Below are 57,671 nucleotides of genomic sequence, written 5' to 3' on the forward strand. Positions count from 1 at the left end.
CACATAATTTTCCCCCACCGGCATGGCGTGGTCGCTCAGAAAGGCGACGCCATGACGCGAGATGTCAATGATTTGCGTGATAGCGTTGTGCTGCCCATCCATGTCGGACAGATGGGCATCCACTTGCAGCAGGCGCTTGACGTGTTCTCGTCGGGGGTCCATAGGCCGGGCCGGGGTTAAAAACCACAGTATGCCAGAAGCCGGACGTGCCGACGAGAAACAGCGCAATGCTCAGGCGAGGGCCGGCACTTCCGTCAGCGGCATGCCTGCCGCCAGCTGATCCAGCGCCTCGCGCGACTGCACCACAAAACCGCGCTGGCCCAGCGAAATCCAGCCGTTACGCTTGAGCAGGCTCAGGGTGCGGCTGACGGTGGCCGGGGTCAGCCCCAGATAGTCGCTGATTTCCTGACGCGACATGGGCAGCGCGGCGTGGTTTTCCTCGGACGGATAGTCTGGCGCCTTGCCGGCCCGCTGGAGCAGGAAGAGCACGATGCGCTGGCAGGCGCCGGCACTGCGCAGCGTGGCCGCAGCGATCTGCTGGCGCTCGATTTCGCGGCTTAGCATGGCGCTGAACAGATCGCAGCTATACGGCTCGCGGTCCATCAGTTCGGCCAGCTGGCGGTAGGGCACCAGATCGAGTTCGCAATCGGTCAGGGCCAGTGCCGAGGCATGGCGTTCCGGTTCGCCTATGGTATCGACCCCCAGCCAGTCACCGGGCTGGACGAAATCGATGATGCGTTCCACCCCATCGGGACATTGCTGGTAGAGCTTGATATGGCCGCTACGCACGTAGTACAGCTCGCCATTTGCCGCGTCATGCATCTGGAACAGATGCTCGCCGCGTGCAAGGGCCAGCGGACTACCCAGCTGACATTGGGCGAGTTCGAGATCCATCATGCTGCCGCCAGCATAGCTTGGTCCTGCTGCAACTGCGGCGGCGGCTCGTGGCCGAAAGCCATGGTGCGCAGGGCGCTCATATCGAGCAGTTTCACATCGCGGCGGCACAGTTCGAACAGGGCGCGCTGCTTAAATTGCAGCAGCAGGCGGCTCACACACTCGGCGGTTACGCCCAGATAGCTGGCGATATCGCAACGCGACATCGGCAGGCGGAATTCTTCTGGCTGGTAACCATAGGTGGCCTGACGTTCGGACAGGGTCAGCAGCAGATCGGCCATACGCTGTTCCGCTTGCGTGTTGCGCAGCATCAGTGCAGCACGCTGCTCGCGGCGCATTTCGCGCGCCAGCAGGGCGTGCAGGTGGGCCCGCATTACGGGACGGCGACGGCCTTCGAAGGCATGACGGTTCCAGCTGATGCTGCATACCACGCTGTCTTCCAGTGCGACCACGCTGTTGGCGTACTCGAGCTGGTCGAGCGCATCGAGGCCGATGAAATCGGGTGCCAGTGCAAAGCCGATCACATGGGCGTCGGCATCGCTGTCGGGTGTCGACGGGCCGCGCACGACTTTGAAGCTGCCGGAGCGGATGTGATAAATCTGGTCACCCACCGCCGAGCCTGCTTCGTACAGGCTGGTGTGCCGTTCGATGCGGATGCGGTGGCTGGTGGTCTGGCTGCCGGCTGCTGCGCCGACACACTGGGTGCGCTGGCTGCAGACGCTGCAGTTGTTCTGTTCGATGGAGTTTGCCATGTCGTTCTTTTACTATTGGTACGATGAAGAGATGGTATTGAAGCAGGTCATTCATTTCCTTGATGCAGATCAAAAATGAAAAGATTTGCTGTGGTTGATCTACATCAATTATTTTTTTGTCGGAAATCTGTACTCTTCGTCCACTGTTATTAAGTACCAAAAAGGATTTCCATGATAAACGTGGCGCAGGCACGGGCCACTGTTGCAAAAGCCGAGAACGAACTGTGTGAAGTTTTCTCCGGAGCGACGCTCGATGCACTACCTGAACAGATAGCCTTGCTGGGGCGCGGCGGCGTGATGCTGGACGCGAACGCCGCGTGGCGTAATGCCGTGCATGCAGGACGCCATCCGGCCGAACACGCCCACCGTGCCGGCGTGGAGGCCGTGTTGTCGGGCAAAGTGCCGGCCTATCACACGGAATATGCGAGCCCGGAGGGCGATGCCCATTACAGCGTGTCGGTACTGCCGCTCGATGGCAATGCTGCACTGACCATCCACCGCGATATCACCACGCAGCGCAAGGCGGAAGCCGCGCTGCGCGTGGCCGCTACGGCGTTCGAAGCGGCGCAGGGCATGATGGTGAGCGACGCGCAGGGCCGCATCCTGCACGTCAATCAGGCATTTACCCAGATTACCGGCTATAGCGCCGACGAGATCGTTGGCAAGACGCCGAACATCCTCAGCTCCGGCCGCCATACGGCCGAGTTCTATCAGCATATGTGGCAGCAGATTGCGCGTGAAGGCAACTGGGAAGGCGAGATCTGGAACCGGCGCAAGGACGGCGAAATCTATCCCGAACATCTGAGCATTACGGCGGTGCGCGACCAGCATGGACAGATCAGCAACTACGTGGCAGCGCTGACCGATATCACCCTGAGCAAGGCAGCCAATGACGAAATCCGCAGTCTGGCCTTCTATGATCCGCTGACCCATCTGCCGAACCGGCGTTTGCTGCTCGACCGCCTGCGCCATGTGGTGGCCAGCAGCACGCGGCATGACCGCTACGGCGCGCTGATGTTCATCGATCTCGATAACTTCAAGACCCTCAATGACACCATGGGCCACAACGTCGGCGACCAGCTGCTGCAGCAGGTGGCCGAGCGGCTGCAGTGCTGCCTGCGCAAAGGCGACACGGTAGCGCGGCTGGGCGGCGATGAATTCGTCGTGCTGGTGGAGGGCCTGAGCAGCAACGCGCGCGCGGCCGCCAGCGAGACCGAGGCGCTGGGTTCGAAAATCCTGTCCTCGCTGAACCGCCCCTACATGCTGGGCACGCACCGCTGCCGCAGCACGCCCAGCATAGGTGCGACCTTATTCCATTGCGGCGAATCGCCGCTGCCGGACGATCTGCTGATGCAGGCCGACATCGCCATGTATCAGGCCAAGCAGGCCGGCCGCAACGGCATGCGCTTCTTCGACCGGCAGATGCAGGAACGCATCAGCGCGCGGGCCCGGCTGGAGGGCGATCTGCGCCAGGCCATCGAGCGCCAGCAGTTCGAGCTGCACTACCAGATACAGGTCGATGAATGCGGCTTGCCCCGCGCGGCGGAAGGCTTGCTGCGCTGGCGGCGTGAAGACGGCAGTCTGGTGTCGCCGACGGAATTCATTGCGCTAGCCGAGGAAACCGGGCTGATACTGCCGATCGGCCACTGGGTGCTGGAGACAGCCTGCGCCCAGCTGCAGGCATGGCAGGCAGATGCGGAAATGGAGCCGCTGATCCTGTCGGTCAATGTCAGTGCTACGCAGTTCCGCCAGCCCGATTTCTGCGATGAAGTGCTGCGACTGGTTGCCCATTACGGTATTCTGCCCTGCCGCCTGAAGCTGGAGCTGACCGAGGGACTGTTGCTCGACCTGGTGGAACCGACCATCGTCAGCATGCGCCGCCTGCGCGATGTGGGCGTGCGTTTTTCGCTCGATGATTTCGGCACAGGCTATTCCTCCCTGCAGTATCTGAAGCGCCTGCCGCTCAATCAGCTCAAGATCGACCAGTCGTTTGTGCGCGATCTGGTCAGCGATGCCAGCGATCAGGCCATCGTGCAGACCATCATTGCCATGGCGGCCAGCCTGCAGCTCGACGTGATCGCCGAGGGTGTGGAATACGAAGCACAGCGCGACAAGCTGGAAGAGATGGGCTGTCTGCGCTATCAGGGTTATCTGTTCGGCCGCGCCGTACCCGAAGCGCAGTTGCGGGCTTGGGTGCATGCGGCACGTACCATCTGCGCACTGCATTGAGACGAGCGGTCAGCGCCCAAGCCCCAAGCCCCAAAGTAAAAGCGGACACGTGATGAACGTGTCCGCTGTTTGCGCTGTTTGCGCCTATTGTTTTACAGGTCGTAGCGCAGTTCGGCGATGAAGGTGCGCTGCGGATAGGGGTGGAAGTTCCAGTACTGGTAGTTGTTCAGATTGTCCACGCCCACGGCGGCACTCCAGCGCTGGTCGATGCGATAGCGTGCGCGCAGATCGGTGGTGAAGTACTTGCTGGCCCCCATGTAGGCGTAGCCGTTCGGATCGCTGTTATCGAGCGTGGAGAACTGGCGGCCGCTGTAGCGTGCGGCGTAGCTGACCGAGAGCTTGTCGGTGAAGTCATAGCTGACCACTGCGGTGGCACGCCATTCCGGAATGCGCGGCTGCCATTTGCCCACGCTGGCCGGGAATTTGTCGTTGCTGACGATGCGGGAATCCGTCCACGTGACGCTGCCGTTCAGGTTCAGGCCCTGACGCCAGACGTTATCCTGCGTGTAGGACAGTTCCAGACCTTTGGTGTGGATGCGGTCCACGTTCTGGATGGTGCTGACGGTAGAACCGGCCAGCACATTGACCTGCGAATACAGCGAGTCGCGCGTGCGTTCGCCGAACGCCGTCAGGCGCAGCCAGCCATCTTCCAGTTTGCGGTCGGCCGTCAGCTCGCCCGTGTACGATTTTTCCGCCTTCAGAGCGGGATCGTTGTTGATCAGCTGACCTGAAGCATTGACGCCGCCCTGATACAGTTCCGACACGGTCGGCATGCGCACCGCGCGGCCCAGCGACGCCTTGATCACCCAGTCCTGCGTGGCCTGATAGGCCAGGGCGAATTTGGGCGACAGATAGTTCTCGCTGCGTTCGGCATGGTAGGCCGTCTTGCTGGCGCTCGATGTTGCGCCGTCGTGCGCATTCCAGTGTTCGTAGCGCAGGCCCAGCACGGTCTTCCAGTCGGTGGCAAACTTCCAGCTGTCCTGTGCGTACAGGCTGTTGGTTTCGGTTTTGCCGGCGAAGGCGGAATTGCGGGCGCCGGCAGCGCCGTTGATCCAGTCGCTGGTGGCATTTTCGATAGTGGCCAGCTTGTAGGCTTCGCGCTGGTAGCCGAAGTCCACCACATGGAAGTGGCCGGCGCGCCAGGTGCCCTTGGCCGCGAGCGTATTCCAGCCGGTGCCATCCTGGCTGACCATGCGGCCCGCGCCGCCGTTAAGCGCGGCCGGATAGGCCAGCGCAGTCGGCGCGCGCAGCTGGTCCTTGTCGTAGTCGTACAGGCTGGCGGCCAGTTCCCAGGTAAATTCCCCTTTGCCATGCGATTTCAGCGACAGGCCATGCATGATGTGCTGCAGCGATTCATTCGACATATTGAAGTCGGTGTTGCTGATGCTGTAGGCCTTGCCGGCTATGCTGACATTGCCGCTGTAGACGGGCTGGCCGCTGCTGTCGCGCAGATAGCTATCGGGACGGCCTTTGGAGTCGTTATGCCACAGGCCGAAAGTGTAGCTGGCGCGCAGCGTGGGGCTGAAATCATAGGCCAGCTTGGCTTTGAACTGATCCTGCAGCGTGTGGTACTGGGTGGCGGTGCCCAGCAGCAGCCATGGTTTGTTGGCGCGGTCGTAGCCGGGTATCGCGCCCGTCACCACCGTCGCGCCCTGGGCGGCGGCTGTGCTGCTGATGGCTTTGTTAGGGAAGGTCAGCGGCTGGCCATCGCTATCGGTATGGCTGTAGTCCACCAGCCAGGCCCAGTTGCCGCTACGGTCGCCAACGGTGATGCTGCCTAGCTTGCCCTGATACGCGCCGTCCGAGTGATACATGCGGAAGGGCTGGTGGGTGGCCGTCAGCTTGGCATGTACTTCCAACTGGGTGGGCATGCGGGTGACGTAGTCCACCACGGCGCCCACCGAGTTGCCGCCATAGGCCGCCGAGAACGGGCCGTACAGCACGTCCACCCGTTCGATCAGTTCGGGCGACACCATGCCCCAGCGCGGCGCAAACGTGGCGCCGTTGCCGAGGTAGTTGGACAGCAGGATGCCATCGCTATACACCATGGAACGGGCGCTGTTGCCGGTGCCGGAAGCACGGGTGGACAGCACGGCGTGGTTGTAGTCGCCGATGTAGCGCTTGCGCACCAGCAGGCTGGGCATGTATTTCAGCGCATCTTCGGCATCGGTGGCGTTGATGCAGCGTTCGATATCGGCGTGGGAAATGCCTTCGAAGGTCGTGGGTATCTGGGTCGGCAGCGAAGTGGGGCGGCTGCCTTCGATGATGACGGTGCCGATCTGGCGCAGAGGAGCGTCCTGTGCGCTGGCGAGTTGGTTGTATAGACTGAAGGCGGCCAGCAATGCCAGCGCCAGAGGCGTGCGTAAGGTATTCATAGTACTTCCTGATGGGTGTGTGAGCAGTCCTCCGCACTGCTGCGGTCGTGGACTGGTGCTGTAGGACGATCAGGAAAGTACGGGCGGCCCGCGTGCCAGACCGTGCTGCCAGGACAGGTGCGGCACGGGTGCCAGCGTGGTCTGGGCGTGGTAGAGGTCGTGGCCGCCGATGACGGCGATGCCGAACCCAGCATCCGGCAGCAGCGCATGGCTGCCGCCGTGCGGCAGGCAGTAGGCACAGGCGGCAAGATCGCCGGCCGGTGCTTTGCCGCTGCCATCGGTGACGCAGATGCTGCCGGCGGCAAACTGTAGGTCGGCCGCCAGCGTGCGGCTGACGGTGGGCGCAACGGTGCCGAACAGGATGGCCAGCAGGGCTATCCACAAATACAGCGTTCGGCGTTGTGCAGTCATAAACATGCAGCGATTATAACCAGTGATTCCCTGTTGCTTACAGTCAAATCTGCAAGACCCTGAAAAAACGATGATATTTGTTAAATTTTAGAAGTAACTTTGGCGTGCCCTGCTGGGCAGCCAAGGCGGCATAGGTAGCACAGGCAGCAGCGGCCTAGTGCAGGTGGCGGGGGCGGGCGGGAGGCTGGCTGCGGGCGTGTGCCAGTTGCTGCTGGACCAGACGGTGCCACGCGCGGGCCCAGCGTTCGGCCAGTGCCGATTCTTCCGCATCGCGGGCATAAAGGATGCGCTGCACAGCCATTTGCTGGCGTTGCAGGGCATATTGCGCGGATTGCAGGCAGATCATGGCGGCTGACGGAACTGAAAGGCAGGACAGGCCTATTTTGCTCCCTACGGCAGTGGCTGTATGTGCGCGCCTTCACTTAGGAAGCAACTTTTCCGGCCGCTACCGCGCCCGGCTGCGGCCCAATGAAAAACGCCCGGCCAGTGGCTGGCCGGGCGTTTCAGACGGCGTTACTTCAGCAGAAATTACTTGCTTGGGTAGACGATGTCAGCACGACGGTTCTGCGAGTACGAAGCCTCGTCCTTACCGGTCGCTTTTGGTTTTTCTTTACCGTAGCTGATGGCTTCCATCTGGCTGTCTTTAACGCCGTACACTTTCAGTGCCGTCACAACAGCTTGTGCACGTTTCTGGCCCAGTGCCAGGTTGTACTCGGCGCCGCCGCGTTCGTCGGTGTTACCTTCGATTTTGATCGCAACGTTAGGGTTGGCCGACAGGAATTTGCCATGGTCAGCAACCAGCGCTTCGAATTCTGGCTTGACGTTGTATTTGTCGAAGTCGAAATAGACGCTACGGTTTTTGTAGATCGAGCTGTTTGGATCCAGGTAGGCTGGAACCGACACTGGTACTGGAGCAGCGACTGGTGCTGGTGCAGGTGCTGGAGCAGCTTTGACTGGCTCAGGTGCCGGGGCTGGTGCCACAGCGACAGGTGCAGGGGTGCTGCAAGCGCTCAGTACAGCCAGCGCGCAGGTAGCCAGCAAGATTTTTTGTTGTGCTTTCATGGAAATACTCCTGAATGGGTTACTGTTTTCTTGGACATGCATGGGGTGTGAGGCTCTTACACCAGCCGCATCCAGCATTATATAAGGGTTTCCCTCAGAAAAATTGGCGCGGTGCATGATTTTATGCATTATTTTTTTATCCAACTGGCAAAAGGAGCGAGATCGCGTCCGGATTCGACGTACCAGGACCTTCTGGCCATGTCGAATTGGGCGCCCAGCGCCTTGACCTGATCCTTTTCGTGGAAACTGGCCGTCAGGTAGGTGCGGCCGGTGGCGGCGGGCGCCTGCGTTTGCCGGCGCAGCAGTGCAGCATCGGCCGTGACGGAAGTTTCCGGAAGTTGCATTTTTGATATAAAACAGCTGCGCTGTAAAGTTTCCATCGGGGAAATCAGGGTCAGGCGCTGGCGCGTGCGGGTGGCCGCCACATAGAACAGGTTCTCTTCATCGCCACGGGGCTGGCGCGGGTGGGGGAATTCGTCAGCCTGCAGATAGGGCAGGATGACGTGGCCGAATTCCTTGCCCTTGGCTTGCGCCGCGCATTCGACCAGGACTGCCTTGGGGCTGCGGCGCGACAGGCTGGCCGCTTCGCGCTGATTGAGCGCCTGCCAGAAGTCCAGCAGGCCCAGGCCTGATCGTTCTGCCATGTGCAGCAGTGCCTGCACCGAGCGCTCGACCACTTCGGCGGCATAGGGACGCACAAAGATGCGGCGTGCCGTGCGCACCAGTTGCACCCGTTCGCACAGTTCGCGCAGTACCTCGCTGGCAGGTCGCTGGCGGTCTTGCGTGCCCAGCCATGCCAGCGCATCGATCACGCCGCGGCGGGTGGCGCTGGCGGCCACGCTGCGATAGTCGTCCGCCACGCCGTCGCGCTGCGCCGGCTCGATCAGATACAGTTCGCCCAGCAGGCTAGGTTCTTTGGCTATCTGCGCCTTGAAATGGTCGATCTGACCCGCGCCGAAGCCCATTTCGCTATAGGCCACCAGTGCATCGACCACGGCAGCGCGCAGCTGGGCCGGTTTGATGGCAGCGAAATCCTGCAGCGCAATGGCCAGCAGCCCGCGCAGGAACAGGATCTCGTCGCGCTGCAGATAGCCGGCCATGGCTGGCGTGCGGTAGGGAATGGCAGCATCGATCAGTGCATTCTCCAGCGCGATCGACTGGTGCCGTTCGCGCAGCAGAATGGCGCACTGATCGAGCGCATGGCCGTCCTGCTGCCACTGGCGCAAAGCCGCGATGACCTGCTGCGCGCATTCGTCGCTATCGCGGTAGTGGGGCTGCCGGATTTCCGTATGCAGGTCCAGCGCCGATTCCACTGGCTTCTGCTTGAAGCGGCCCATGGCGTGGGCCAGGTGGGGGCCGTGGCGGAAGCTGTAGGTGAGAGGCAGGCGCTGCAGCTTAGGGTAGCGCGTGCTGAAGCGTTCGCGCAGATAGCTGTCATGGGCGCCCAGCTTGCCGTAGATGACCTGATCGCGGTCGCCGGCGCCGACAAAAAAGCAGGCCGGACGGCTGATCAGGGTATCGAGTAGGCGGAACGCCGCTTCATTCAGATCGTGCAGTTCGTCGCACAGCACCAGCCGGTAATCGGGCAGCTGGGCTGCGAGCCCGGCGCCGCCCAGCAGATTGCAGGCCAGGTCGTAGCTGGCGTCGAGCGGGCCGCGGAACACGGCACCGGCGCCGCCATCGAGGCGCAGCGTTTCATATTCTATGGTGGTCAGATAATCGGTGACAGGCACGCCCAGCAAGGTCGAGATCTCGTCCAGATCCATGAATTCCACATCCTGTTCCAGCGCCATGCTGGCCTTGAGCTGGCATTGCACTTCGAGGAAATGGGCCAGCGCCACGCTATGGGTCTGCAAGTCCAGCTGTTCCAGCCGGCCTGCGTAGCGTGCGCCCACCCGGTCCATGGCCTGCAGGGCATAGGGCTTGAGCAGGCGTGCATCGTCGCACTGGCGCACGCCATCGCCGTCGATGGTATCGAGCTGCCAGCGTGCAAAGTCTTCAAAAGTGAGGATATGCAGGCGCTGGACCAGCGCCGGCGCAACGCCTAGCTGTAGCAGCCGGGCCGCCAGCACGTCGCGCGCTTCGGGGGTGAAGGTCAGCGCCAGTATCTGTTCCGGCGCCAGATTGCGCGCCAGCGCTTCGCCTATGCGCAGGGCCAGCGTAGTGGTCTTGGCAGCACCGGCATTGGCATCGATCAGCACGGTTTTGTGCTGGGCTAGCTGTATGGCCAGCTGTTCGGCGGTCGGGGTCAGGCCACGGGGTATAAAGCGGGCAGTGCGGGGCGGTTGGGCAGCGTTCATCCGCTACATTATAGCCAGCGCCGGCGCCAGACTGAAAGGCTGACCCATTGCGGCGCCGGCCGGCAGCAGGCGGGCGGTGGCGCCTTCGATGAACTGGGCCTCGAACAGCTGGCGTGTGGCGCCCAGGTCGGGCCGCTCGATCAGCTGGCAAACCTGCTGCGCTGCGGCCGCTGCCATACCTGCCATGGGCTGGCGCAGGGTGGTCAGGTTGTAGCTGAGCCAGTTGGATGGTTCCACCGCATCCAGTCCGGCCACCGATAGCTGGCCCGGCACATCGATACCGAGTTCGTGGCGCGCACAGTCCAGGCAGCCGATGGCCAGCACATCGCTAGCGCAGATGATGGCATCGGGTATGCCGCCATGGCGGGCGATCAGGGTCTTCAGCCCGCTAGCGCCGCTGTGGTAATCGAATTCGCCCGTTACCACTAGCGGTGCCGGCAGTCCCAGTTCGGCCAGCTGTTCGGCTACGCCCTGCTGGCGCGCCACGGCCACCACCGAATCCTTGCTGCCGGTGATGATGCCGAAGTGGCGGTGGCCGGCGGCGGCCAGCCGGGCCGCCAGCATGCGTCCGGCCGCGCGGTGATCGCAACTGACGGTGTGCACGGCAGGATCATCGAGCAGGCGGTTGAACACCACCAGCGGGACGCGGTGGCGGCGGAATTCTGCCACGGCGGTAGCCGGCAGGTGGGCGGCAGCAATCACGCCGTCGACCTGGAACTGCCAGAGGTCACCCAGCACGCGGGCCGCTTCGGCTTCGCCGGACAGGGGGAATAGCAGCACGCGCTTGCCGTGCGGGGTGAGCTGCTGGCTCAGTTCGGACAGCAGTTCAGGGTAGTACAGATTGGCGCGGTTGGTAATCAGTACCGCCACCATATTGGTACGGCGCGTAATCAGGCTGCGTGCCGCCGCATTGGGAACGTAGTCGAGCAGGGCGGCTGCCTTCATCACCCGCGCAAAAGTCGATTTGGAAACGCTGGCGCCGGGTTTGAAACAGCGCGACACTGCCGATTGCGACACGCCCGCTACCAGCGCCACGTCGTAGGAGGTGACGCGGCGTGACTGCGCAGCGAGTTCGGCCAGCTGGCTGGCGGCGCAGGCTTCGATGGGGCGCTTCGGTGGGGTCATTGTCTCGGACTGTTGTATTTGCTCTCAACGGCAATACTGGTCAGCATAACCAATAAATTACCGAAGGGCAATAATAATCGCTTGCCGTTGAGAAAGTATGCTAGCCCTGTGGCAGTCTGGCGAATTTCCCGTCCAAGTAGAGATTTTTACGAGGCTTGCGGCCAATTCTGCTAAGATTACGCCCCTTTATTCTGTACAAGGGTGCTCATGGCCATTGCATGCGGTGTCGATTTTGGCACTTCCAATTCGACAGTAGGCTGGGTGAATCCGGGCCAGCCGGTGATGCTGGGACTGGAAGATGGCAAGCTAACCCTGCCATCGGTAGTGTTCTTCAATGCCGACGACGAGGTGGTGCGCTACGGCCGTGCTGCGCTGGCCGACTATCTGGCCGGTTACGAAGGCCGGCTGATGCGCTCCATGAAGAGCCTGCTCGGTACCAGCCTGATGGACGGCCAGACCGAAGTCGCCGGCCGCGCGCTGCCGTTCCGCACACTGCTGGCGCAATTCATCGGCGAACTCAAGCACCGCGCCGAACAGGCTGCTGGGCGCGAGTTTACTTCGGCCGTGTTTGGCCGTCCCGTGCATTTTATCGACGATAACGCCGCCCACGACCAGCTGGCGCAGGATACGCTGGAGCAGATTGCCCGTTCGGTGGGCTACAAGGAGGTGGCCTTCCAGTTCGAGCCGATTGCCGCCGCCTTCGACTACGAGTCGCAGATCAGCCGCGAAGAGCTGGTGCTAATCGCCGACATCGGCGGCGGTACCTCGGACTTTTCGCTGCTGCGCCTGTCGCCCCAGCGCGCCACCAAAGTGGAGCGGCGCGAGGATATTCTGGCCAATGGCGGCGTGCACATCGGCGGTACCGATTTCGATAAATACCTGTCGCTGGCCAGCGTCATGCCTTTGCTCGGCTATGGCAGCCGCCTGCGCAACAATAGCGAAGTGCCGTCCAGCTACTACTTCAATCTGGCCACCTGGCATACGATTAATCAGGCTTATACCAAGAAAGCCTCGGTGCAGCTGGCCGATCTGCTGCGCGACGCCGCCGAGCAGGACAAGCTGGGCCGTCTGCAGAATCTGATCGAAGACCGCTCCGGTCACTGGCTGGCCATGCAGGTAGAGCAGGGCAAGATTGCCCTGTCCGATGCCGAACAGGCCGTCATGGAGCTCGATCGCTTGGCGCCGCCGGTGACGCTGGAAATTACCCGCGCCCAGTTCGACGCCGCCTCGGAGCAGCTGGTCAGTTCGGTGGAACAGACCGTGCAGGCGCTGCTGCGCGATGCCGGTGTGGCTGCCAGTGCCGTCGATACCGTCTTCTTTACGGGTGGTTCCAGCGGCGTGCGTCTGCTGCGCGAACGGATCGCGGCACTAGTGCCGACGGCGCGCCGCGTCGAAGGCGATCTGTTTGGCAGCATCGGCGCCGGTCTGGCGCTCGATGCAGCGCGTAAATTCGGTTAGGAGCTGTAATGCTGGGACAATCGCTGGTCATGCTGGACTTTGAAACCACCGGCCTGTCGCCCGCCAATGGCGACCGGATTACCGAAGTGGCGGCACTCAGGCTGCGCGAGGGCCGCATCGTCGAGCGCTTTGTTTCGCTGGTTAATTGCGGTGTGCGCATACCGGCTTTCATTACCGGCCTGACGGGGATTACCCAGGCCATGGTAGATACTGCGCCGCCGGTAGCACAGGTGATGCCGCAACTGCTGGACTTCATCGGCGGCGACACGCTGGCGGCCCACAATGCCTCGTTCGACGATAAGTTCCTGCGCGCGGAAGCTGCCGCACTGGGCCTGACGCCCGCCTATCCGGCGCTGCTGTGCTCCTTGAAACTGGCGCGCCGCGTGTATCCGGGCATGGCCAGCTACCGTCTTGGCGACCTGTCGCGCCAGCTCGGTATCCGCTTCGCCAGTGCCGCCCACCGCGCCGAAGCCGACGCCGAAGTGGCGTCCGCCGTGCTGCTGCGCATGGGGCAGGATGTGGCGCAGCGCTATGGCTGGGAGCAGGTGGCGCCAGAACTGCTGGTGGCGGTGAACCAGCTGGCTGCCGCCAAGGTGGCGCAATTTCTTTCCGGCCAGAATGGACAAAAACTGCGCTAAACGGCAGGACTAGCATTACAATATGCGTGTCGTAGTCATTAATATTGTCTTTTTGTGCACGTGCGCCGCCTACTATTCCGTATGCTGTTGTCGCTTCTGCTGGTGTTTTCCCAGCAGATGGGGTACGCGCACGCGCTGACCCACGCGGCCGCTAGCGCCGAGCTGGCGGCAGCCACAGATGCTGCCAAGGCCGTTGCAGCACTCATAGAAGATGACAGTGGTGTGGCAGACTGGCAGAACAGCGCCGGCCCCGATGCCGCACATGATGCCGACCTGAGCGGCATCACCAAGCTGGGCTTCGATCATAGTTGCGCCCAGTGTCTGGCCGTAGCCCAGTTTACCGCGGCGGTCGATACCCGTTTCCATTCCTTCCCTCTGCTCGACGGCGTCGCCGTGGTCGCTGCCTCGGCGCCGCTGGCCATGCGGACTGCCGGTCCGGTAACTGCCTACCTCACACGCGCGCCGCCTGTTCTGTCCTGCTGATGCTGCCTCACTCTGCCATGCCGCGTGTTGCGGCGTGACGGCGTGCTCTATCGATTTTCACAGGACACAATATGAAACAGAACCGCATGCTGGCGGCCGCTCTGAGCGCCGCCCTTGCAGCGCCACATGCCTATGCCGCTGCTCAAAAGAATCCGGCAAGCGCCGCAAGCGCTCCGGCCGCCGCCGAACTGGCCGCTTTGCGCGCCGAAATCAGCGCCATGAAACAGGCTTACGAAAGCCGTCTGCAAGCGCTGGAGACCCGTTTGCAACAAGCCGAGGCCGCAGTGCCGGCGCGGGGCGACAGCCAGCTGGCCGGCGCAGCGGCGGCCAGTCCCTCCGCTCAGGATGGCAGTGCCGGAGCGAGTGCGGCCGTTGTTGCCGCTGCGGCATCTGAGCCATCTGTCGCCGCCGCACCCGCTGCTGCGCCGGCAGGCACACAGGCCAATCTGTACAACCCCAATATTTCGATGATACTGGGCGGCAGCTGGCAGAATCTGCGTCAGGACCCGCAGCAATATATGCTGCAAGGCTTTATTCCTAGTGGCGGCGAAACCGGACCGGGCAAGCGCAGCTTCAATCTGGGCGAATCCGAGCTGACGCTGGCGGCCAATATCGATCCCCACTTCGCGGGCCAGCTGACTTTTGCCCTGAGCGGCGCGAATGAAGCGAGCGTGGAAGAAGCCTTCGTGCGCACGCGGGCGCTGGAAAATGGCCTGAACCTGAAGGCGGGCCGCATGCTGTCCGGCATAGGCTATCTGAACGGCCAGCATGCCCACACCTGGGACTTCATCGATGCGCCGCTGGCCTATCAGGCTTTCCTCGGCGGCCAGTACAAGACCGACGGCGTGCAGGGGACCTGGCTGGCACCGCTGGACCAGTATCTGGAGCTGGGTTTCGAAGCGGGCAACGGCGCCGCCTTCCCCGGCAACGAGCGCAATCGTAACGGCGCCGGTGCCTATGCCGCGTTTGCCCATCTGGGCGATGATATCGGCAGCTCGGCCAGCTACCGCGCCGGTCTGTCGTATCTGCGCACGGCGGCCGAGCAGCGGACTTTCAGCGACGGCGGGCTGGAGCATGCTTTCAGTGGCCGTGCGCGTCTGTGGATTGCGGATGCCATCCTGAAATGGGCGCCGGACGGGAATTCTGTCAGCACCAATTTCAAGCTGCAGGGCGAGTACTTCCGCCGCAGCGAAGATGGCGCGCTCGATTACGCCCATGGTACGGATGCCAGCGCCAGCGCGGCCTACCGCAGCGTGCAGTCGGGCTGGTATCTGCAGAGCGTGTACCAGTTCATGCCGAACTGGCGCGCCGGCCTGCGCTATGAGCGTCTCGACAGCGGCGCCCCCCGCTACGGCCTGATCGATAGCGGCGCACTGGGCTGGGACAAGCTGCCCGTGCTGGAAGCTTTCCGTCCGCGCCGCAGCAGCATCATGCTCGATTACAGCCCGTCCGAATTCTCCCGTCTGCGCCTGCAGCTGGCACGGGAACAGGCGCGCGCCGGCGTTACCGATCACCAGATTTTCCTTCAATACATCATGAGTCTGGGCACGCACGCGGCCCACGCCTTCTAAGGAGCGGATATGCAACTGACGACTAAAGCAAGCTGGCTGGCCCTGCTGGCTGCGCTGGTGATGGCACCGGCCCATGCGGCCATCAATGTACTGGCCTGCGAGCCGGAATGGGAAGCGCTGACCACGGAACTGGGCGGCGACAAGGTGAAGGTGAGCAGCGCCACCACGGCGCTGCAGGACCCGCACCGGGTGGAAGCACGTCCCAGCCTGATCGCCCGCACCCGCAATGCGCAGCTGCTGGTATGCACGGGACTGGAACTGGAAGTGGGCTGGCTGCCCGTGCTGGTACAGCAATCGGGCAATAGCCGGATTGCACCGGGCCAGCCCGGCTATTTCGAGGCCGGTGCACTGGTGCCGCGGCTCGATGTGCCCGCGCGCGTCGACCGTAGCGACGGCGATGTGCATGCGGCCGGCAATCCGCACATCCAGCAGAATCCCCACAACATCGCGCTGGTCAGCGTGGCCCTGAGCAAGCGGCTGGCCGAGCTCGACCCGGCCAATGCCGCCTATTACGGAGCGCGGCAGAAAGACTTTGCCCAGCGCTGGGACAGCGCCATGCTGAAGTGGGAGAAACAGGCGGCCGGGCTGAAAGGCGTGGCCGTGGTGGAGCACCACAAGAACATGGAATACCTGATGAACTGGCTGGGCATGCATCAGGTGGGCACGCTGGAACCCAAGCCGGGCGTGGAACCCAGCGCGGCCCACCTGTCCGGCCTGCTGGCCCAGCTGCAGCGCGCGCCGGCCCGCATGGTGCTGCGCGCCGGCTATCAGGATGGCCGTGCTTCGCAGTGGCTGAGCGAACACGCCCACATACCTGCAGTGGTGCTGCCGTTCTCGGTGGGCGGCGACGAGCATAGCAAGGATCTGTTCGGCCTGTTCGACAGCACGGTACAACGTCTACTGGAAGCGAATAAATAAATGAATACGGAAGCGCTCGATCTGATGATCATCGTACCGGCCTTGCTGGCCGGCCTGCTGGTGCTGCTGACCCATGTGCCGCTGGGGGCGCAGGTGCTGCGGCGCGGCATTGTGTTCATCGATCTGGCGATTGCCCAGATCGCTGCGCTGGGGGTCATCATCGCCGGTGTGGCCGATCTGGACCCCCATGGCTGGGCCGTGCAGGCGGCCGCCGCGGCCGCAGCCGTGCTGGGCGCCGTGCTGCTGACGTGGACGGAACGGCGCTGGCCGGAAGTGCAGGAAGCTCAGATCGGCGTGCTGTTCATTCTGGCTGCCACGGCAGGTCTGCTGCTGGTGGCACATAACCCCCATGGCGGCGAACACCTGCAGGATTTACTGGCAGGCCAGATTCTGTGGGTGCGCTACGAGCAGCTGCTGTTGCCTGCCGCCGGCACGCTGGTGATCTGCGCCTTGCTGTTCCGTCTGGGCGAACGTCTGAGCCGGCTGGGTTTCTATCTGGTGTTTGCGCTGGCAGTCACTGCTTCGGTGCAGCTGGTGGGCGTGTATCTGGTGTTCACCAGCCTGATCGTACCGGCACTGGCGGTGCGCCACTATGCGCCAGCCAGACGGCTGTGGCTGGCCTATGCCATAGGCGCCGCCGGCTATGCCAGCGGGCTGGTGCTATCCACCATGTTCGATCTGCCCTCCGGTGCGCTCATCGTCTGGTGCCTGACCCTGCTGGCGGCGCTGGCCTATGCTAGCGGCCCCAAAGCCGGGCCGCACAGCGTACAGCCGCGTCACTAGGGGCGTGTGCTAGCTGCTTGGGCGGAATTGAGCGTCGTCAAACGGGGCAGGTCGCGCGCTTTTATACTTTAGTCAAGATTTTTGCAGTACTTGACCAGGGTATGCCATGAAGACTCCCCAGCCGGCTCGCTATCACAGCGGCAGCTACGAATGGTTCCGCGCCGCGGCCGAGCAGGGGGATCCTTATGCCCAGTTCAATCTGGCGCTGCTGTACCGGGCCAGCGATCTGCTGGCACCCGATCCCGTCTGCGCCTATTACTGGATGGAGCGTTCCGCCCAGCAAGGGCTGGCCTTTGCGCAGAATCATCTGGGCGTCATGCTGTACACGGGCGAGGGCGTGGCAGCGAGCGACGAGCAGGCAGTGCGCTGGTTCCGCGCCGCGGCCCTGCAGGGTGAAGTGGCAGCACAGCAGAATCTGGGCATGATGTACCGCAACGGGCGTGGCGTGCTGGCCAATGCCGAAGTGGCGCTGGCATGGTTTTTCCGCGCAGCCGAACAGGGCAGTGCGCGCGCTCAGGGCCTGCTCGGTGCCGCCTATCTGTATGGTGAAGGGGTGGCCCAGGACAATCTGCTGGCGCTGGCATGGCTGCGCAAGGCGGCCATGCGCAATGATGCCAGAGCCCAGCTGCATCTGGGCGTGATGTATCAGCAGGGCCGCACTGTCGAGGCCGATGCGGCGCAGGCCGTGGCGTGGTGGCGCCAGGCAGCGGCACAGCAGCTGGCCATGGCCGAGCGCATGCTGGGCCTCGCTTATGCGCAGGGCCAGGGCGTGGCGATCGACCTGCCCCGCGCCTGTGCGTGGCTGCGCCGCGCTGCCGCGCAGGATGATGTGGATGCCCAGTACAATCTGGCGCTGATGCTGGCGCAGGGACTAGGTGTCACGCAGGATGAAGCCCAGGCCTGCGTCTGGTATCGCTATGCGGCCAGCGCCGGCCATATGCTGGCGCAATACAATCTGGCCTGCATGGTTGCGGGCGGGCGTGGCGTGGCAGCCGATCCGGTGCAGGCGCGCACGCTGTATCTGCAGGCAGCGGAGCAGGGCTCGGCAGCGGCCCAGTACAATCTGGCCCTGATGTACGAGCAGGGACTGGGCGGCCTGCGCAACATGGCCCTGGCGCGCATCTGGTACCGCTGTGCAGCCCGGCAGGGGCAACTGCAGGCCCGTCAGCGGCTTGACGGCATGGCGCGGCAGGAGCGGCGCATCAGCACGGCCGGAACAGGCTGGCTGCGCTGCCGCCGCAGCAAAGTGCCGCGCCGTCAGGCACTCAGGGCGACGGGGAGTCCGGCCAGCGCGTAGCGACCAGCGCAATGATGCCAGTGATACTGCATGACGGTCGTGCTGCGGGTACGGTAGTCGGGCGTCTGGGCGCGGTCCAGCCGGCGCCGCACTTCTGCCGGAATGGCACGCAGCGGCTGCGCTGCAGGGCGGCCCAGATGATAGCCTTGTCCGAACGCCACGCCGGTTTCGCCCAGCGCCAGCAATTCATCGCAGGTTTCTATGCCTTCGGCAATCACGCGGGTGGCCGATTTCTCGGCGATGCCCTGGATCGAGCGGACAAACTGCAGCTTGACGGGGTCCTGATGGATGCCCTGTATGAAGTGCATATCGATCTTGACGAATTCGGGCCGCAGTTCCGACCACAGCCGCAAGCTGGCAAAGCCTTCGCCCAGATCGTCGATGGCAATCTGGAAGCCCATGGCGCGGTAGTGGCGCACCGCTTCGCGCATGGCCGCATAGTCGTAGGTGGGCTGGTTTTCCGTCAGTTCGATAATCACCTGCTCGGGCGCGATACCCAGTTGCTGGATGATGCCCAGCGTTTCGCCATGGCGGGCGTCGCGCTGCAGCAGCATTTCCGGGCTGACGTTGAGGAACAGCTTGCCCGGCAGCTGCAGTTCGGCATAGCGTTCCAGCACCACGCGGCGGCACAGATGCTCGACTTCCACGCTCAGGCCGCAGGCGCGCGCCACTTTGAACAGCTGCAGGGGCGCATGCAGCGGGCTGTCGGACGGCCCGCGGATCAGCCCTTCATAGGCAATAATGGCGCCGCTGCGCAGGTCGACGATGGGCTGGAACAGCGCGCTCAGCTGGCGTCGCGCCAGAATTTCCAGCAGTTCGAGGCGCTGGTGATGATCCTGCTCGTCGCTTCGGCTGGGCAGATAGTGGATACGGGCGCTACGGTGCGGAGTCACAGTGGGTCGGGAAAGAGGTGGCAACAGACAGTGATGGTAGGGGGGATTTGTGTCATCATCGTGACGTTGAGCAACTTTTTCCAGCCGGATACAAAAATCTTTTACGTCTGCGCTCGTCTGGACGCTACAATCGTCGTATTAAATTATTTCCTATCTAGCCGGATTGCTCATGCGTCGTGTCGTTTGCCGTTGGACAGGTTGTTGCCTCATTGCTGGCTGGTCGCTACAGGCAGCTGCTACGGGTTTGCAGGTGCAGACGCAGGATAGCGCCGGCAAGCCGCTAGCCGATGTGGTGGTGTATGCCGAGCCGGAATCGGGCCCTGTCGGGCTGCGTCCGGCTGCCCCGGTGCAGATCGAGCAGAAGGGCCTCAAATTCATTCCGCTGGTGAGCGTGATACAGACCGGCACCACCATCGTGTTCCCGAATAACGACAGGGTGCGCCACCATATCTATTCCTTCTCGCCGGCACACAAATTCGACCAGAAGCTGTACTCGGGCCAGGCCGCGGCGCCGCAGGTGTTCGACCGTGCCGGTACGGTGGTACTGGGCTGTAATATCCATGACCGCATGGTAGCTTACGTCAAAGTAGTCGACACGCCGTATTTTGCCAAAAGCGATAGCAGCGGCATGGCCCAGATCGAATTGCCCGCAGGCGGGCGCTACACCGTGCGCGCTTGGCACTACAACGCGGCCGGCGGCACCACTGCCGAGCAGCAGATCAGCGTTAAAGGGGGCGACACCTTGGCTGCCGTCAGTTTCAGACTGGCCCTGAAGGCGCTGGCAAACGACGATGGCGCAGTACAGTGAAGGCTGGTCCATGCGATTAAGCTTCCGCAGCCTCGAAAGCCGTATCGTCACGCTGTTTCTGGTGCTGGTAGTGGCGGTGCAGGTGGTGGGGCTGCTGGTGATACAGCGCGGTATCGAAAATAATGCGCGCCAGTCCATTAGCAGCGAACTGGCCAATGGCAGCAAAGTGTTCCGCCGTCTGCTGGAGCAGAATGCCCAGAGCCTGCGTTCCGGTGCACGCCTGCTGGCGCGCGACACGGCGTTTGTGGCGCTGGTGGGCAACAACGATGATAGCGACCGTGCCACCATCGAGTCGGCGCTGGTCAATAGCGGCAGCCGCATCAAGGCGGCGCTGACCATGCTGGTGAATGCCGATCGCCAGATCAGCGCAGCGACGAATCCCAAGCAGGCGGCGGCGCTGGAACAGCAGGTGCTCGGCATGCTCGATCAGGCCGAGGCCGCCGACGGCGTGAGCGGCATGGCGATTATCGACCGCCTGCCTTACCAGATCGTGGTGGTGCCGGTAAAGGCGCCGGTCACGATCGCCTGGGTGGTGATGACTTTCCCTATCGACCGGCAACTGGCGCGCGACATGCACGGCATCAGCGGACTCGATACCACCATCCTGACCCGTTCCGGCAAGGGCGACTGGCTGATTGCCGGTTCCACGCTGGAGCAGGAGCAGACCTTCACCCTGCGCGGCCAGCTGCAGGCCAGACAGATTCCGAACGAGCAGGCCTTCGATATGCTGCTGGGCGATAGCCGCTACGGCATGTGTTTGTTGCCGCTGGGGCAGGCGGGCGAGCAGAGCACGCAGGTGCTGCTGGCGCGTTCGTTCGACGAAGCCACGGCCGAATACGTGCGGCTGGAGCGCTGGCTGATCGTGCTGACACTGGGCGGCATCGTGATTTCGTCGCTGGCCATCGTGTTCACGGCCAAGCGCATCGCCCAGCCTATCAGCGCGCTGGCCGAAACGGCCAGGCGGCTGGAACTGGGCGATTATCAGCAGCCGGTACATAGCCGGCGCAGCGATGAAATCGGCGCACTGGCGCGCGCCTTCGATGCCATGCGCGCCGGTATCGCCCAGCGCGAAGACAAGATAATGCGGCAGGCTTATCGCGACCGGCTGACCGACCTGCCTAACCGCGCCGGTTTCCTGATGCAGCTTGAAGAGGCGCTGCGCCGTGCCAGGCAGCAGCAGCAAGCGGTGTTCGTGCTGATGATGGATCTGGACCGCTTCAAACATGTCAATGATGTGATGGGCCACAGTTTCGGCGACGCGCTGCTGCAGCAGGTGGCGCAGCGCCTGCAGACCTTGCTGCAGCAGCAGGGGCAGGCGGCCGAACTGGCCCGTATGGGCGGCGACGAATTTGCCGTGCTGCTGCCGGCGGCGGATCTGGCCGCGGCACGCCAGCTGGGCGCCGACATTCTGCGTGTGCTGGAAAGCCCGCTATCGCTGGAAGACCAGACGGTCGATATCGGTGCCGGTCTGGGCATCGCCGGCTATCCGGCCCACGGCCAGGATGGCGAAACTCTGCTCAGCATGGCCGAGGTGGCGATGTACTGCGCCAAGGTACGCAATGATGGCGCGGTGATCTACGATGCGGCACAGGACAAGAGCAGCGAACAAAGCCTGTCCTTGCTGACGGAGCTGCGTCATGCCATCGAACGCGATGAATTCCGCCTGTTTGTCCAGCCCAAGATCGCCCTGCAGACGGGCCAGGTGGTGGGCATGGAGGCGCTGGTGCGCTGGCAGCACCCGCAACGGGGCAATGTATTCCCCGACCAGTTCATTCCCTTCGCCGAACAGACCGGCTTTATCCGCGTGCTCACGCGCTGGGTCATGGAGCGTTCGGTGCAGCTGTGCCAGCAGCTCGAACAGGCGGGGCAGCAGCTCAAGATTTCGGTCAACCTGTCCACCCGCGATCTGATGGATCAGGACCTGCCCGCCAAGTTCGGTGAAATGCTGCAGCGCCACGGCCAGTCACCGAAATCGTTCTGTCTGGAGATTACCGAAAGCGCCATCATGGACGATCCGGTGCGGGCGCAGAACACGCTGGCGGCGCTCAGTGCCATGGGCTTCGAGCTTTCGATTGACGATTTTGGCACCGGCTATTCTTCGCTGGCCTATCTGAAAAGCCTGCCGGTGAACGAGCTTAAGATCGATAAGTCCTTCGTGCTGAATATGGAAACGGATACGGGCGACTATCGTATCGTGCAGTCCACCATCAGTCTGGCGCGGGCCATGGACCTGCGGGTGGTAGCCGAAGGGATAGAGAACGAAAAAGTATGGAGTCTGCTGGCTGGCATGGACTGCGATCAGGGGCAGGGCTATTTCATGAGCCGGCCCATTCCGGCCGCACAGATGCGGGACTGGCTGGCCGGATGGCGCCCGCCATCGATAGGGCAGGCCCTTAGCACCGAATAAAAATCGCTCTGGTCATTTGGCTATCGTTTCATATTTGCTACGCTTCAGGCTATGATCGGTGTTCCTGAACTTCACCCCGCGGAACACTTATGCAACGACGTCTTACGCTGCTGGCCAGCCTGCTGTTGACCCACTTTGCCGCCATGGCGCAAACCTGTCCGGCTGGCGGACCTGCCATCAGCTATCCGGCGAGTCGCACCGTAATGCAGCAGGATGTCTACCATGGCACGACGGTGGCCGATCCCTATCGCTGGCTGGAAGATGCGAACAGCGACGAAACGCATGCCTGGGTGGAAGCACAGAACCGGCTCACGCAGGGTTATCTGGGGCAGATCGCGGCACGCGACGCGATCCGTCAGCGCCTGACCAGATTATGGAATTTCGAACGTTTCAGCGTGCCGTTCAAGGAAGGCGGCCGCTATTTCTACAGCCGTAATGACGGGTTGCAGAATCAGTCCGTGCTGTACACCATGAAGACGCTGGCCGATGTGCCGCGCATGCTGCTCGATCCGAATACGCTGGCAGCCGATGGTACGGTGGCGCTGGCCGGAACGGCGGTCAGCCCGGACGGCAGATATCTGGCCTATAGCACGGCGGCTTCCGGCTCCGACTGGAACGAAATCCGGGTGCGCGATATCGAAACCGGCAAGGACACCGGCGACCTGATCAAGTGGGTGAAATTCTCTAACACGGCCTGGCTGCATGACGGCACCGGCTTCTTCTACAGCCGCTATGACGAGCCTAGCGAGGCGACCAAGCTGGCTGCCGTGAACTACTTCCAGAAGCTGTATTTTCACAAGATGGGCACGCCGCAAAGCGCCGACACGCTGGTGTACGAACGCCCCGACCACAAGGACTGGGGCTTTGGCGCCGAAGTCAGCGAAGATGGCCGCTATCTGATCATCAACGGCTCGCAAGGCACGGAGAACAAGAACCGGGTATTCTACAAGGACCTGTCGCGCAAAGGCGCGCCTGTGGTGGCGCTGCTGGAAGAATTTGATGCTGCCTATCGCTTCATCGGCAATGACGGTCCGGTGTTCCTGTTCCGCACCGAACGCGCTGCGCCGCGTGGCCGCATAGTCGCCATCGACACCCGCAAACCGGCGCTGGCCAACTGGAAGCAGCTGGTGGCGGAATCGGCCAACACCATGGTGTCGGCCTCGCTGCTGAACAATCAGCTGGTGATCGATTACCTGAGCGATGCCCATAGTCTGGTCAAGGTGTTCGATCTGAAAGGCAAACCGCTGCACGATATCGAACTGCCGGGCATAGGTTCGGCTGGAGGCTTCGGCGGCAAGCGGGGCGATAGCGAGACCTTCTACTCCTATACCAGCTTCACCACGCCCACCACCATCTATCGCCATGATCTGAAGACCAACAAGAGCAGCGTGTACCGCCAGCCGCGGGTGGACTTCGATCCTGCTGCCTTCGAGGTGCGGCAGGAGTTCTACACCAGCCGTGATGGTACTCGCGTGCCGATGTTCATCGTCGCCAAAAAAGGGCTCAAGCATGATGGCAGCAATCCGACCTATCTGTATGGCTACGGCGGTTTCAACATCTCGCTGACACCGGCTTTCTCGGTGGCCAATCTGGCTTGGCTGGAAATGGGCGGCGTGTATGTGGTGCCCAATCTGCGTGGCGGCGGCGAATACGGTGAAGCCTGGCATGCGGCCGGCACCAGGCTGCAGAAGCAGAACGTGTTCGATGATTTTATCGGCGCCGCCGAATGGCTGATCGAGCATAAGATTACCTCGCCGGCCAAGCTGGCGATAGGCGGCGGCAGCAACGGCGGCCTGCTGGTAGGCGCTACCATGACCCAGCGTCCGGAACTGTTTGCTGCCGCGATTCCGCAAGTAGGTGTGCTCGATATGCTGCGCTTCCATAAATTCACTATCGGCTGGGCCTGGACCTCGGACTATGGTTCATCCGATAATCCCGACGAATTCAAGGCTTTGCTCAAATACTCGCCGCTGCATAATCTGAAGCAGGGTGGCTGCTATCCGGCTACCATGATTACCACGGCAGACCATGACGACCGCGTCGTGCCGGCGCATAGCTTCAAGTTCGCTGCGGCGGCACAGGCAGCGCAGGGCGCTGCGGCACCTATCCTGATCCGTATCGATAGCAAGGCCGGACACGGTGCGGGCAAGCCTACCAGCAAGCAGATCGACGAAGTCACCGACCGCTGGGGTTTCCTTAGCCGCGCACTGCAGATGGATGCAGCCGGTGCAAGCGCGGTAGGTCAGCCATGAGGCCCGCGACCGGCAAGGGCCGTGTTCTGCTGGCGCTGCTGGTCAGCGCGGGATTGCTGGCCGAGGGCAGTGCGCTGGCGGCATCTGCCAGCCCCGTTCCTGGGGTGGCGGCCACCACCACTCTGGCCGATCTGACGCGCGACCTGCCGAAGCAGGGCGGCCTGTTCGATCTGTGGCGCGACACGGCCAAGGGCCGCGTGCTGCTGGGCGTGAGTACGCTGGAACAGCCGTTTCTGCTGGTGAGTTCCCTGCCTTACGCGCTCGGTTCGAACGATGTGGGGCTGGATCGGGGGCAGGGCGGCGAAATGCAGATGGTGCACTTCGAGCGGCATGGCAATAAGCTATTCCTGCTACGCGATAACACTGCCTACGTGGCCAATTCCGCCGATGCCGACGAACGTGCGGCAGTGCGCGAATCGTTCGCCGCTGCCGTGCTGTGGACGGGCGAGATACTGGCCACGGAAGGCAGCCTGCATCTGGTGGATTTTTCCAGCTTCCTGCTGGCCGACCGCCACGGCGTGAGCGCCCGGCTGGCGGCGACCAGGCAGGGTAACTATCAGGTAGATACAGCGCGCAGCGCGGTGCTGGCCGAGCAGGCCAGGGCTTTCCCCGATAATCTGGAGCTGGAAGCACTGCTCACTTTCAGCGGGCCAGCCAGCGGCGAGTTTGTCCGTCAGGTTGCTGCCGATGCCGCCAGTGTGGCGCTGCGCCAGCGCATCAGCATGGTGCGCCTGCCCGCGCTCGATAGCGGCTGGCGTCCGCGCAGCTATCACCCGTATTCAGGCGGCTTCGATGTCAGCTACTTTGATTTTGCCACGCCGCTCGCCAGCAGCATCGACGTGCACTGGCAGGTCAGGCACCGGCTCGAAAAAATCGATCCTTCCGCTCCTGTCAGCAAGGTCAAAAAGCCCATCGTTTATTACGTCGACCGTGGCGCGCCCGAGCCGGTGCGCTCCGCGCTGATCGAAGGTGCTTCGTGGTGGGCCAGCGCTTTCGAGAAGGCCGGCTTCAGGGATGCCTTCCGCGTCGAACTGCTGCCAGAAGGCGTGGACGCGATGGACATCCGCTATAACCTGATCCACTGGGTGCACCGCGCCACACGGGGCTGGTCCTACGGGAATGCGCTGGCTGATCCGCGCACCGGCCAGATTCTGCGCGGCGCCGTCACGCTGGGCTCGCAGCGCGTGCGGCAGGACATACTGATCGCGGAAAGTCTGCTGGCGCCTTATGGCAAGGACGCTCCCGCCGACCGGGCGCAGCTGGCCGAGCAGATGGCACTGGCGCGTCTGCGCCAGCTGGCGGCGCACGAAGTCGGCCACACGCTGGGGTTTGCCCATAACTTTGCGGCCAGCCGGCACGGCAACGGCTCGGTGATGGACTACCCGCATCCGCTGCTCAAGCTCGACGGCGCGGGCAAGCCCAGTCTGGCCGATGCCTACGGCGTGGGAGTGGGCCCATGGGACGACTACATCGTGCGCTATATCTACGGCGATTTCGGTCAGGGCGAGCAGGAACAGCAGGCGCTGGCAGCCTTGCGTGCCAGCGCGCATCAGGCCGGCATGCAGTATGTGAGTGATCAGGATGCGCGCACACCGGGCGCCAGCCATCCGGATGGCCTGCTGTGGGACTTCGGCGCCGACAGCCTGCGTAGCTGGGACCAGCTGACGGCAGTGCGTCAGCGTGCGCTGTCCGGCTTTTCCTACGATGTGCTGCCGGCAGCACGCCAGGCGGGTGAACTGGAAGCGCGGCTGGTACCGGTGTATCTGCTCCAGCGCTATCAGGGCGAAGCGCTGGCACGTCTGGTGGGCGGCGCCAGTTTCGATAGCACCAGCGCGGGCGATATCCGCGCCGGCAGCGCGCTGGCGGGCACCCGCGTCACGCCGGCCGCCCAGCAGAAGCAGGCGCTGGCCCGTCTGAGCGACACCTTTACCGCCGAATATCTGGCTTTGCCTGCAGCGCTACTCGATGTGCTGACGCCGCCGGCCGTGGGCTATGAACGGGGCCGCGAGTACTTCGCCAGCCGCATGGCCTCGGTATTCGACGCGCTTTCCATGGTGGAAGCGGGGGCGGCGCAAACTGCGACTTTCCTGTTCGATGCCGAGCGCCTCAACCGGCTGGCATGGCAGCAGGCGCGCGATGCCCGCCAGCCGGGGGTGGATACCGTGCTGGCGCAGGTGCTGGGCAAGAGCTGGCAGCGTGGCGCCGTGCCGGCCAGCGTGGCCGGCGGCGAGGCGGTGCAGCTGGCGGCTAACTGGGTGGTGCTCGATGCGCTGCTTAACGTGCTCGATAGCGGCAAGCTGCATCCGCAGGTGGCGGCGCAGGTGCGCGGCGGTGTGCAGCAGCTGGCAGCCTGGCTGCAGCAGCATCCGGGGCAGGGCAGCACGGCGGCCAGCCGCAAACAGGCCGCCGAACTGATACTGGCCTATCTGCATGACCCGCACAGTGTGAAATTGCGCACCTTGCCGGTGATACCGCCCGGTGCGCCTATCTGATTTTGCACCAAAATGATGCCTTAAATCGGTGCGCACGATTTTAGTGCGCACCTATGCACAAAAACAAAACATCATGAAATCAAGCACTTAATTGGTCGCACCAAATTGGTACGATTATTGCTCCAACTAAATGCATACAACAATTTCTGCATTATTTTGGGGAGTAATCTGATGGGTGATTTTAAAAGCGGCGCCGATGCACTGTTTATCCTGCTCGGTGCCATCATGATTCTGGCCATGCATGCCGGTTTCGCGTTTCTGGAACTGGGCACGGTGCGCAAGAAGAACCAGGTGAATGCGCTGGTCAAGATTCTGGTCGACTTTGCGGTGTCCACCATCGCCTATTTCTTTGTCGGCTACAGCATAGCCTACGGTATCAACTTCTTCGCCTCGGCCGATGTGCTGGCCGAGAAGAATGGCTACGAGCTGGTGAAGTTCTTCTTCCTGCTCACCTTTGCCGCCGCCATACCGGCGATTATCTCGGGCGGCATCGCCGAGCGTGCCCGCTTCCATCCGCAGACGGTGGCCACGGCTTTGCTGGTGGGGCTGGTCTATCCCTTCTTCGAGGGCATAGTCTGGAACCACCGCTTAGGCGTGCAGGAGTGGCTGGTGTCGGCGCTGGGCGCAGAGTTCCATGACTTCGCCGGTTCCGTGGTGGTGCACGCCGTGGGCGGCTGGATTGCGCTGCCTGCCGTGCTGCTGCTGGGTGCCCGCCGCGGCCGCTACATGAAAAATGGTGCGATAGCTGCCCATCCGCCATCGTCGATTCCTTTCCTCGCACTGGGGGCATGGATACTGACGGTGGGCTGGTTCGGTTTCAACGTGATGAGCGCGCAGGCGCTGGACAAGATGAACGGACTGGTCGCCGTGAATTCGCTGATGGCCATGGTGGGCGGTACGCTGGTAGCGCTGGTGATGGGCAAGAATGACCCGGGCTTTGCCTACAATGGTCCGCTGGCCGGTCTGGTGGCCGTGTGCGCCGGTTCCGATCTGATGCACCCGCTTGGCGCGCTGATCACTGGCTGCGTTGCCGGTGCCCTGTTCGTCTCGATGTTCACGCTGGCCCAGAATAAATGGAAGATCGACGATGTGCTGGGCGTTTGGCCCTTGCATGGTCTGTGCGGTGCATGGGGCGGTATTGCCGCCGGTATCTTCGGCCTGAAGTCGCTCGGCGGCGTGGGCGGCGTGACGTTTGCGGCGCAGCTGGCCGGTACTGCGCTGGGCGTGGTGATTGCGCTCGCCGGCGGGGCTATTGTCTATGGTGGCATCAAGGCGGTGATGGGCCTGCGACTGGATCCGGAAGATGAGTTCCAGGGCGCCGATCTGGCCATCCACCGCATCAGTTCCACGCCGGAGCGCGAATCGAGCTGGTAAGGCCGGCATGCTGCAGCGCTGAGGATATTGCCTCGGGCGCTGCAGTTTCTTAATTGCAATAAGTAAGGCTCCACCCGGAGCCTTTTTCTTTTTCTAGCGGTGGATCACCACCAGCAGGGCCTTGGCCTCGGTTTTGCCTAGGTTGCGGATAATATGCTGCAAGTCACCGGGATAACGTGCTGTCGCCCCCACTTTCAGCTTGCGCTTGTCGCCGCCCACTTCCACTTCGGCGCTGCCATGCAGCAGTGTCACATGTTCCTGCGCACCGGGGTCGTGCCCCTGCGAAGCCAGTTCGCCGCCCGGCGCCAGCGTCAGCTCATACCATTCATATTTGCCTGCCAGTTCCATCGGCCCGAGGATGCGCAGGATGTAGCCGGCGTGCTGGCCGGGCAGAGTGGGGGTCTCGTGGGCTTCCAGTATGCGGATGGTTTCCGGTGCTTTTTCCGCCGTCGCCAGCAATTCTCCGATCTGCACGCCCAGGGCATTGGCCAGCCGCCAAGTGATGGCGATGGTGGGATTGGCTTTTTCCCGCTCTATCTGCGACAGCATGGACTTGGACACGCCGGCAATGCGCGACAGATCCTCCAGTGTCAGCCCGCGGGCCAGGCGTAAACGTTGCAGGGCCGCGCCAACTTCGGGCGGTGCATTGGTTGAAACAGGAGTTTGCATTGTTTTATTCGGCGTTTGGACTAAATTTCAATTGAATCAGCACCCGGCAATGGCTTGCGGAGTTCAATGGGACTCTGTAATATTCGATATATCGAATTCGTGTTCGAAATAACGAATTTCTCATAACGTAGTGAAATCGTACCACAGACAGGAACCCATATGAGCATTCAGGCAAAATCCAGCTTCTTTACCGGCCTTCAGGACAACCTCGACCAGCTGCGCACGCAGGGTCTGTACAAACCGGAGCGCGTACTGGCTTCGCGTCAGGGTGCCGAAGTGATGGGTGAGGATGGCCGAATGCTGATCAATATGTGCGCCAACAACTATCTGGGCCTGTCCGGCCAGGAGTGGGTGGCCCAGGCCTCCATCGCGGCGACGGAAAAATACGGTTACGGCCTGTCGTCGGTACGTTTCATCTGCGGTACCCAGACCGTGCACAAGCAGCTGGAACAGGCCATCTCGAAGTTCCTCGGCACCGAAGACACCATATTGTACGCGGCGGCTTTCGACGCCAACGGCGGCGTGTTCGAGCCGCTGTTCGACGAGAACGATGCCATCATCTCCGATGCGCTTAACCACGCCTCCATCATCGACGGTATCCGTTTGTGCAAGGCTGCGCGCTTCCGCTATGCCCACAACGATATGGCCGATCTGGAAGCCCAGCTGCAGGCAGCTGCCGACAAGCGCCACAAAGTGATCGTGACGGACGGCGTGTTCTCGATGGACGGCACGATTGCCCAGCTGGACAAGATCTGCGATCTGGCCGACAAATACGGCGCGCTGGTGATGATAGACGAATGCCATGCTTCCGGTTTCATGGGCCCGACTGGCCGCGGCACCCACGAGCACCACAATGTGATGGGCCGTGTCGACATCATCACCGGCACGCTGGGCAAGGCGCTGGGCGGCGCCATGGGCGGCTTCACGTCGGCCCGCAAGGAAGTGATCGAGATGCTGCGCCAGAAGTCGCGGCCTTACCTGTTCTCCAACACGCTGGCACCGGCCATCGCCGGTGCTTCGCTGGCCGTGCTGGAACAGCTGTCCGCTTCGACCGAACTGCGTGACCGCCTGCATGAAAATACCGCCTTCTTCCGTAGCGAGATCGAGCGTATCGGCTTCACCATCAAGCCCGGCACCCACCCTGTCGTCCCGGTGATGCTGTTCGATGCGCAGGTGGCGCAGAAATTCGCCGCCCGTATGTACGAGCTGGGCGTGCTGCTGAGCGGCTTCTTCTATCCGGTGGTGCCGATGGGGCAGGCGCGCGTACGCGTGCAGCTGTCGGCCGCCCATAGCCGCGCGCAACTGGTCACCGTACTCAAGGCATTCGAACAGGCCGGCCACGAGCTGGGCCTGCTGAAGAACTAAACATGAAAATCGTCAGGAATAAGAATATGAACACTCAGCAACGCATCCTCGTTATCGGTGCCAACGGCCAGATCGGCAGTGAACTGGTGGAAGCGCTGGCCGCCCAGCATGGCGCGCAGAATGTGATCGCCGCCGACATCAGCCCGAACAATCTGTACAACGCGGCCCGCTACACCACGCTCAACGTGCTCGATAAAGCCGCTCTGGCGGCGCTGGTGGCTAGCGAAGAGATCACCCAGGTGTACCAGCTGGCGGCCATGCTGTCGGCCACGGGCGAAGCGGCGCCGCTGAAGGCGTGGACGCTGAATATGGATGGCCTGCTCAACATTCTGGAAGTGGCGCGCGAACGCAATGCCGTGGGCAAGCCGCTGCGCATCTTCTGGCCGTCCTCGATTGCCGCCTTCGGCCCGAGCACGCCGGCGCAGGATACGCCGCAGACCACGGTGATGGACCCGACCACCATCTACGGCATCAGCAAGCTGGCTGGCGAGCGCCTGTGCGAGTACTACTTCATCAAGTATGGCGTGGACGTGCGCAGCATCCGCTATCCGGGCATCATCAGCTTCAAATCGCCACCGGGCGGCGGCACCACCGACTACGCTATCGCCATCTTCCACTCGGCACTGCGGGGCGAACGCTATGTATCCTTCCTCGGCCCGCAGACCACGCTGCCGATGATCTACATGCCAGACGCGATCCGCGCCACCATCGAACTGATGGATGCGCCGGCCGAACTGATCAAGGTGCGTTCGGCCTACAATGTGGCAGGCGTGTCCTTCAATCCGGAACAGCTGGCAGCCGCCATCAGCCGCAAACTGCCGGATTTCAAGATCGCCTACCAGCCGGACAGCCGCCAGGCCATCGCCGATACCTGGCCGCAGAGTCTGGACGATGCAGCGGCGACGGCAGACTGGGGCTGGCAAGCCCGCATCGGCATCGATGAAATGGTGGCCGACATGCTGGCCAACGTGGACGTGAGTCTGGGTAAAGCTGCTTGATCTTCTCCACCAAGGCTGTGTATGATGCGCAGCCTTTTTTGTAACACCCGAAACAGTACCTAAAAAAATACAGAATTAGAGAGAGACACACACGATGGACATGAGCGTATTTGATCTGTTTAAGATCGGCATCGGCCCCTCCAGCTCCCACACGGTGGGACCGATGGTGGCGGCGCGCCGCTTTTTGCTCGATAACGCTCCGCTAGACGACGTCAGCTCAGTCACCGCCGAACTATATGGCTCGCTGGCGCTGACGGGCGTGGGCCACGCTACCGACAAGGCGGTGCTGCTTGGCCTGATGGGCGAGACGCCGCAGGACGTCGATCCGGCCAGCGTAGACCAGCAACTGGCGCAGGCCGAGGCCAGCGGCCAGCTCAATCTGCTGGGCAGCCATGTCGTGCCTTTCCGTCGTGCCGAGCACCTGCTGTTCCACATGGCGGAATCGCTGGCGGAACACCCGAACGGCATGCGCTTTACGCTGAGCCGGCGGGACGGCAGCAGCACCAGCAAGGTGTATTACTCGGTAGGCGGCGGCTTTATCCGCGCCGAAGGCGAGCAGGCAGTGGCGCCGGCAGGCGGTGCAGCGGCGGCACGTCCGTATCCCTTCGATACCATGGCCCAGCTGCTGGCGCATGGCGAGCGCACTGGCCTGAGCATTCCGCAGATGTTGCGTGCTAACGAGAACGTGCGCTACAGCGATGCCGAACTCGATGCCGGCATGGACCGCATCTGGCAGGTTATGCGCGACTGCATCGCCCACGGTCTCTGCACGCCGGGCCAGCTGCCCGGCGGCCTGAACGTCAAGCGCCGCGCCGCCAAACTGTGGCAGCAAGCCAACGACAAGAGCGCCGCCGCAACACCGGTAAATGATCTACCGCACGACGCGCTGCATCAGGTCAGCCTGTACGCCATGGCCGTCAATGAAGAAAACGCCGCCGGTGGCCGGGTGGTGACGGCGCCGACCAACGGCGCGGCGGGCATTATTCCGGCAGTGCTGCGCTACTACGCGGAAGACTGCAAGCCGGCCGACGCGGTGACCGGCGTACGCAATTTCCTGCTGACGGCAGCTGCTATCGGCATGCTGTGCAAGCGCAATGCCTCGATCTCGGGCGCCGAAATCGGCTGTCAGGGGGAAGTAGGGGTGGCCTGTGCCATGGCCGCAGCCGGTCTGGTGGCAGCGCTGGGCGGCAGCAACCAGCAGATCGAAAATGCGGCCGAAATCGGCATCGAGCACCATCTGGGCATGACCTGCGATCCTATCGGCGGGCTGGTACAGATTCCCTGCATCGAACGTAATGGCATGGGTGCCGTCAAGGCTATTACGGCGGCATCGCTGGCGCTCAAGGGAGACGGTACCCACTTCGTCAGTCTGGACGAGGTGATCGAAACCATGCGCCAGACGGGCGCCGACATGCAGGCCAAGTACAAGGAAACCTCGCTGGGCGGTCTGGCCATCCACGTCATCACCGTCAACCACGCAGCCTGCTGACACTGCGCGCCGGCCGCTGCGTTGCCGGTTCCTGCCGCCTTAAGGGTTGAACGCGCGCGCCGCGCCGTCCAGCAGCAGCTGGCGGAACGCGGTTGCCGTGACGGGGCGGCTGAAGTAATAGCCCTGTATCTCGTCGCACAGATGTTCGTGCAGGTAGCTTAACTGTTCTACCGTCTCCACGCCTTCGGCGATGGTGCGCATGCCCAGGCTGCGCGCCATCTGGATGATGGCATTGACGATGGCGCGGTCTTCGGCGTCGGTAGTGATGTCGCGCACGAAGGACTGGTCGATCTTGAGCTTGTAGGCCATGAATTTCTTCAGGTGGCTGAGCGAGGAGAAGCCCGTGCCGAAATCGTCGATCGACATGCGCACACCCCGTTCGTGCAGCTTGTTCATCATGGCGATGGCCCCCTGCGGATCGTTCGCCGCCACCGCTTCCGTCAGTTCCAGTTCCAGATACTCGGCGGGCAAACCTTCTTCCTGCAGGATGCGGGTAATCAGTTTGGGCAGGTCGGTATTGCGGAACTGCACTGCCGACAGATTGACCGCCATGGTCACCGGCGGCAGTCCTTCGCTACGCCAGCGCACGGCCTGACGCACGGCTTCGCGCAGCACCCACGCGCCTATGCTCTGGATCAGGCCACTTTCTTCGGCAGCGGGAATGAATTCGGCCGGCGAGACCTTGCCCAGTTCCGGCGTTTCCCAGCGCAGCAGGGCCTCGGCACCGATGATGGCACGTTCGCGCAGTGCCACCTGCGGCTGGTAGAGCACATGCAGCTGATCGCGTTCGATCGCATAGCGCAGTGCATTCACCAGTTGCAGATGGCGCGCCGCGCGCTGCTGCATGGCGCTGGTGAAGAAGCGGATGCCGTGCCGGCCCGAACGCTTGACCTGATACATGGCAGCGTCGGCCCGCTGCAGCAGGGCCTCGATTTCTTCGCCGTCGGCCGGATAGATGGCCACGCCCAGCGAGGCGGTGACTTTCAGGTCGTGGATGCCGATGCGGAAGGGCCGGTCGATCAGATCGAGCAGCTTCTGCGCTACGCTGGCGACTTCGTCCGCATTCAGGCCCTGCAGCACAAAGATGAATTCGTCGCCGCCAAGACGCGCCACCATGTCCTGTTCGCGCATGGCGCCGCGCAGGCGGGTGGCCAGTTCGCACAGCAGCTGGTCGCCCACGCTGTGGCCGAGCGAATCGTTGATGTCCTTGAAGTGATCGAGATCGAGCATCAGCAGGGCCAGTGTGCTGTGCTGGCGGCGCGCCAGCGCGAGCGCCATATGGGCATGCTCCTGCAACTGGGTGCGGTTGGGCAGGCCGGTCAGCGCGTCGTAGTGGGCCAGATACTGGATGCGTTCATCGGCCAGCCGGCGCTCCGTCACGTCGCGGGTAATCCCCAGCAGCACACGCTCCTGCCCGGGAGCGTTATCCATAGGTGCGGCATGGGTTTCCAGCAGTCGCTGTTCGCCCTGCAGACCCTGTATGCGGAATTCCAGATGGCCGCTTTCACCGGCCATCACACGCCGCAGCAGCAGATTGAAGGCCTCGCGATATTCCGGCAGGATCAGACGTTCCGGCGTGGTCTGCTGCAACGTTTCCAGACTGTCGGCCTGCAGCATGCGCAGGCCGGCTGCGTTGATGTCCTGGAACTTGCCGGCAGCATCGATCAGCATCACGCATTCCGGTTCGGTTTCGATGATGGTGCGCAGCCGCTGTTCGCTCTTGCGCAGATTTTCTTCGGTGCGCTTGCGGTCCTGCTGGTGGTCGAAGTTCTTCAGTGCGAATTCGATATCGAGGCGCATTTCCATCAGCAGGTTCTGGGCATCTTCGTCGAAGGCATTGCGGGCGTCCGAATACGCCGAGAGGATGGCTACCACTTTCCCCTGCCGGCGCAGCGGGATGGCGGTGGAAGCAGCCCAGCCGAATTCGGCGGCGCGCGCATGCCAGATGCGGGTTTCTTCGGCCTCCATAAAATTCTGGCACCAGTAAGGTTCACCGCTGCGGTAGGACAGACCGGCGGGGCCGCAGCCTTCCGGCACATCGGCGCTTAGCGAGAGGTGTACCTGTTCCAGATATTTGGTGCCCACCCCGGCCCAGGCGACAGCCGCCAGCGTGTGGTGGGCGCCATCGACTGCGCCTATCCAGGCCATGGACATGCCGCCATGGGTGACGATGGCATCGCAGATGTGCTGGAACAGTTCGTGTTCGGAACGGCAGCGCACAATAGCCTGATTGCACTGGCTCAGCGCCATATATAGCCGGCTAAGGCGGTGGGTACGCGCCTGCGCGGCCAGCCGCTCCTGCTCCAGCCGCGCCAGATTGCGCTGCAATTCGCCTACCCAGCCCCATACGGTATCGCGTGCGCCCGGTGCTACCAGCAGGGGCGGATCGAGTTCTCCCTGACCGAGCCGGGTGATGCTGCGCTGGAGCTGCTCGACATTGCAGCCCAGCGAGGTATCCAGACTGCGCTTGGTGCGCCACAACATCACCAGCAGCCCCAGTGCGCTCAGGCCAAAGATGATGCGGGCCAGCAGCGCGTCGTTCTCTGCCAGCCTGACTTCCATCAGGGTGCGCTGCTCGACGCTGTAGCTGACCTGGCCGATAGGCGACATGATGCGTGCCTTGGCATGGTGGTAGTAGGGGTTGTGCAGCATCAGCATGGCCTGCTGCAGCGCTTCCGGCGTGACATCGGCGCGGTCGCGCATGCCGATGGCATTGCGTTCTATGGTCGAGAGGCGGTCCGATTCGCGCTTGGACTGGGCCAGCAGCTCCATTTCCTGATCGGTGAAGCCGGCAGCGCGCATCATTTCGAGCAGGGGAATAGCCGGGCCGGAAGGACGGGGACGGTGTTCGCCGTCGAGTACCAGATCCCAGTACACGTCCTCGTAGCGCAGCGGGCGCGGGGCTCGGCCATCGCGGATGTCGAGGATTTCCAGATAATGGCTACGGAAATGCGCTTCGCCGGTGATGATGTAGCTGCGCGCCATGCGGGTCAGGTCATCGGACGAGTGGCGCAGTTCTTCCACCAGTGCTTGCGACTGGAAGCGCTTTTCGTTGGCGCGGTCTATGCGTTTTTCCGTCCACACATAGGCTACAAATGTCAGTGCGGCAACTACAATGAGGCCAACGCAATATTGGAGGAAGCGGGTAAATTGCGGCGGCTGGCGTTGGTCTGACACGGGCATTGGGGGTCGAAAGCAAGCTGAACAGGGAAGCGCAGCCCTTAGTATAGGGGGTGCAAGTAACAAATTGCCAGCATTCTAGTGTGTTGCGCTGCAGATAATACAACGTCCATTTCACGGCTGGGGCCCGGGCGCACTATAATAGCCGCTCGCTGTGTACCGTTCTGCCCATTTGCCGTAAGCTCAACCGGACTTTCCTACCTATGCAATACGTGTCTACCCGCGCCGCCGCGTCGGCCGCTGCTTCCTCTACCCAACAATTCTCCGATATTCTGCTGGGCGGCCTTGCCGCTGACGGTGGCCTGTTCCTGCCGACCGCCTATCCGCAGGTAACGGGCGACGAGCTCAATGCCTGGCGCGATCTGTCGTATGCCGATCTGGCTTTCCAGATTCTGAAGAAGTTTGCCACCGATATACCGGAAGCCGACCTGCGCGCTCTGACCGCCAAGACCTATACCAAGGAAGTCTATAAAAACACCCGCGCCGGCGAAAAAGCCAGCCAGATCACGCCGCTGCGCGTGCTGGAAGAGCACGCCGACGGCAGCAAACTGGTGCTGCAGGCGCTGTCCAACGGCCCCACGCTGGCCTTCAAGGATATGGCCATGCAGTTGCTGGGCAATCTGTTCGAATACGCGCTGGCCAAGCAGGACGAACAGCTGAATATCTTCGGCGCCACCTCGGGCGATACGGGCAGTGCGGCCGAATACGCCATGCGTGGTAAAAAAGGCGTGCGCGTGTTCATGCTGTCGCCGCATAGCAAAATGAGCGCCTTCCAGACGGCGCAGATGTTCAGCCTGCAGGACCCTAACATCTTCAACATCGCGCTCGAAGGCGTGTTCGATGATGCCCAGGATATGGTCAAAGCCGTGTCCAACGATCTGGAATTCAAGCGACGCTACAAGATCGGTACGGTCAATTCGATCAACTGGGCCCGTGTGGTGGCGCAGGTGGTGTACTACTTCCGTGGCTATCTGTCGGCCACCACCTCGAACGAGCAGAAAGTCTCCTTCACCGTCCCGTCTGGTAACTTCGGCAATATCTGCGCCGGCCACATCGCCCGCATGATGGGCCTGCCGATCGATAAGCTGGTGGCCGCCACCAATGAAAACGACGTGCTGGACGAATTCTTCCGCACCGGCGTGTACCGCGTGCGCAAATCGGCCGAGACCTATCACACCAGCAGCCCGTCGATGGACATCTCCAAGGCGTCCAACTTCGAGCGCTTTATCTACGATCTGGTGGGCCGCGATGGCGACCGCACCCGCGCCCTGTTCCAGAAAGTGGAAACGCATGGCGGCTTCGACCTGTCCGGCAAACCGGGCAGCGATGGCGACGAGTTCAAGCTGGTGGCCAACTACGGCTTCAAGTCGGGCAAATCCACCCATGCCGACCGCCTCGACACCATCCGCGATGTGGCCGACGACTACGGCATCGTGATCGACACCCACACGGCGGACGGCATCAAGGTGGCGCGCGAGCACATCGAACCGGGCGTCACCATGATCGTGCTGGAAACTGCGCTGGCGGCCAAATTTAACGAAACCATCCTGGAAGCGCTGGGTCAGGACGCCGAGCGTCCGGCCGGTTTCGAAAACATCGAAGACCTGCCGCAGAAATTCGTGGTCATGCCGGTCGATGTGGAAAAGCTCAAGCAGTACATCGCCACCAATACCGGTCTGTAAGGCAGATCCAGCATGAGCAGCCATCAGCATCAGCCCCCGCCCATGTTATCCGTCAGCGCAGCGCTGCAGCTGATGGCGGCTGCCGCCCGCGTGGTGGAGGGGGTGGAAAGCGTGTCCACGCTGGCCGCCAACGGCCGCGTGCTGGCCGAGGCACAGGTGTCGGCTATGAACGTGCCCGGCATGGACAACACCCAGATGGATGGCTATGCCGTGCGCGCTGCCGATTGCGCCAGCGGCGGCGCCGCCTTGCCCGTGTCGCAGCGCATTCCGGCCGGCCATGTGGGCAGCGAACTGGCGGCTGGCACGGCAGCGCGGATTTTTACCGGCGCGATGATACCGCCCGGCGCCGATGCCGTGGTCATGCAGGAGCAGTGCGAGTTCAAGGATGGCGTGGTCACCGTGCGCCATACGCCCAAGGCCGGCGACTGGATACGCCGTGCCGGCGAAGATATCCGCACGGGCAGCGTGGTGCTGCCGGCCGGCACCCGGCTGCGCAGTCAGGAACTGGGGCTGGCCGCTTCGGTAGGGCTGGCGCAGCTGCCCGTGCGGCGCAAGCTGCGCGTGGCAGTATTCTTTACGGGCGATGAGCTGACCATGCCGGGTGAACCGCTGGCGCCGGGCGCGATCTACAATTCCAACCGGTTTACCATCCGCGCCCTGCTGGAAAATCTGGGCTGCGAGATCAGCGATTTCGGCATCGTGCCCGATACGCTGGCGGCGACCCGCGCCGTGCTGCGCGAGGCAGCGCAGGGCCATGATCTGATCATCACTTCCGGCGGTGTTTCCGTCGGTGAGGAAGACCACATCAAGCCTGCGGTGGAAGCCGAGGGCCGGCTGAATATGTGGCAGATTGCCGTCAAACCGGGCAAACCGCTGGCATTCGGCGAAGTAGGGCAGGCCTTCTTTACCGGGCTGCCCGGCAACCCCGTATCGAGCTTTATCACTTTCCTGCTGTTCGTGCGGCCATTCATATTGCGGCTGCAGGGCGTGGAACATGGGCTGGCGCCGCGCGCCTACACCATGCGGGCCGATTTCGACTGGCCCAAGGCCGACCGCCGCAACGAGTTCCTGCGCGTGCGCCTGAACGCCGAGGGTGGGCTGGAACGTTTCTCCAACCAGAGCTCCGGCGTGCTGACCTCCACCGTCTGGGGCGATGGCGTGGTCGATAATCCGCCCGGACAGGCCATAGCACGCGGCGATAGCGTGCGATTTATACCGTTTAGCGAGTTAATGTACTGATGTCTGTCACTGTAAAATTTTTTGCCAGCGTGCGCGAAGCGCTGGGCACCGCCTCCGAAGTGCTGGAATTGCCGGCAGGCGTGAGCACGGTGGGCGGTTTGCGCGCCCATCTGGCTGGGCGCGGCGACGTCTGGCAGCAGGCGCTGGGCAGCACGGCGCTGCGCATGGCCTGCAATCAGGTGATGTGCGATGCCGACGCCGCCGTGGCCGATGGTGCGGAAGTGGCGTTCTTCCCGCCTGTGACAGGCGGCTGAATGACGCAGCAGGCAGCACAGACGGCGAATCCGGTGCGTGCGCGGGTTGCCGTGATCGGCGGCGGGCCTGCCGGCCTGATGGCGGCACAGCAGCTGGCTCTGGCCGGGGTACAGGTCGATCTGTACGATGCCATGCCTTCGGTGGGGCGCAAATTTCTGCTGGCTGGCCGTGGCGGCATGAACATCACCCACGCCGAACCCTATTCCCAGTTTGTGACCCGCTATGGCGCCAGTACGGCGCCGCTACTGCCCATGCTCGACGCATTTGGCCCGCAGGCAGTGCGCGACTGGGTCCGTGGTCTGGGTCTGGAAACCTTCGTCGGCAGTTCCGGCCGCGTATTCCCCACTGACATGAAAGCTGCGCCGCTGCTGCGGGCGTGGCTGCATCGCCTGCGCGAAGCCGGCGTGCAGTTCCATATGCGCCATCGCTGGCTGGGCTGGCGCGGTGACGCGCTGTTGCTGCAGGGCCCGCAGGGCGACGTACTGGTGCAGGCCGACGCCGTGGTGCTGGCACTGGGCGGCGGCAGCTGGGCGCGGCTGGGATCGGATGGTAGCTGGCTGCCATTGCTGGCGGCGCGCGGCGTTGCTGTCGCACCGCTGCAGGCCGCCAACTGCGGTTTCGATGTGGACTGGAGCGCGCATTTCAGCGAGCGCCATGCGGGAGAACCGCTGACCACCGTGGCGATCAGCGCGCGCGGTGCCGATGGCCACAGCCTGTACAAGCAGGGCCAGTTCGTGGTGACGGCGGGTGGTGTGGAAGGCAGTCTGATTTATGCGCTGTCGGCTGCGCTGCGCGAACAGATTAACGCCGATGGCCATGCCGCCATCTATCTCGATCTGCTGCCCGATTTCAGCGCCGAGCGGGTGGCGGCGGAGGTGCAGCGCCCGCGCGGTGCCCGTTCCATGGCCAGCCACCTGCAAAGCCGGCTAGGCATCAAGGGCGTCAAAGCCGGATTGCTGCGCGAATGCCTGAGCAAGGAGCAGTATGCCGACGGCGAACAGCTGGCGCAGGCCATCAAGCATCTGCCACTGCGTCTGCTGCGCCCCCGTCCTATCGATGAGGCCATCAGCAGTGCCGGTGGCGTGCGCTGGGATGCGCTGGAGGGCTGCATGCTGGCGGCTGTGCCGGGGGTATTCGTGGCGGGCGAAATGGTGGACTGGGAAGCGCCCACGGGCGGTTATCTGCTTACCGCCTGTCTGGCCGGCGGGCAGGCTGCAGCACGCGATGTGCTGCGCTGGCTGGTCTAGTCTATTCCCAGCTCACGTCGCCCGAGCCGTTGCGGTCTACACTGCGCTGGTCGGGGCGGCCCAGCACCCTGACGTCGCCGCTGCCGCGCAGGGTCAGGTCGGCGCTGCGGCGCGCAAACACCTGGCTGCTGCCCGAGCCGCGCTGATTGAGTACCACTTTGTCGGCACTCAGATGGCGCGCATCGAGGTCGCCCGATCCCGTCACCTCCGCATTCAGATCCTTGCAGCTGCCGGCGGCCGCCAGTGTGCCGGAACCCACCATCTCCAGCGTCACGTGGTCGCTATTGCCGGCATTGAGGTTGAGGTGGCCGCTGCCATGGATGGCCGCTTCCAGCGTGCGATAACGGCCGCTGAAATCCAGATTGCCCGAGCCGTGCAGCTGCAGTTCCAGCCGGTCGCCGCTGAAGCCCTGTACGCGGGTTTCGCCGCTGCTGTTGACCACCAGCTCGCGCAGATCGGGCAGCACCAGTTCCACCCGCAGCCGGTGGCGCGGGTTGAGCAGCATGCCCTTGGTGCCGATATGCAGCTCGGCGCCATCCTGTATGGTCTCGATATTGGCCAGCGAGCGCTGTTCGCCCCGTACTTTCAGGCTGGCCGGCTGGCCCTGAGTGAGGGTCAGGTCGATCGGGCCGCTGACTTCGACGCTGTTGGCCATGCCGTCGACAGGGCGGTTTTCGCCCGCCAGCGCCCGTCCTGCCGAGCTGGAGAGACTGGTGGTGCCATAGGCTTTGAGCATGCTGTAGCTGATGCCTATCAGTACAAATGCCAGTAACAGCAGGCTGGTGGCGATTTTGAGCAGTGAGCGCATAGCAGAATTCCTAGTGGCCGCGCAGCAGCGAGAGATTGGCGGCGGCATAGCGTTTCAGGCCGAGCATGGTGTAGCGGCTAAGCACCACCCCCAGCAGGCAGAAGCCTATACCGCCCAGTATCAGGCCGAAACCGATCAGGCTCTGGGTGGTGCGGGCGCCGTTATCGAAGTCGGTGGTAATGTGCAGGTCGCCCGCGGCGACGGCCTCGGCCCGGTTGAGCAGGCGGCCGCCACGGCTCAGGTTTTCGTCAGCGCTGCTGCTGGCCGGCGTGGCCGTATCCGGATGCAGCTGTACGCCCATGCTGTCTATGGTCATGCGCCAGCCTTCGCCCGCCTGCTGCTCCTCGTCGCTATCGAAGTGGCTGCTGGTGTAGCTCATGATATGCCGTAGCGGGCCTTCCAGCGCCAGTTCGTTCTGGCCCGACAGGCCGCTAGACACCAGCGCGATACCGCCGATGTAGAAGGCAAACGCGGAGATGTACACGGCAGCCAGCAGCGATGCGTACACGGCAGCCGGGATCACCATGAACAGGTTGAACAGCACCAGCCCGATCAGCGAACCTAGTGTGCGCAGCAGATGGAAGGGGCGCTTTCTGGCTGGCGTCGCCGCTGCCGGCGCGGCGCCCGCGCCATGGAGCTGGGCATCCAGATGGGCCGCCGTGCGCAAGGCCATGGCCACCTGACGGGGCGGCTCCAGTTCCTGATAGATCTCGCTTTCGCCGCGTCCCGCTACCAGTCCGTCGATGAAACGCTGCTCGTAGTCGGCCAGTGCGGCGGCCACCGTATGCGGTGGCAGACCTTGCAGCGCCAGTCTGAGTTGTTCGAGGTATGCCTGCTTGTTCATATTCGCTTGTGTTGCGTAGCAATCGTTTGCAATGTGGCCTATGCTGCTACTTTATCGGGATCGCCGTCCAGTTGCTATGAACATGGGATGAAATGCAGAAATCCGGGCATAGACGACAGAAAACACCATCTAGACGGTCGCCGTAATAGCCCGGGCTGCTGCCAGCCCGCTGCGGACGGCTCCCTCCAGCGTGGCAGGATAGTCGCCCGCCGTGTAGTCGCCTGCCAGCAGCAGCCCGGCTAGTCCGGTGGCATGGCCCGGCCGCAGCAGCCCCGGCGTGCAGGCAAAGGTGGCGCGTTTTTCCGTGATCACCTTGAACCAGCCGGGCTGCTGCAGTTGCGGCATCTGCAGTGTTGCGGCCAGTTGCGCGGCGATGGCACGGGCCAGCGTTTCCTGCGGCAGGGCCGCCGCTTCGCCTGCAGCGCTGATGACCACGGCCAGCAGGCCTTGCTGCTGGTCGTCGAGCTGGCCGCGGTCGAACACGAACTGGCCCCAGCGCTGCAGGCTGGCGTCATCGGCCAGCGCGAAGAAGGGCTGCGCGAGCCGGACCTGGGGAGCATACTGCAGGTAGCAGGTGGTAATGGCTTCCGTCTCCAGCGCCGTCAGCTGCTGGCAGATGGCGCTGGTATCGCAATCAGGGATGGCATGCAGCAGGCCGGCGGCCTGACTGGCGCCCGTCGCCAGCACCACGTGGGGGAAATAGGTGCTCCAGTTGCCGCCCACGGCCGCACCGCTGATATCGAGCTGCCACAGCCGTCCTTCGATCGAGCGTAGCGCCTTGACGCTGGCGCCGGTGCGGACCGAGCCGCCCCGTTGCGTCACATAGCTGGCCGCCGCTTCCGGCAGCAAACGGCTCAGGTCATGGCGCGGCAGCAGCATATCGGACGCGCTGCGCGCTGCGCCCAGACTGTCGCGCAGCACATTCAGGAAAATCTGCGCCGAAGCGCGCTCCGGCGGGGTGTTGAGTGCGGCCAGGCAGAGCGGGCGCCACATCAGGCGGATCAGGTTCTCGCTCTGCTCCCAGCGCTCCAGTAACTGGCTGACGCTGCAGTCATCGTTGAGCTGCCAGCCGGCCCAGCGCGCGGTGCTGGAAAAGCGGGCCAGACTGAGTTTGTCGGCCCGGCTCAAGCCCTCGGCGCGCAGCAGGGCCAGTGCCAGGTGCAGCGGCGCCGGCAGGCGTGGCGCAATAAAATCCATGCCGCCGCTATCAGGCGGATAGCGCATCTGCAGCGGTAGCGTGAGCAGGGCCGTGCGTGCATCGACACCGATGCGGCGCAGCAGGCTCAGGGTGGAACGATATGCGCCCAGCAGGATGTGCTGGCCGTTGTCGAGCTGGCGCCGGTCGGTTTCGATACGGCGCGCTCGCCCGCCCAAGGTGCGCGCCGCTTCCAGCAGGGTGACTTTGTAGCCGGCGCTGGCCAGTTCTACCGCCGCGGCGCAGCCGGCCCAGCCACCGCCGATGACGGCAACGGCAGGCGCGCCCGGCTTGCTGCCCGCTGCGCCGCTGCCGCGCTGCTCGTACGCCGGCTTAACCACGGAGGTAGGTCTTCCACGCCAGCCACAGCTTGCGGATAGGCGTGAGTGAAATGCGCTGGGTCAGCACGTGGTAGCCGTCCGCTTCGACTTCGGTGAGCAGGGTGCGGTATATCGCCGCCATCATCAGGCCGGGGCGCTGGGCGCGCCGGTCTTCCTTAGGCAGCAGGGCATAGGCTTCATCGTAAGCAGCCTGGGCGCGGGCAGTCTGGAAAGCCATCAGCTGCTCGAACTTCTCGCTGTGGCGGGCATTTAGCAGGTCGGCAGCAGTAACATTGAACTGCTGCAGCTCGTTGATAGGCAAATAGATGCGGCCCTTGCGGGCGTCTTCGCCGACGTCGCGGATGATATTGGTGAGCTGGAAGGCGTGCCCCAGCTTCTCGGCGTAGCGCAGGGTTTCCGGACGGGTAGCGCCGAAAATACTGGCCGACAGAATGCCCACTACGCTGGCCACATGCCAGCAGTATTTGCTCAGGGCCGCGTAATCGAGGTAGCGGGTCTGGTTCAGGTCCATCTCCATGCCGTCGATGATGGCTTGCAGGTGTTCCTGCTTCAGATCGTACAGCGCCAGATGGGGCTGCAGCGCCTGGGTCACGGGATGGCTCTGCTGACCCGCATACATATTGGCGATCTCCTTGCGCCACCAGGCCAGCTTGATGCGCGCCACCGATTCGTCGGTGCAGTCGTCCACGGTATCGTCCACCTCGCGGCAGAAGGCATACAGGGCGGTGATGGCGCGACGACGTTCCGGCGGCAGGAACAGAAAGCTGTAGTAGAAACTGGAGCCGCTTTGTGCGGTCTTTTGCTGGCAGTAGTCGTCGGGAGACATGGATAAAAAAACAAGAATGACTTGGAAGCCGCTATTCTATCGGTAATGGACTGGCCTGTGGGCCGCCAGTCCGCCGATATTCGCCATAGTGTGGTGCTCAGGCGAGGCCATAGATCAGGCGCATCTGCTTTTTCATGCGCGCTGCAGCCCAGAAGATGCGCAGCCAGTCGCGCTTGCCCAGCTTGGGGCGGTGCAGGAAGACGTCGTATTCGGCGGCTTCGATGGCGTCGAGGATGTGCAGGCCGCCCTGAACCACCATGCGCAGCTCGAAACCTATGCGCCCTTTGAGGCGCAGCGCCAGCGGCGCGCCGCTCAGCATCAGTGCGCGGGCCCGTTCCACTTCGAACTTCATCATCGAGCGCCAGCGTGGCCGCGCACTCGGGTGGTCCAGCGCGGCGGGGGAGATGGCGTAACGGCTTAAGTCTTCGAGCGGGATGTAGATGCGTTCCTTCTGCAGATCGATGGCGACGTCCTGCAGGAAGTTAATCAGTTGCAGGGCAGTGCAGATGGCGTCGGAATCGCGCACATTCTCCTCATCGGCGGCGCCGTACAGGTGCAGCATCAGGTAGCCGACCGGATTGGCCGAACGCGAGCAGTAGTCGAGCAGGCCATCGTAGGTCTGGTAGCGGCTGACCAGCACATCCTGCTTGAAGGCCGAGAGCAGCTCGTAGAACGGCTTGATCGGCAGTTCGTGGCGGCGCATCACCTCGGCGAGGCGTGCAAACATGGCATCGGTGCTGTCGGCGCCAGCGTCGATGCGGGCCAGTTCGGCTTCGTAGGCGCTTAGCGCAGCCAGGCGCTGCTCGGGCGTGGCATCGCCTTCGTCGGCCAGATCGTCGGCACTGCGGGCAAAAGCGTAGATGGCTTCAACAGCAGGCCGCAGGCGGCCGGGGAGCAAAATCGAGGCAACGGGAAAATTTTCGTAGTGGTCAACCGGCATAAAAGCGAAGCCTAAAAGCAGATTTTAAAATTAATGACGCCAAAGTCATTTGCAAACGGAAGGGCTCGGCTTATAATAAATTAACGGAAAGTCATTAATTTCCAAATCGTAATATTAGTGCCATCTACACTCCAGAGCAAGCTAAAGGAAGAAACCGTGTCCGCCTTCACCAGACAGCGTCAGATCACCCCCCTCACTATTGTTGCTTTTGCGGTCGCCATGCTGGCCGGCTGCTCCAAACCCGTCGAGAAGACGGAGGAGATACGTCCCGTGCGCGCCATGGTACTCGCTACGAGCGATGTGGCCGTCGATGCCGAGTTTTCCGGCGAAGTCAGGGCCAGAGTAGAGTCCCGCCTCGGTTTCCGTGTGGGCGGCAAAATCGTGGCACGCAAGGTTGATGTTGGCACACTGGTGAAAAAAGGCCAGCTGCTGATGCAGCTCGACCCGCAGGACCTGCAACTGGCGCAGGCGCAGGCGCTGGCCGGGCTGCGCTCGGCCGAAACCAACCGCGATCTGGCTCAGGCCGAACTCAAGCGCTATCAGGAATTGCGCGCCAAGAACTTCGTCAGCGCCGCCGTGCTCGATTCCAAGGATGCCAGTTTCAAAGCCGCCCAGGCCAATGTGGATGCTGCCCAGGCAGCCTATCGCGGCCAGTCCAATCAGGCTGGCTATAGCGCGCTGGTGGCCGATATCGATGGCGTGGTCACGGCCGTCGATGCGGAAGTGGGGCAGGTGGTAGCGGCCGGTACGCCAGTCGTCCGGGTGGCCAGGCAGGGGGAGAAAGAAGTGGTGATCGGCCTGCCGGAAGACAAGGTGGATAGTCTGCGCCGCGTTTCCGATGTCCAGATCCGCCTGTGGGCCGACCCGCAGCGCACTGTGCCGGGCAAGATCCGTGAAATTTCGCCGGTGGCCGACGCCGCTACCCGTACCTATACTGTCAAAGTCACCATTCCGGACTCGCTGGAAGACGCCAAACTGGGCATGACTGCCGTGGTGCAGTTCAATGCCAAGACGGCGGCGCCGCAGATCAAAGTGCCGCTGACGGCGCTGTACTACGAAAAATCGGCCACTTCGGTGTGGCTGGTGGAGCGCAATGCCGTGAAACTGGTGCCGGTAACGGTAGGCGGCGCAGTCGGCAACGATATAGTGCTGGCCAGCGGCGTGAAAGCAGGGCAGACCGTGGTGACGGCGGGCGTCAACCTGCTCAAACCCGGTCAGCAAGTTAAGATACTGGGGCAGGATTTGCCGGCTGCGACCCCAGTAGCTGCGGCAGCGGCCGGGAGCACTAAATGAAGGGCGGCTTCAACCTTTCACGCTGGGCGCTAGAGCATATTCCGCTCACCCGCTACCTGATCGCCGTGCTGCTGATAGGCGGTATGCTCAGCTATAGCAATCTGGGGCAGGATGAAGACCCGCCGTTCACCTTCCGCGCCATGGTGGTACGCGCCATGTGGCCGGGCGCGACTTCCCTGCAGATGGCTGAGCAGGTGACGGACAAGCTGGAGAAGAAGCTGCAGGAAACGCCCGATATCGACGAGATCAGCAGCTATTCCAAGCCGGGCGAAACCACCATTATTCTGAAGCTGCGCGAATCGGCGCCGCCCAAGGATGTGGCGCAGTCCTGGTATCAGGTGCGCAAAAAGATAGGCGATATCCGCGGCACTCTGCCATCGGGCGTGCAGGGGCCGTTCTTCAATGACGAATTCGGCGATACCTACGGTTCCATCTTTGCGCTGTCCGGCGACGGCTATACCTATGCCGAGATGAAGGACTACGCCGATTTCGTGCGCCAGCAGCTGCTGGGCGTGAAGCTGGTGTCCAAGGTCGAGCTGTTCGGCGTGCAGGACGAGAAGATCAATATCGAATTCTCGCACCACAAATTCGCCCAGCTGGGCGTGCCGATCGAGGTGATCGCCAACCAGATCGCCACCCAGAATACGGTGGAAGCGAGCGGCGTGCTGGTCACGCCTACCGATAATCTGCAAGTACGCGTGACGGGGGCACTGAAAACCCTGAAAGATCTGGAAAATCTGGAGCTGCGCGCCAATGGCACCGCCTTCCGTCTGGGCGATTTTGCCACCATCAAGCGCCAGTATCAGGATCCGCCCGGCAACACCATGCGCTACAACGGCAAGGCCGTGATCGGCCTGGGCGTATCGATGGAGAAGGGCGGCAACATCATCGTGCTGGGCAAGAATATGGAAGCCAAGGTGGCGGCGCTGAAAGCCAAGCTGCCCGTAGGTATCGAGCTCGAACGCGTGTCCGACCAGCCCGAAGCCGTGAAAGCCTCGGTGGGCGAATTTGTCCATACCCTGATCGAGGCCGTGCTGATCGTGCTGGCCGTCAGCTTTGTGGCACTGGGCCTGCACAGCAAGCCGTTCCGCCTCGATGTGCGGCCCGGTCTGGTGGTGGCGCTGACCATCCCGCTGGTGCTGTCGGTCACCTTCCTGTGCATGCGCATGCTCGACATCGACCTGCACAAGATTTCGCTCGGTGCGCTGATTATCGCGCTGGGTCTGCTGGTGGACGATGCCATCATCGCGGTGGAAATGATGGTGCGCAAGATGGAGGAAGGTATGTCGCGCTTCGACGCGGCAACGTATGCCTACACGTCCACGGCGATTCCCATGCTGACCGGCACACTGATTACGGTGGCAGGCTTCCTGCCTATCGGTCTGGCCAAGTCGGCGGCTGGTGAATACACCTTCTCGCTGTTCTCGGTGAATGCACTGGCGCTGGTGATTTCGTGGGTGGTGGCGGTGGTGTTTACCCCCTACATCGGTTTTGTGCTGCTCAAGGTGAAGCCGCACGCGGCAGGCGACCATGGACACGAACTGTTCGATACGCCGGGTTTCCGCCGCTTCCGCGCTGCGGTGAACTGGTGTGTGGAGTTCCGCAAGACCACCATCGTTGCGTCGATGGCCGTGTTTGCGCTGGGCGTGTACGGCTTTAATTTCATCGAGAAGCAGTTCTTCCCCGACTCCAGTCGTCCCGAACTGATGGTGGAAATGTGGACGCCGGAAGGCACGACCTATGTTGCCAATGAAGCGCAGGTGAAGAAATTCGAAGCCTTTATCCGCCAGCAGGAAGGCGTGGTCAGCGTGACCAGCTATGTCGGCACGGGCAGCCCCCGGTTCTATCTGCCGCTGGACCAGATTTTCCCGCAGACCAACGTGTCGCAAATCGTCGTGCTGCCCAAGGATCTGCACGCGCGCACGGTGTTGCGCGACAAGATAGTCGATGTCTTCAAGCACGATTTCCCCGAAGTGCGCGGCCGCGTCAAGCTGCTGCCTAACGGTCCGCCCGTGCCCTATCCTGTGCAGTTCCGGGTGACCGGTGGCGAGGTGGCCAAGGTGCGCGCTATTGCCGATCAGGTCAAGGACATCATGCGCGCCAATCCCAACACGGTGGGTGTCAACGATAACTGGAACGAATCGATCAAGGTGCTGCGCCTCGATCTGGATCAGGACCGGATGCGCGCGCTGGGCGTCAGTTCGCAGACGGTGATGCGTGCCGCTAACACCGTGCTGTCGGGGACCACGATCGGCCAGTTCCGCGAGGACATCAAATTAATCGATATCCAGATCCGTCAGCCGGTGGAAGAACGTAACAGTATTACCGTATTAAATAATACGAATATTCCTACGGCCAATGGTAAATCTGTACCGATGAGTCAGGTGGCGCGCGCCCAGTTCGTCTGGGAGCCGGGCGTGGTGTGGCGCGAAGGGCGCGAATGGGCGATTACCGTGCAGTCCGACGTGGCCGACAATATACAGGGGCCTACCGTGTCGGGCCAGATCGAGCCCAAGCTGAAAGCACTGCGCGAACAACTGCCGGCCGGCTACGCGATTACGGTCAAGGGCGCAGCAGCCGATAGCGGCTCGGCCGAAGCCTCGATCGCGGCCAATCTGCCGCTGGCGATCTTTATTATTTTCACGCTGCTGATGCTGCAGCTGCATAGCTTCTCGCGTGCCTTGCTGGTGTTCCTGACGGGGCCGCTCGGTGTGGCAGGGGCGGCCATGGCGCTGCTGGTGCTGGGCCGGCCACTGGGCTTTGTGGCCAATCTGGGCATTATTGCGCTGTTCGGCATGATCATCCGGAATTCGGTGATCCTGGTCGACCAGATCGAGCAGGATATTGCCGGCGGTGCCGAACCGTGGGATGCGATTGTGGAATCCGCGGTGCGGCGCTGCCGCCCCATCATTCTGACCGCGGCAGCGGCAGCACTGGCCATGATCCCGCTGTCGCGCTCGGTATTCTGGGGACCGATGGCAGTGGCCATCATGGGCGGCCTGATACTGGCCACGGCACTGACCTTGTTGTTCCTGCCGGCCTTGTATGCAGCATGGTTCCGTGTCAAAAAGCCCATCAAAACTGTCTGACACAGACCGGAATCGCCCTGTTTTGCCTATGAAATATGCAAAATCGGGCGGAATCGCAGGGGAATGTTGGTGAGCTAATAAAAATCACCACATTCCGCCGAAAAACCCGTTAGAATACCGCGTTGAAGTTGAAAGCTCCTGCGGATTTCTACCGGTCACGCAGGAAAAGGGCGACCGTTTTCACTTACGGATCGCCCTTTGCTTTTGTGCAAACAAGCCGCGAGGATGGCGAAATTGGTAGACGCACCAGGTTTAGGTCCTGACGCCAGCAATGGTGTGGGGGTTCGAGTCCCCCTCCTCGCACCAACAGTATTACTAATTTTTTGGACGATTTTTACATGGCAACTGCAGTCGAAACCTTGGGCAAACTTGAACGTCGTATCACGATCTCCTTCCCGCTGACCGAGGTCCGCGCTGAAGTTGAGAAACGCCTGAAAGTGCAAGCCAAAACGGCTAAGGCACCTGGCTTCCGTCCGGGTAAAGTTCCTCTGAAAATGGTCGCCGCACAATACGGTTATCAGATCGAAACCGAAGTGCTGAACGATAAAGTGGGCCGCGCCTTCAACGACGCCGCTAACGAAGCGCAACTGCGCGTTGCCGGCTACCCACGCATCGAACCTAAAGAAGGTTCGGTGGATGGCATCCTGAGCTTCGACGCAACCTTCGAAGTGTATCCGGAAGTGGCGATCGGCGATCTGACCACGGTAGAAATCGAAACCGTGAAAGCCGCCGTATCGGAAGTCGAAATCGACAAGACCATCGACATCCTGCGCAAACAGCGCGTGCACTTCCACACCAAAGGCGAAGCTGGCGAACACGGCGACGGCGGAGAAGCTATTGCTGCTAACGGCGACCGCGTGACCGTTGATTTCGTCGGTTCCATCGACGGCGTGGAATTCCCCGGCGGTAAAGCTGACGACTACGCTTTCGTACTGGGCGAAGGCCGCATGCTGCCAGAATTCGAAGCCGCTACTGTCGGCCTGAAAGTGGGCGAAGCCAAGACCTTCCCGCTGGCCTTCCCGGAAGACTACCATGGTAAAGACGTGGCCGGTAAAACCGCCTCGTTCACCATCACCCTGAAAAAACTGGAATGGGCCCACCTGCCGGAAGTGGACGCCGAGTTCGCCAAGTCGCTGGGCGTAGCCGATGGCGACGTGGCTAAAATGCGCGAAGACATCAAAGTCAATCTGGAACGTGAAGTCGCTGGCCGCGTGAAAGCACGCAACAAAGAAGCCGTGATGGAAGCGCTGGTCAAGACCGCCACCCTGGACGTGCCAGAAGTGCTGATCGCTCAGGACACCGAGCGTCTGGCCGAAATGACCCGTCAGGACATGGCGCAGCGCGGCATGAACGTGAAAGACGTGCCATTCCCGCCAGAACTGTTCAAAGACAAAGCCGAGCGTCGCGTACGTCTGGGTCTGATCCTGTCGCAACTGGTGAACGAAAACAATCTGCAAGCCCAGCCTGAACAGGTCAAAGCCCAGATCGAAGACTTCGCCCAGAGCTACGAAGACCCACGCGAAGTGCTGAAGTACTACTACAGCGACCGTCGTCGTCTGGCCGAAGTCGAAGCCCTTGTATTGGAAGAAAACGTCGTTAACTACGTGCTGGGCCTGTCGAAAACCTCGTCGAAGGAAGTAGCGTTCGATGAGCTGATGGGAAGCAACGTACAAGCGTAATACAGAAAAAGCCGGATGCGGTAAGATGCCTATTCCGGCTTTATGCTGCTTCACAAGGAAATAGAATGACTGGTATGAACCGTAATCCAGCGCTGGACACTGAAATGCTCGGCCTCGTGCCGATGGTGGTCGAACAAAGCGGTCGCGGCGAGCGCTCGTATGATATTTACTCGCGCCTGCTGAAGGAACGGGTCATTTTCATGGTCGGCCCCGTGCACGACCAGATGGCCAACCTGATAGTCGCCCAGATGCTGTTCCTGGAAAGCGAAAATCCGGACAAGGACATCTCGCTCTACATCAATTCGCCTGGTGGTTCGGTGTCGGCCGGTCTGGCGATTTTCGATACCATGCAGTTCATCAAGCCTGATGTCTCGACGCTGTGCACCGGCATGGCCGCCTCCATGGGCGCCTTCCTGCTGGCTGCTGGCGCCAAGGGCAAGCGTTTCTCGCTGCCGAACTCGCGTATCATGATCCACCAGCCGTCGGGCGGCTCGCAGGGCATGGCTTCGGATATCGAAATCCAGGCCAAGGAAATCCTGTATCTGCGCCACCGTCTGAACTCCATCATGGCCGAACGCACGGGTCAAACCGTGGAACAGATCGCCAAAGACACGGATCGTGACCGTTTCATGTCGGCCGAAGAAGCAGTAGAGTACGGCTTGATCGACAAGATGTTGACCAACCGGGCTTGATGCATCCAGTACAGCATTGCTAAAAAAGACGCCCGGGCGATCCATCGTTCGGGCGTTTCGTTTTTATTTCAGGTAGCATGTCAGGTAGATGTATAGTGTTGGTGAAGTTAAATTGGTATATATGCAACTTCGTCATGCACTGCGCATCCTACTGTAACTCTTAGATAAAGCCCCATGTCAGACAAAAAAACCTCCAGCGGCGAAAAATTACTGTACTGCTCGTTTTGCGGCAAAAGTCAGCACGAGGTAAAGAAACTTATCGCCGGCCCATCGGTCTTCATCTGCGATGAGTGCATCGATCTGTGCAATGACATCATTCGTGATGAAACGTCGGCCATCGAGTCCGTCACGGGCGCCAAGTCGGATCTGCCGACGCCATCCGAAATCAAGGATCTGCTCGACCAGTACGTGATCGGCCAGCAGACTGCCAAGCGCATTCTGTCGGTAGCGGTGTACAACCACTACAAACGCCTCAAGCATCTGGGCAAGAAAGACGATATCGAACTGGCCAAGAGCAACATCCTGCTGGTCGGTCCTACCGGCTCCGGCAAGACTCTGCTGGCGCAGACGCTGGCGCGCATGCTCAATGTGCCGTTCGTGATTGCCGACGCCACCACCCTGACCGAAGCCGGTTACGTGGGTGAGGACGTGGAAAACATCATCCAGAAGCTGCTGCAAAGCTGCAACTACGACGTCGAGAAAGCCCAGCGCGGCATCGTCTATATCGACGAGATCGACAAGATTTCGCGTAAATCCGATAACCCGTCGATTACCCGCGACGTGTCGGGTGAAGGCGTGCAGCAGGCGCTGCTGAAGCTGATCGAAGGCACCATGGCTTCCGTGCCACCGCAAGGCGGCCGCAAGCATCCTAACCAGGACTTCGTGCAGATCGATACCACCAACATCATGTTCATCTGCGGCGGCGCGTTTGATGGTCTGGCCAAAGTGATTTCCGACCGTTCGGAGAAATCCGGCATCGGCTTCTCGGCCACCGTGAAGAGCAAGGAAGAGCGTAGCGCTTCCGACGTGCTGCAGGAAGCGGAACCGGAAGACCTGATCAAGTTCGGTCTGATCCCCGAACTGGTGGGCCGTCTGCCCGTGGTTGCCACGCTGGCCGAGCTGACGGAAGAGGCGCTGATCCAGATTCTGGTCGAGCCGAAAAACGCACTGGTCAAACAGTACGCCAAACTGCTCGACATGGAAGGCGCCGAACTGGAAGTGCGTCCAGCCGCGCTGCATGCCATCGCCAAGAAGGCGCTGGCCCGCAAGACGGGGGCGCGCGGCCTGCGTTCTATCCTGGAACACGCGCTGCTCGACACCATGTACGAACTGCCGAATGAGAGCAATGTCACCAAAGTGGTTATCGATGAAAATACGATTACCAGTGGTGCCAAACCATTGCTGATTTATGAAGAAGCCGCCAAAGCCTCTGGTGAGAATTAATTAACTTGTGCACACTTGCCGCGCACTTCGACAAATTTCATTTCGCATCTGCGAGGCAAGGCGGTACAATTTGACTCAATAAGAGTAAGCAGGCTTCAAACGGAAAGCCACTCGTGACAGCATCGTTTGTCACGCGTGGCTTTTTTATTTACCTGATTGATTGCTACTCCTAGAGTCATATCGTCAGACGTTATTTTTCTTTGTATATGAGAACAAATTAACGTAGACGGTCTTGTGATCTGGACCTTTGCGCCCACATCATAAACACGCTTTCACATAAGGTACGCCATGACAACTTCCAAATTAACTGAGCAAACTCAACTGCCGTTATTGCCGCTGCGGGACGTTGTAGTTTTCCCGCATATGGTGATACCGCTGTTCGTAGGACGCCCAAAATCGATTAAGGCGCTGGAAGCCGCTATGGAGCAAGGCAAGAGCATCATGCTTGCCGCGCAAAAAGCCGCTGCCAAGGACGAACCTTCTGCTTCCGATATCTATGAAATCGGCTGCGTGGCCAATATTCTGCAAATGCTGAAACTGCCGGACGGCACCGTCAAGGTGCTGGTCGAAGGCGCTCAGCGTGCACGCATCAACCGTATCACCGATACGCCGGCACACTTCGTGGCCGATCTGACGCCGCTCGATTCGGAGCAGGGCGACGATTCGGAAATCGAAGCGATGCGCCGTGCCATCGTTCAGCAGTTTGACCAGTACGTCAAACTCAACAAGAAAATTCCCCCCGAGATCCTCGCTTCGCTGTCGGGTATCGATGATGCCGGCCGTCTGGCCGACACGGTGGCCGCCCATCTGCCGCTCAAGCTGGAACAGAAACAGGTGATCCTGGAGATCTTCAGCGTGACCAAACGTCTGGAACATCTGCTGGGCCAGCTCGAAGGCGAGCTCGATATCCTGCAGGTGGAAAAGCGTATCCGCGGCCGCGTCAAGCGCCAGATGGAGAAGTCGCAGCGCGAGTACTACCTGAACGAGCAGGTCAAAGCCATCCAGAAGGAACTGGGCGAGGGCGAAGACGGCGCCGATCTGGACGAGCTGGAAAAGAAAGTGGCTGCCGCCAAGATGCCGAAAGAGGCGCTGGACAAAGCCAATGCCGAACTGAAGAAGCTCAAGCTGATGTCGCCGATGTCGGCCGAGGCTACGGTGGTGCGCAACTATATCGATACCCTGGTCAGCCTGCCATGGAAGAAGAAGTCCAAGGTCAACAACGATCTGTCCAATGCCGAAAAGGTGCTGGAAGGCGATCACTATGGCCTGGAAAAAGTCAAAGAACGCATCCTCGAATATCTGGCAGTGCAGCAGCGCGTGGACAAGCTGAAAGCGCCTATCCTGTGCTTCGTCGGCCCTCCGGGCGTGGGTAAGACTTCGCTGGGCCAGTCGATCGCCCGTGCCACCAACCGCAAGTTCGTGCGCATGGCGCTCGGTGGCGTGCGCGACGAAGCCGAGATCCGCGGCCACCGCCGTACCTACATCGGCTCCATGCCGGGCAAGGTGCTGCAATCGCTGGCCAAGGTGGGCGTGCGTAATCCGCTGTTCCTGCTCGACGAGATCGACAAGATGGGAGCGGACTTCCGTGGCGATCCTTCGTCGGCGCTGCTGGAGGTGCTCGACCCCGAGCAGAACCACACCTTCTCGGATCACTACATCGAAGTCGATTTCGATCTGTCCGATGTGATGTTCGTGGCGACCTCCAATTCGTACAACATTCCGCCCGCGCTGCTGGACCGGATGGAAGTGATCCGCCTGTCCGGCTATACGGAAGACGAAAAAACCAGCATCGCCCAGCGCTACCTGCTGCCGAAACAGATCAAGAACAATGGTCTGAAAGAGGACGAGATTTCGGTGGCCGAATCGGCGCTGCGCGACATCATCCGTTACTACACGCGTGAAGCCGGTGTGCGTTCGCTCGAGCGCGAAGTATCGAAGATCTGCCGCAAGGTGGTGAAGATGCTGCTGCTGAAGAAGTCGGACAAGAAGATTGCCGTTACCTCGAAAAATCTGGATAAATTCCTCGGCGTGCGCCGTTACGATTTCGGCGTGGCCGAGAAGGATAACCAGATCGGTCAGGTAGTGGGTCTGGCATGGACCGAGGTGGGCGGCGATCTGCTGACCATCGAAGCCGTGCAGATGCCGGGCAAGGGCGGCGTTATCCGCACCGGTACGCTGGGCGACGTGATGAAAGAGTCGATTGAAGCGGCCCGCACTGTGGTGCGCAGCCGTGCCCAGCGCCTCGGCATCAAGAACGAAGTGTTCGAGAAGAGCGACATCCACATCCACGTACCGGAAGGTGCAACGCCGAAAGATGGTCCATCGGCCGGCGCTGCCATGACGGTGGCCATGGTGTCGGTGTTCACCGGCATTCCGGTCCGTGCCGACGTGGCCATGACGGGGGAAATCACCCTGCGTGGCGAAGTGCTGCCTATCGGTGGCCTGAAAGAAAAACTGCTGGCGGCCCAGCGTGGCGGCATCAAAACCGTGCTGATCCCCGAGCAGAACGTCAAGGATCTGGCCGATATTCCGGACAATGTGAAGAACAAGCTGGAAATCGTACCGGTGCGCTGGATCGACAAAGTGCTGGAAATCGCACTGGAGCGACTGCCAGAACCGCTGGCCGAAACGGCACCGGTGGAAGCGGTAGCGGCTGTGGCAGCGAAGACCGATGGCCAGACGGAGGTAGTGAAACACTAATCGGTCGGCAGCCTATTTCTTAGGCAAATCCCCGATTAATTCTCGCTAACACCACAAACGGGCGCTTTTATAGCGCCCGTTTGTTATTTTGAGGGGTATTTCTACAGTGCGGTCCTTGACACAAGTACAGGCTGGCTTGTTTAATACTGCCTGAGATTTTTCCAGACCTGCTGTGCAGTTAAATGCACGCTCGCGGGCTAAAACGATATAACCTTTGTGACGGGGAATTGCTTTGAATAAGACTGAATTGATCGACCATATTGCAGCGACCGCTGATATTTCGAAAGCGGCTGCAGCGCGCGCACTGGACGCGGTGATCGATGGCGTAACCACCACCCTGCAGAAGAACGACAGCGTCACCCTGGTTGGCTTCGGCACCTTCTCGGTGAGCGAGCGCGCTGCCCGTACCGGCCGCAATCCACGCACCAAAGAAGAGATCACCATCGAAGCAGCTAAAGTTCCTAAATTTAAAGCTGGTAAAGCTTTGAAAGATGCTGTAAACTAACGGACTTCGGTGAGCAGCAGAAGTAAGCAAGCTCACCAAAGCGCGAAATTGGGCGGTTAGCTCAGTTGGTAGAGCGGAGCCCTTACAAGGCTTAGGTCGGGAGTTCGAGCCTCTCACCGCCCACCAGTTTTGCGGTAGTAGTAAGAAGTAGCAAGCAGTAAAGAGTAGTTAGCAGTACCTAGTGTGTTTTGCTGGAGCGGTAGTTCAGTTGGTTAGAATACCGGCCTGTCACGCCGGGGGTCGCGGGTTCGAGTCCCGTCCGCTCCGCCAACAAAACCACAGTACTCGTATAGGAGCGGTAGTTCAGTTGGTTAGAATACCGGCCTGTCACGCCGGGGGTCGCGGGTTCGAGTCCCGTCCGCTCCGCCAAGAACAAGATACCCCGCAGCTAAATATTAGCTGCGGGGTTTTTCTTTTGTGCCGACGATTATTTAAATACAGTAATTTTTATTCATCCGGAAATAGAAATTAACTTATCGTATCGTGCGCAAGGTTTTATTAGCGTCCTTGTAAGATGTTTGAACGTCAACCACGTTCTTAATGAACATTTTCTGAGGGGGTGCATTATGGGTTTTAAAAAAATTGTTATTGCCGCAGCTTTGTTAGGCGCGTCGGCAGCGCAGGCGGCTCCGCTGTTTAGCGATAATTTCGATACGGATACACTGGGCCT

Annotated in this window: 44 protein-coding genes, 4 tRNA genes and 1 pseudogene (2 of these 49 only partly in view); 32 read left to right on the forward strand and 17 right to left on the reverse strand. The window is 61.8% G+C overall.

Annotation, left to right across the window (positions count from 1 at the left end; all coding sequences use genetic code 11):
- From GTP27_RS09270 to GTP27_RS09280, 3 genes are all read right to left on the reverse strand, one after another.
- Nucleotides 1-162, reverse strand: partial view of a PilZ domain-containing protein gene (locus GTP27_RS09270; protein WP_161038905.1) — the beginning only. It extends 177 nt beyond the left edge of the window; only the first 162 of its 339 coding nucleotides appear in the window; the start codon lies at nucleotides 160-162; its stop codon lies off the left edge, out of view.
- A 69-nt stretch (nucleotides 163-231) separates the two neighbouring features.
- Nucleotides 232-897: a Crp/Fnr family transcriptional regulator gene (locus GTP27_RS09275; protein ID WP_161038906.1), complete on the reverse strand. Its 666-nt coding sequence runs from the start codon at nucleotides 895-897 to the stop codon at nucleotides 232-234.
- On the reverse strand, nucleotides 894-1,646 hold the full coding sequence (locus tag GTP27_RS09280; RefSeq protein WP_161038907.1) for a Crp/Fnr family transcriptional regulator: 753 nt from the start codon (nucleotides 1,644-1,646) through the stop codon (nucleotides 894-896). The genes GTP27_RS09275 and GTP27_RS09280 overlap by 4 nt, the downstream gene beginning before the upstream one ends.
- Nucleotides 1,647-1,817: 171 nt before the next feature.
- Between GTP27_RS09280 and GTP27_RS09285 the strand changes: the two genes are divergently transcribed.
- Nucleotides 1,818-3,875 (forward strand): putative bifunctional diguanylate cyclase/phosphodiesterase, encoded by a 2,058-nt coding sequence (locus GTP27_RS09285; RefSeq protein WP_161038908.1) that lies wholly within the window; start codon nucleotides 1,818-1,820, stop codon nucleotides 3,873-3,875.
- A gap of 92 nt (nucleotides 3,876-3,967) precedes the next feature.
- Here GTP27_RS09285 and GTP27_RS09290 read toward each other — a convergent pair whose 3' ends face one another.
- The 6 genes from GTP27_RS09290 to GTP27_RS09315 all read right to left on the reverse strand — a co-directional run bounded on the left by GTP27_RS09290 (nucleotide 3,968) and on the right by GTP27_RS09315 (nucleotide 11,148).
- The gene (locus tag GTP27_RS09290) at nucleotides 3,968-6,250 is read right to left on the reverse strand and encodes a TonB-dependent receptor (protein WP_161038909.1); all 2,283 of its coding nucleotides are present in this window, start codon (nucleotides 6,248-6,250) and stop codon (nucleotides 3,968-3,970) included.
- Nucleotides 6,251-6,319: 69 nt separating this feature from the next.
- On the reverse strand, nucleotides 6,320-6,661 hold the full coding sequence (locus tag GTP27_RS09295; protein ID WP_161038910.1) for a DUF2946 family protein: 342 nt from the start codon (nucleotides 6,659-6,661) through the stop codon (nucleotides 6,320-6,322).
- Between the two features lie 154 nt (nucleotides 6,662-6,815).
- Nucleotides 6,816-7,007, reverse strand: a complete 192-nt coding sequence (locus GTP27_RS09300) for a hypothetical protein (protein WP_161038911.1) — start codon at nucleotides 7,005-7,007, stop codon at nucleotides 6,816-6,818.
- 182 nt (nucleotides 7,008-7,189) lie between these two features.
- Nucleotides 7,190-7,723 (reverse strand): peptidoglycan-associated lipoprotein Pal, encoded by a 534-nt coding sequence (pal, locus tag GTP27_RS09305; protein ID WP_161038912.1) that lies wholly within the window; start codon nucleotides 7,721-7,723, stop codon nucleotides 7,190-7,192.
- A 128-nt stretch (nucleotides 7,724-7,851) separates the two neighbouring features.
- Complete coding sequence (locus GTP27_RS09310; protein ID WP_161038913.1) at nucleotides 7,852-10,023, reverse strand: UvrD-helicase domain-containing protein; 2,172 nt, start codon at nucleotides 10,021-10,023, stop codon at nucleotides 7,852-7,854.
- A gap of 3 nt (nucleotides 10,024-10,026) precedes the next feature.
- Entirely contained in the window at nucleotides 10,027-11,148 is a 1,122-nt protein-coding gene (locus GTP27_RS09315; RefSeq protein ID WP_161038914.1) for a LacI family DNA-binding transcriptional regulator, read from the reverse strand.
- A gap of 207 nt (nucleotides 11,149-11,355) precedes the next feature.
- Here GTP27_RS09315 and GTP27_RS09320 point away from each other — a divergent pair, with 207 nt between their 5' ends.
- The 7 genes from GTP27_RS09320 to GTP27_RS09350 all read left to right on the forward strand — a co-directional run bounded on the left by GTP27_RS09320 (nucleotide 11,356) and on the right by GTP27_RS09350 (nucleotide 18,296).
- Nucleotides 11,356-12,606, forward strand: a complete 1,251-nt coding sequence (locus GTP27_RS09320; protein ID WP_161038915.1) for an Hsp70 family protein — start codon at nucleotides 11,356-11,358, stop codon at nucleotides 12,604-12,606.
- Between the two features lie 8 nt (nucleotides 12,607-12,614).
- Entirely contained in the window at nucleotides 12,615-13,244 is a 630-nt protein-coding gene (locus tag GTP27_RS09325) for a 3'-5' exonuclease (protein ID WP_161038916.1), read from the forward strand.
- Nucleotides 13,245-13,325: 81 nt separating this feature from the next.
- Entirely contained in the window at nucleotides 13,326-13,727 is a 402-nt protein-coding gene (locus GTP27_RS09330; protein WP_161038917.1) for a hypothetical protein, read from the forward strand.
- A 71-nt stretch (nucleotides 13,728-13,798) separates the two neighbouring features.
- Nucleotides 13,799-15,298 carry a putative porin gene (locus GTP27_RS09335; RefSeq protein WP_161038918.1) on the forward strand — a complete coding sequence of 500 codons (1,500 nt, stop codon included), beginning with the start codon at nucleotides 13,799-13,801 and terminating at the stop codon, nucleotides 15,296-15,298.
- A 9-nt stretch (nucleotides 15,299-15,307) separates the two neighbouring features.
- Nucleotides 15,308-16,216: a metal ABC transporter substrate-binding protein gene (locus tag GTP27_RS09340; protein WP_202416656.1), complete on the forward strand. Its 909-nt coding sequence runs from the start codon at nucleotides 15,308-15,310 to the stop codon at nucleotides 16,214-16,216.
- Nucleotides 16,217-16,999, forward strand: coding sequence for a metal ABC transporter permease (locus GTP27_RS09345; RefSeq protein ID WP_161038919.1), 783 nt, complete (start codon nucleotides 16,217-16,219; stop codon nucleotides 16,997-16,999).
- A gap of 106 nt (nucleotides 17,000-17,105) precedes the next feature.
- Nucleotides 17,106-18,296 (forward strand): tetratricopeptide repeat protein, encoded by a 1,191-nt coding sequence (locus GTP27_RS09350; RefSeq protein WP_161038920.1) that lies wholly within the window; start codon nucleotides 17,106-17,108, stop codon nucleotides 18,294-18,296.
- Between the two features lie 59 nt (nucleotides 18,297-18,355).
- On the opposite strand, the pseudogene GTP27_RS09355 reads toward GTP27_RS09350, so the two are convergent.
- Nucleotides 18,356-19,156: pseudogene (locus GTP27_RS09355) on the reverse strand (EAL domain-containing protein); the annotation flags it as partial.
- Between the two features lie 283 nt (nucleotides 19,157-19,439).
- Here GTP27_RS09355 and GTP27_RS09360 point away from each other — a divergent pair.
- From GTP27_RS09360 to GTP27_RS09380, 5 genes are all read left to right on the forward strand, one after another.
- Nucleotides 19,440-19,997, forward strand: coding sequence for a methylamine utilization protein (locus GTP27_RS09360; protein WP_371865905.1), 558 nt, complete (start codon nucleotides 19,440-19,442; stop codon nucleotides 19,995-19,997).
- 10 nt (nucleotides 19,998-20,007) lie between these two features.
- Entirely contained in the window at nucleotides 20,008-22,404 is a 2,397-nt protein-coding gene (locus tag GTP27_RS09365; RefSeq protein WP_161039058.1) for a putative bifunctional diguanylate cyclase/phosphodiesterase, read from the forward strand.
- An 89-nt stretch (nucleotides 22,405-22,493) separates the two neighbouring features.
- Nucleotides 22,494-24,656 carry a prolyl oligopeptidase family serine peptidase gene (locus GTP27_RS09370; protein ID WP_161038922.1) on the forward strand — a complete coding sequence of 721 codons (2,163 nt, stop codon included), beginning with the start codon at nucleotides 22,494-22,496 and terminating at the stop codon, nucleotides 24,654-24,656.
- Entirely contained in the window at nucleotides 24,653-27,148 is a 2,496-nt protein-coding gene (locus tag GTP27_RS09375) for a zinc-dependent metalloprotease (protein ID WP_161038923.1), read from the forward strand. Before GTP27_RS09370 ends, GTP27_RS09375 begins: the two co-directional genes overlap by 4 nt.
- A 171-nt stretch (nucleotides 27,149-27,319) precedes the next feature.
- On the forward strand, nucleotides 27,320-28,522 hold the full coding sequence (locus GTP27_RS09380; protein ID WP_161038924.1) for an ammonium transporter: 1,203 nt from the start codon (nucleotides 27,320-27,322) through the stop codon (nucleotides 28,520-28,522).
- 93 nt (nucleotides 28,523-28,615) lie between these two features.
- Here GTP27_RS09380 and GTP27_RS09385 read toward each other — a convergent pair whose 3' ends face one another.
- On the reverse strand, nucleotides 28,616-29,191 hold the full coding sequence (locus GTP27_RS09385) for a helix-turn-helix domain-containing protein (RefSeq protein ID WP_161038925.1): 576 nt from the start codon (nucleotides 29,189-29,191) through the stop codon (nucleotides 28,616-28,618).
- A gap of 159 nt (nucleotides 29,192-29,350) precedes the next feature.
- Here GTP27_RS09385 and kbl point away from each other — a divergent pair, with 159 nt between their 5' ends.
- The 3 genes from kbl (at nucleotide 29,351) to GTP27_RS09400 (ending at nucleotide 33,043) form a co-directional block, all read left to right on the forward strand.
- Nucleotides 29,351-30,556, forward strand: coding sequence for a glycine C-acetyltransferase (gene kbl, locus GTP27_RS09390; protein ID WP_161038926.1), 1,206 nt, complete (start codon nucleotides 29,351-29,353; stop codon nucleotides 30,554-30,556).
- 26 nt (nucleotides 30,557-30,582) lie between these two features.
- On the forward strand, nucleotides 30,583-31,554 hold the full coding sequence (locus GTP27_RS09395; RefSeq protein WP_161038927.1) for an NAD-dependent epimerase/dehydratase family protein: 972 nt from the start codon (nucleotides 30,583-30,585) through the stop codon (nucleotides 31,552-31,554).
- Nucleotides 31,555-31,648: 94 nt separating this feature from the next.
- Nucleotides 31,649-33,043: an L-serine ammonia-lyase gene (locus tag GTP27_RS09400; RefSeq protein WP_161038928.1), complete on the forward strand. Its 1,395-nt coding sequence runs from the start codon at nucleotides 31,649-31,651 to the stop codon at nucleotides 33,041-33,043.
- Between the two features lie 39 nt (nucleotides 33,044-33,082).
- On the opposite strand, the gene GTP27_RS09405 is transcribed toward GTP27_RS09400, so the two are convergent.
- Entirely contained in the window at nucleotides 33,083-36,127 is a 3,045-nt protein-coding gene (locus GTP27_RS09405; protein ID WP_202416657.1) for a bifunctional diguanylate cyclase/phosphodiesterase, read from the reverse strand.
- Nucleotides 36,128-36,426: 299 nt separating this feature from the next.
- Between GTP27_RS09405 and thrC the strand changes: the two genes are divergently transcribed.
- Genes thrC through GTP27_RS09425 form a run of 4 tightly spaced genes read left to right on the forward strand, consistent with a single transcriptional unit; the run spans nucleotide 36,427 to nucleotide 40,646 of the window.
- A complete protein-coding gene (gene thrC / locus GTP27_RS09410; RefSeq protein WP_161038930.1) occupies nucleotides 36,427-37,905 on the forward strand; it encodes a threonine synthase in 1,479 nt (492 codons plus the stop codon).
- 12 nt (nucleotides 37,906-37,917) lie between these two features.
- Entirely contained in the window at nucleotides 37,918-39,144 is a 1,227-nt protein-coding gene (locus GTP27_RS09415) for a molybdopterin molybdotransferase MoeA (RefSeq protein ID WP_229633590.1), read from the forward strand.
- Entirely contained in the window at nucleotides 39,144-39,398 is a 255-nt protein-coding gene (gene moaD, locus GTP27_RS09420; RefSeq protein ID WP_161038931.1) for a molybdopterin converting factor subunit 1, read from the forward strand. Before GTP27_RS09415 ends, moaD begins: the two co-directional genes overlap by 1 nt.
- Nucleotides 39,399-40,646, forward strand: a complete 1,248-nt coding sequence (locus GTP27_RS09425; RefSeq protein WP_161038932.1) for a TIGR03862 family flavoprotein — start codon at nucleotides 39,399-39,401, stop codon at nucleotides 40,644-40,646. It begins immediately after the preceding gene.
- 1 nt (nucleotide 40,647) lies between these two features.
- Here the strand turns inward: GTP27_RS09425 and GTP27_RS09430 are convergent, their stop codons facing one another.
- From GTP27_RS09430 to hpnC, 5 genes are all read right to left on the reverse strand, one after another.
- Entirely contained in the window at nucleotides 40,648-41,454 is an 807-nt protein-coding gene (locus GTP27_RS09430) for a head GIN domain-containing protein (RefSeq protein ID WP_161038933.1), read from the reverse strand.
- Between the two features lie 10 nt (nucleotides 41,455-41,464).
- The gene (locus GTP27_RS09435) at nucleotides 41,465-42,298 is read right to left on the reverse strand and encodes a DUF1700 domain-containing protein (protein ID WP_161038934.1); all 834 of its coding nucleotides are present in this window, start codon (nucleotides 42,296-42,298) and stop codon (nucleotides 41,465-41,467) included.
- A 129-nt stretch (nucleotides 42,299-42,427) separates the two neighbouring features.
- Entirely contained in the window at nucleotides 42,428-43,759 is a 1,332-nt protein-coding gene (gene hpnE, locus GTP27_RS09440) for a hydroxysqualene dehydroxylase HpnE (protein ID WP_371865908.1), read from the reverse strand.
- 67 nt (nucleotides 43,760-43,826) lie between these two features.
- Nucleotides 43,827-44,660: a presqualene diphosphate synthase HpnD gene (hpnD, locus tag GTP27_RS09445; RefSeq protein ID WP_161038936.1), complete on the reverse strand. Its 834-nt coding sequence runs from the start codon at nucleotides 44,658-44,660 to the stop codon at nucleotides 43,827-43,829.
- A gap of 97 nt (nucleotides 44,661-44,757) precedes the next feature.
- Nucleotides 44,758-45,600, reverse strand: a complete 843-nt coding sequence (hpnC, locus tag GTP27_RS09450; protein WP_161038937.1) for a squalene synthase HpnC — start codon at nucleotides 45,598-45,600, stop codon at nucleotides 44,758-44,760.
- 156 nt (nucleotides 45,601-45,756) lie between these two features.
- Here hpnC and GTP27_RS09455 point away from each other — a divergent pair, with 156 nt between their 5' ends.
- The 12 genes from GTP27_RS09455 to GTP27_RS09510 all read left to right on the forward strand — a co-directional run.
- On the forward strand, nucleotides 45,757-46,893 hold the full coding sequence (locus GTP27_RS09455) for an efflux RND transporter periplasmic adaptor subunit (protein WP_371865906.1): 1,137 nt from the start codon (nucleotides 45,757-45,759) through the stop codon (nucleotides 46,891-46,893).
- On the forward strand, nucleotides 46,890-49,982 hold the full coding sequence (locus tag GTP27_RS09460; RefSeq protein WP_161038939.1) for an efflux RND transporter permease subunit: 3,093 nt from the start codon (nucleotides 46,890-46,892) through the stop codon (nucleotides 49,980-49,982). The genes GTP27_RS09455 and GTP27_RS09460 overlap by 4 nt, the downstream gene beginning before the upstream one ends.
- A 219-nt stretch (nucleotides 49,983-50,201) precedes the next feature.
- Nucleotides 50,202-50,288 (forward strand) — tRNA-Leu (locus GTP27_RS09465).
- Nucleotides 50,289-50,320: 32 nt separating this feature from the next.
- Nucleotides 50,321-51,661, forward strand: coding sequence for a trigger factor (gene tig / locus GTP27_RS09470; RefSeq protein WP_161038940.1), 1,341 nt, complete (start codon nucleotides 50,321-50,323; stop codon nucleotides 51,659-51,661).
- A 74-nt stretch (nucleotides 51,662-51,735) separates the two neighbouring features.
- On the forward strand, nucleotides 51,736-52,353 hold the full coding sequence (gene clpP, locus GTP27_RS09475; RefSeq protein WP_371865907.1) for an ATP-dependent Clp endopeptidase proteolytic subunit ClpP: 618 nt from the start codon (nucleotides 51,736-51,738) through the stop codon (nucleotides 52,351-52,353).
- Between the two features lie 174 nt (nucleotides 52,354-52,527).
- A complete protein-coding gene (gene clpX, locus GTP27_RS09480) occupies nucleotides 52,528-53,796 on the forward strand; it encodes an ATP-dependent Clp protease ATP-binding subunit ClpX (RefSeq protein WP_161038941.1) in 1,269 nt (422 codons plus the stop codon).
- Between the two features lie 288 nt (nucleotides 53,797-54,084).
- On the forward strand, nucleotides 54,085-56,496 hold the full coding sequence (lon, locus tag GTP27_RS09485) for an endopeptidase La (protein WP_161038942.1): 2,412 nt from the start codon (nucleotides 54,085-54,087) through the stop codon (nucleotides 56,494-56,496).
- 232 nt (nucleotides 56,497-56,728) lie between these two features.
- The gene (gene hbs / locus GTP27_RS09490) at nucleotides 56,729-57,001 is read left to right on the forward strand and encodes a non-specific DNA-binding protein Hbs (RefSeq protein WP_155435929.1); all 273 of its coding nucleotides are present in this window, start codon (nucleotides 56,729-56,731) and stop codon (nucleotides 56,999-57,001) included.
- A gap of 50 nt (nucleotides 57,002-57,051) precedes the next feature.
- Nucleotides 57,052-57,127, forward strand: a tRNA-Val gene (locus GTP27_RS09495).
- Between the two features lie 67 nt (nucleotides 57,128-57,194).
- Nucleotides 57,195-57,271 (forward strand) — tRNA-Asp (locus tag GTP27_RS09500).
- Nucleotides 57,272-57,293: 22 nt separating this feature from the next.
- A tRNA-Asp gene (locus GTP27_RS09505) sits at nucleotides 57,294-57,370 on the forward strand.
- Nucleotides 57,371-57,567: 197 nt separating this feature from the next.
- Nucleotides 57,568-57,671, forward strand: the start of a protein-coding gene (locus tag GTP27_RS09510; RefSeq protein WP_202416658.1) for a DUF642 domain-containing protein. It continues 487 nt past the right edge of the window; the window shows 104 of its 591 coding nt (coding positions 1-104); the start codon lies at nucleotides 57,568-57,570; the stop codon falls past the right edge of the window.

Source organism: Duganella qianjiadongensis, assembly GCF_009857915.1.
Lineage (GTDB): Bacteria > Pseudomonadota > Gammaproteobacteria > Burkholderiales > Burkholderiaceae_D > Rugamonas > Rugamonas qianjiadongensis.

Coding starts and splice junctions, on each gene's coding strand:
- lon (WP_161038942.1), top strand. CDS start 54,085: ATGACAACTTCCAAATTAACTGAGCAAACTCAACTGCCGTTATTGCCG.
- GTP27_RS09335 (WP_161038918.1), top strand. CDS start 13,799: ATGAAACAGAACCGCATGCTGGCGGCCGCTCTGAGCGCCGCCCTTGCA.
- GTP27_RS09345 (WP_161038919.1), top strand. CDS start 16,217: ATGAATACGGAAGCGCTCGATCTGATGATCATCGTACCGGCCTTGCTG.
- clpX (WP_161038941.1), top strand. CDS start 52,528: ATGTCAGACAAAAAAACCTCCAGCGGCGAAAAATTACTGTACTGCTCG.
- GTP27_RS09350 (WP_161038920.1), top strand. CDS start 17,106: ATGAAGACTCCCCAGCCGGCTCGCTATCACAGCGGCAGCTACGAATGG.
- GTP27_RS09380 (WP_161038924.1), top strand. CDS start 27,320: ATGGGTGATTTTAAAAGCGGCGCCGATGCACTGTTTATCCTGCTCGGT.
- GTP27_RS09425 (WP_161038932.1), top strand. CDS start 39,399: ATGACGCAGCAGGCAGCACAGACGGCGAATCCGGTGCGTGCGCGGGTT.
- kbl (WP_161038926.1), top strand. CDS start 29,351: ATGAGCATTCAGGCAAAATCCAGCTTCTTTACCGGCCTTCAGGACAAC.
- GTP27_RS09435 (WP_161038934.1), bottom strand. CDS start 42,298: ATGAACAAGCAGGCATACCTCGAACAACTCAGACTGGCGCTGCAAGGT.
- GTP27_RS09400 (WP_161038928.1), top strand. CDS start 31,649: ATGGACATGAGCGTATTTGATCTGTTTAAGATCGGCATCGGCCCCTCC.
- GTP27_RS09375 (WP_161038923.1), top strand. CDS start 24,653: ATGAGGCCCGCGACCGGCAAGGGCCGTGTTCTGCTGGCGCTGCTGGTC.
- GTP27_RS09275 (WP_161038906.1), bottom strand. CDS start 897: ATGATGGATCTCGAACTCGCCCAATGTCAGCTGGGTAGTCCGCTGGCC.
- GTP27_RS09460 (WP_161038939.1), top strand. CDS start 46,890: ATGAAGGGCGGCTTCAACCTTTCACGCTGGGCGCTAGAGCATATTCCG.
- pal (WP_161038912.1), bottom strand. CDS start 7,723: ATGAAAGCACAACAAAAAATCTTGCTGGCTACCTGCGCGCTGGCTGTA.
- GTP27_RS09340 (WP_202416656.1), top strand. CDS start 15,308: ATGCAACTGACGACTAAAGCAAGCTGGCTGGCCCTGCTGGCTGCGCTG.
- hpnC (WP_161038937.1), bottom strand. CDS start 45,600: ATGCCGGTTGACCACTACGAAAATTTTCCCGTTGCCTCGATTTTGCTC.
- GTP27_RS09395 (WP_161038927.1), top strand. CDS start 30,583: ATGAACACTCAGCAACGCATCCTCGTTATCGGTGCCAACGGCCAGATC.
- GTP27_RS09285 (WP_161038908.1), top strand. CDS start 1,818: ATGATAAACGTGGCGCAGGCACGGGCCACTGTTGCAAAAGCCGAGAAC.
- GTP27_RS09370 (WP_161038922.1), top strand. CDS start 22,494: ATGCAACGACGTCTTACGCTGCTGGCCAGCCTGCTGTTGACCCACTTT.
- GTP27_RS09310 (WP_161038913.1), bottom strand. CDS start 10,023: ATGAACGCTGCCCAACCGCCCCGCACTGCCCGCTTTATACCCCGTGGC.
- GTP27_RS09280 (WP_161038907.1), bottom strand. CDS start 1,646: ATGGCAAACTCCATCGAACAGAACAACTGCAGCGTCTGCAGCCAGCGC.
- GTP27_RS09290 (WP_161038909.1), bottom strand. CDS start 6,250: ATGAATACCTTACGCACGCCTCTGGCGCTGGCATTGCTGGCCGCCTTC.
- GTP27_RS09325 (WP_161038916.1), top strand. CDS start 12,615: ATGCTGGGACAATCGCTGGTCATGCTGGACTTTGAAACCACCGGCCTG.
- GTP27_RS09365 (WP_161039058.1), top strand. CDS start 20,008: ATGCGATTAAGCTTCCGCAGCCTCGAAAGCCGTATCGTCACGCTGTTT.
- GTP27_RS09295 (WP_161038910.1), bottom strand. CDS start 6,661: ATGACTGCACAACGCCGAACGCTGTATTTGTGGATAGCCCTGCTGGCC.
- clpP (WP_371865907.1), top strand. CDS start 51,736: ATGAACCGTAATCCAGCGCTGGACACTGAAATGCTCGGCCTCGTGCCG.
- GTP27_RS09430 (WP_161038933.1), bottom strand. CDS start 41,454: ATGCGCTCACTGCTCAAAATCGCCACCAGCCTGCTGTTACTGGCATTT.
- tig (WP_161038940.1), top strand. CDS start 50,321: ATGGCAACTGCAGTCGAAACCTTGGGCAAACTTGAACGTCGTATCACG.
- GTP27_RS09330 (WP_161038917.1), top strand. CDS start 13,326: ATGCTGTTGTCGCTTCTGCTGGTGTTTTCCCAGCAGATGGGGTACGCG.
- GTP27_RS09320 (WP_161038915.1), top strand. CDS start 11,356: ATGGCCATTGCATGCGGTGTCGATTTTGGCACTTCCAATTCGACAGTA.
- thrC (WP_161038930.1), top strand. CDS start 36,427: ATGCAATACGTGTCTACCCGCGCCGCCGCGTCGGCCGCTGCTTCCTCT.
- moaD (WP_161038931.1), top strand. CDS start 39,144: ATGTCTGTCACTGTAAAATTTTTTGCCAGCGTGCGCGAAGCGCTGGGC.
- GTP27_RS09300 (WP_161038911.1), bottom strand. CDS start 7,007: ATGATCTGCCTGCAATCCGCGCAATATGCCCTGCAACGCCAGCAAATG.
- GTP27_RS09315 (WP_161038914.1), bottom strand. CDS start 11,148: ATGACCCCACCGAAGCGCCCCATCGAAGCCTGCGCCGCCAGCCAGCTG.
- GTP27_RS09385 (WP_161038925.1), bottom strand. CDS start 29,191: ATGCAAACTCCTGTTTCAACCAATGCACCGCCCGAAGTTGGCGCGGCC.
- GTP27_RS09415 (WP_229633590.1), top strand. CDS start 37,918: ATGAGCAGCCATCAGCATCAGCCCCCGCCCATGTTATCCGTCAGCGCA.
- hpnD (WP_161038936.1), bottom strand. CDS start 44,660: ATGTCTCCCGACGACTACTGCCAGCAAAAGACCGCACAAAGCGGCTCC.